This window comes from Mesorhizobium sp. M1050 (assembly GCF_040318715.1).
Lineage (GTDB): Bacteria > Pseudomonadota > Alphaproteobacteria > Rhizobiales > Rhizobiaceae > Mesorhizobium.
Genome location: NZ_JAMYMV010000004.1, coordinates 112,918 through 169,025 on the forward strand (window position 1 = coordinate 112,918; position 56,108 = coordinate 169,025).

Genomic DNA, 56,108 nt, shown 5'->3' on the forward strand with positions numbered 1-56,108 from the left:
CGACCGCATCATGATCTGCGGCTCGATGCACATGCTGAAGGATGTCAAGGAACTGGCCGAAAGCCTCGGCTTCGTCGAAGGCTCGCTGAGCCATCCGGCGACCTTCGTCGTCGAGCGCGCCTTCGTCGGCTAGCCCCGAGCCGGCGACATCTTAATTTTACATTTTGATCATGCGGTCAAAAATCAGCTGCTCCGGTAGCCTTTTTCAGCTATGACGGCCCAAAGGACTCGTGAAGTATAACTTCGCGGGCTATCTTCGTGCGTATCGTCCAAAAGAGTCGAGCGGTCTTGGAAAGCGATGCGCACCAAGGCATAAGCGCCCGCCGCTGAATGAAAGGGCAGGAGATGAGCAGCACAATCCGCGATGCCGATCTCGGCACCAAGGTGACACCGTTGCCCGCGCGTGCCGCCGCCAACACAGCCGTTCCGCCGGACCATCGGATCGCACGCAATCCCGGCATGAAGCTCGACCTCGGCTTCATGGAATCGGTGCGCAGCGTCAATCGCTCGGCGCTGGAGCGGCGCGTCGCCAGCCTGACCAAACGGCGCTCGATCAAGGCCGACAACCAGGCGGCTTGGCTGCTGCGCGCCGTTGCCTGCATGGATCTGACGACGCTGAATTCCAACGACACCGAGGAGCGCGTGCGCCGGCTCTGCGCCAAGGCGATCAACCCGTTCCGCCGCGACATCGCCGAGGGTCTCGGCATAGCCGACGAAAAGATCCACCCGGCCGCCGTCTGCGTCTACCATCCCTTCGTCGCCACCGCCGTCGAGGCCGTGCGCGGCACTGGCGTCCATGTCGCCGCGGTCTCGACCGCCTTTCCGCATGGCCTTGCGCCGCTGTCGACTCGCCTGCAGGAGATCGAGGCTTCGGTGCGCGACGGCGCCGACGAGATCGACGTCGTCATTCCGCGCGGCCTGGTGTTCAGTGCCAAGTGGCGGGAGCTCTACAATGAGATCGTGTCGATGCGCGCCGCCTGCGGTGACGCGCATCTGAAGGTCATCCTCGGCACGGGCGACCTCGCGACGCTGCGCAATGTCATGCTGGCCTCGATGGTGGCGATGATGGCCGGCGCCGACTTCATCAAGACGTCGACCGGCAAGGAAAGCGTCAACGCGACGCTGCCCGTCGGCCTCGCCATGGTGCGCGCCATCAGGGCCTATTTCGAGGAAACCGGCTATCTCATCGGCTTCAAGCCGGCCGGCGGCATTTCCACCGCCAAGGCTTCGCTCGACTGGCTGGTGCTGATGAAGGAAGAGCTCGGCCGGCCGTGGCTGGAACCGGACCTGTTCCGCTTCGGTGCGTCCAGCCTCTTGACAGATATCGAGCGTCAGCTCGAACATCATCTGACCGGTCACTATTCGGCCAATCATCGCCACGCAATGGCTTGAGCACCCCACCCCCGATCGGCCTTGCCCATCGACCCCTCCCTGCAGGGAGGGTGAAGGAGGCACCTGATGAACATTCTCGACCGCTATCACGCCATGGATTACGGCCCGGCGCCTGAAGCCCGCAACGAGGCCGATGCCTGGCTTGCCGCCCGCGACTTTTCCAAGGCGCTGTTCATCGATGGTACCTGGAAGGCCGCATCCGGCGGCAAGACTTTCGAGACCAGCGAGCCATCCTCCGGCAAGCTGCTGGCCAAAGTCTCCGACGCCAGGGCCACCGATATCGACGCGGCGGTTGCGGCGGCCGCCAAGGCGCTGCCCAAGTGGAGCGCCAGTTCAGGCTATGTCAGGGCGAATGTGCTTTATGCCATCGGCCGTGCCATGCAGCGCCATCAGCGCCTGTTCGCGGTGCTTGAGACAATCGACAATGGCAAGCCGATCCGCGAAAGCCGCGATATCGACGTGCCGCTGGCGATCCGTCATTTCATCCACCATGCCGGCTGGGCACAGGCGCTGGACAGGGATTTCCCCGGTCACAAGGGTGTCGGCGTCGTCGGCCAGATCATCCCGTGGAACTTTCCGCTGCTGATGCTGGCCTGGAAGATCGCGCCGGCGCTCGCCGCGGGTTGTACGGTGGTGCTGAAGCCGGCCGAGTTCACGCCGCTGACATCAATCCTGTTCGCCGAGATCTGCGAGCGCGCCGGCGTGCCGAAAGGCGTCGTCAACATCGTTCAGGGCGGCCCGGAAGCGGGCGCCGCCATCGTCAACCATCCCGGCGTCCAGAAGATCGCCTTCACCGGCTCATCCGAGGTCGGCAAGATCATCCGCAAGGCAACCGCCGGCTCGGGCAAGAAACTGTCGCTGGAACTCGGCGGCAAGTCGGCCTTCATCGTCTTCGAGGACGCCGATCTCGACAGCGCCGTCGAAGGCCTGGTCGACGGCATCTGGTTCAACCAGGGCCAGGTCTGCTGCGCCGGCTCGCGCCTGCTGGTCCAGGAAGGCATCGCCGACGCCCTGATCGCCAAGGTCAAGACGCGAATGAGCCGACTGCGCGTCGGCAGCCCGCTCGACAAGAACACCGATATCGGCCCGCTGGTCGATTTGACCCAGCTCGACCGGGTCAAGGGTCTGGTCGCCGAAGGCGCCAGACAAGGCGCCGTCTGCTGGCAGCCGGATGCGGCGCTGCCGTCCTCCGGCCATTATCACCTGCCGACACTCGCCACCGGTGTTTCGCCGGCTAATATTCTTGCTCAAGAGGAAGTGTTCGGCCCGGTGCTGGCCGCCATGACCTTCCGCAACACCGAGGAAGCAATCGAGCTCGCCAACAACACGCGCTACGGGCTCGCCGCCTCGGTATGGAGCGAGAACGTCAACCTCGCTTTGCATGTCGCGCCGCAACTGAAGGCCGGCGCCGTCTGGGTCAACGGCACCAATATGTTCGACGCCGCCTGTGGTTTTGGCGGCTACCGCGAGAGCGGTTTCGGCCGCGAGGGCGGGCGGGAAGGCATGTTCGAATATCTCACGGCGAAACTGCCGCTTGGCCCGGTGATCAAGCCGGCGGCGATCTCGGCGCAGCCTGTCGAGCAGGCGGACGGTTCGACCATCGACCGCACGGCGAAGCTGTTCATCGGCGGCAAGCAAATTCGGCCGGATGGCAATTACTCGCTTGCCATCGCCACCGCCAAGGGCAAGCTTGCCGGCGAGGTCGGCCTCGGCAGCCGCAAGGACATCCGCGATGCCGTTTCTGCGGCGCGGGCCTGCAAGGGCTGGCCGGATGCGACCGCCTATAACAGGTCCCAGGTGCTTTATTATCTGGCTGAAAATCTTTCCGGCCGTGCCGACGAGTTCTCGGCGCGCCTCGTTCAGCTCACGGGCGTCACCGCCAAGGCCGCGCGCGAGGAGGTCGACCGGTCGATCGAGCGGCTGTTCCTCTATGCCGGCCTTGCCGACAAGTTCGAGGGCCGCGTGCACCAGCCGCCGGCGCGTGCCGTGACACTGGCCCTGCACGAGCCGGTCGGCGTTGTCGGCATCGTCGCGCCTGACACCTCACCGCTGCTCGGCCTGATCTCGCTGGTCGCACCGGCGCTGGCCATGGGCAACACCGTGGTCGCGGTGCCTTCGGAAAAATATCCGCTGCTGGCCACGGACCTCTATCAGGTCATCGAATATTCCGACGTTCCGGCCGGCGCCATCAACATCGTCACCGGCCGCGCGGCGGAACTTGCCGGCGTGCTGGCCAAGCACGACGACGTCGACGGGCTGTGGGTGTTCGCCGACGCCGAGACCTGCGCCAAGGCGGAGGCCGAATCCATCGGCAACCTCAAGCGCGTCTGGAGCAGCAATGGCCGCAGCCTCGACTGGGCGTCCGACGAGGCCGCCGGCGACGCTTTCCTGCGCCGCGCCGTCGAGGTGAAGAATGTCTGGGTGCCTTACGGGGATTGAGCCACGTGGCTATCCGCGATGGTGATCGTGTTCGGGCTTGACGCCCGGATGTATGTTCTTTAACGAGAAAAAACATTTTTATCTGTGGGTTGATGACGCGCAGGCCGCATGATGATGCCTGACTGGCACATGACGCCCCGGCCGGCTGCCGATAGACCCTAACGATGCCAAGCGGACGAGGAGAACAGCATGGCGGATCTGGCAGGCAAGGTCGTTGTCATCACGGCAGCGGCGCAAGGCATCGGCAAGGCGAGCGCGCTGGCCTTCGCCAAGGCAGGCGCCGTGGTCCATGCCACAGACATCAACGAAGCGCTGCTGGCTGAGCTCGCCAAGACCTCCGGCATCAAGACCCGCAAGCTGGACGTGCTCAATGACGAGGCCGTCAACGCGGCCTTTGCCGAGATCGGCATCGTCGACGTTCTGTTCAATTGCGCCGGCTTCGTTCATTCTGGCTCGATCCTGGAGATGAAGGACGCCGATCTCGATTTCGCCTTCAACCTCAATGTCCGCGCCATGATCCGCACCGTGCGGGCCGTGCTGCCCGGCATGCTGGAGCGCGGCGACGGGTCGATCATCAACATGTCCTCGGTCGCCGGCGCCGGCAAAGGCGTGCCCAACCGCTTCGCCTATGGCGTCACCAAGGCCGCCGTCATCGGCCTGACCAAGGCGATCGCCGCTGACTATGTCGGCAAGGGCATACGCTGCAACGCCATTTGCCCCGGCACGGTCGAGAGCCCGTCGCTGCAGGACCGCATGCACGCGCAGGGCGATTACGATGCCGCCCGCGCCGCCTTTATCGCCCGCCAGCCGATGGGCCGGCTCGGCACGCCGGAGGAAATCGCCGATCTCGCCGTTTATCTGGCGGGCGCCACCTATACGTCCGGACAGGCCTACAATATCGACGGCGGCTGGTCGATCTAGTGTGCTCTCCCTAGCGGAAAGGCAGGTTGCTTCCGCGCTTGCCGGGCCACCATCCACTGGCTAGGTTCCGCCGGCCCTGGAACCACGTCGTCGCAGCGACGGAGCGAATTGTAATCGGCCGATGGCCGCAATCAGGAGAAGTATCTAGATGAAACTGCTGCGCTATGGCGAGGTGGGAAGCGAGCGCCCAGGTCTGCTCGATACGGATGGCACCATCCGCGATCTCTCCGCTCATGTGACCGACATCAGTGGCAAGGCGCTGGACCCGGCATTGCTGGCTGATCTGGCCAAGCTCGATCCGAAGTCGCTGCCGGCGGTTTCCGGCAGCCCGCGCCTCGGCGCCTGCGTCGCCGGCACGGGGAAGTTCATTTGCATCGGCCTCAACTATTCCGACCACGCCGCCGAAACCGGCGCCACCGTGCCGCCGGAACCGATCATCTTCATGAAGGCAAGCTCGGCCATTGTCGGGCCGGATGACGACGTGCTGATCCCGCGCGGCTCAGACAAGACCGATTGGGAAGTCGAACTGGCCGTGGTCATCGGCAGAAAAGCCAAATATGTCAGCGAAGCCGACGCCCTGGATTATGTTGCCGGCTATAGCGTTGCTCACGATGTGTCGGAACGCGCCTTCCAGGCCGAGCGGCAGGGCCAGTGGACCAAGGGAAAGTCCTGCGACACCTTCGGCCCGACCGGCCCATGGCTGGTAACCAAGGACGAGATCGCCGATCCGCAGAACCTGAAGATGTGGCTGACGGTCAACGGCAAGACGATGCAAAACGGCTCGACCAGGACCATGGTCTACGGCGTCAAGTATCTGGTGTCCTATCTCAGCCAGTTCATGTCGCTGCACCCCGGCGACATCATCTCGACCGGCACGCCGCCCGGCGTTGGCCTCGGCATGAAGCCGCCGGTATTCCTCAAGGCTGGTGATGTGGTGGAGCTCGGCATCGAAGGGCTCGGCCAGCAGAAGCAGACGTTCAAGGCGGACGTGTAGAGGTTGCGCTGCCCCCTCATCCGGCCGCTTCGCGGCCACCTTCTCCCCGCTGGGGAGAAGAGGTGAGCGTCGGCGCTGACAATCTCCTCTCCCCTCGGGGAGAGGTCAGCCGAGCGAAGCGGAGGCTGGGTGAGGGGGCTGCGCCCGCCTACTTCAGCACCTTCCCATCCGCGCCAAACCGATAGGTCTTGGCCGGATCCGGCGTCGCGTAGAGCGTCGCGCCTGGCTCTGCATCATAGACGCCGAAAATGCGCACGGTGATCAGCCCGGCCTTCTCGCAGTCGAGATAGAGATTGGTGTCGGCGCCGAGATGCTCGGCATGGACGACCGTTCCCTTCCATGCACCCACCTTCGGATCGACGGTCAGGTGTTCCGGGCGCACGCCAATGGTCTTGGCGGTTTCTCCGAGCCTCGCGCCGTCGACGAAGTTCATCTTCGGCGAGCCTATGAAGCCGGCGACGAACTCATTCGCCGGCGAATTGTAGAGCTCCATCGGGCCGCCGATCTGCTCGATCCTGCCGGCATTGAGCACGACGATCTTGTCGGCCAGCGTCATCGCCTCGACCTGGTCGTGGGTGACGTAAATCATGGTCGCCTTCAGCCGGCGGTGCAGCTGCGCGATCTCCAGGCGCGTGTTGACGCGCAGCGCGGCATCGAGGTTGGAAAGAGGCTCGTCGAACAGGAACAGCTTCGGCTCGCGCACCACGGCGCGACCGATGGCGACGCGCTGGCGCTGACCGCCGGAGAGTTCCGCCGGCCGCCTCTCGAGATAGGGCTCCAGCGACAGCATCGACGAGGCGATGCCGATACGGCGATCGATCTCGGCCGCCGGCGTGCCGGCCTGCTTGAGGCCGAGGCCCATATTGTTCTTCACCGTCAGATGCGGGTAAAGCGCGTAGGTCTGGAACACCATGGCAATGCCGCGCTTGGCCGGCGGAGTGACGGAGACATCCGCGCCGTCGATGACCACGCGGCCGGAGGTCGAATCCTCCAGTCCGGCGATGACCCTGAGCAAGGTCGACTTGCCGCAGCCGGACGGACCGACGAAGACGACGAACTCGCCATCGTTCACTTCGAGGTTGATGCCTTTCAGCACCTCGACCGGCCCGAAGGCCTTCTTCACGTTCTCGATGTTCAGCGAGCCCACGGCGATCCTCCGGATTGGAATGTGGGCGCGAATGCAACCCCTGACGGCAATTCTGCGGTCACAATCGCACCGCCTTTCCGCTGCGCACGCTCTCGTCGGCGGCAAGGCAGACGGCGAGCGACTTGACCGCGTCGTCCATATGTTTGGTCAGATCCAGGTCCTCGCGGATCGCCTTCAGCACGAAGGCCTGTTCAATGTCGCAGAGGTCCTGATGGCCGGGTTCGCCTGCCATCGACAACATTTCGTCCGGCCTGGCGAATTTGCCGTCCGGTCCGGTCGCGGCGCTGTGCAGGCGGATGGTCGATGTTTTGGTGTGGGTGTCGATATCATCCGACTTCACACCTTCCTTCATCACGATCGACACGCAGCCATTGGGAGAGATGACGTCCTTTACGAAGAAGGCCGTTTCCGAAATCATCGGACCCCAACCGGCCTCGTACCAGCCGACCGAGCCATCATCGAACAGCACCTGCAAATGGCCGTAATTGTACATGGAGGGCGCGACCTCCTCGGTCAGCCGCACGCCCATGCCGCGCACCTCGACCGGCCTGGCGTCGGTGATCTGCAGCATGACGTCGAGATAGTGGACGCCGCAGTCGACGATCGGAGAGGTCGTCTGCATCAACTGCTTGTGCGTCTCCCAGGTGGACCCCGAGGATTGCTGGTTGAGGTTCATGCGGAACACGTAGGGGCCGCCCAGTTTCCGCGCTTCGGCGATCAGCCTGATCCAGGACGGATGATGGCGCAGGATGTAGCCGATCACCAGTTTCTTGCCATTGGCCTTGGCCGCCGCGACGACGCGCTCGGCATCGGCCACGGTCGTCGCCAGCGGCTTTTCGACGAAGACATGGCAACCGGCCTCCAACGCCCTCACCGCATAGTCGGCATGGCTGTCGGAATAGGTGGCGATGCAGGCGACATCGGGCTTTTCGTCACGCAGGGCATCATCGAAGGAACGCCTGATGCCGTAGCCGGACAGCCCTCCCGGCAACGGCACGTCGGAACGGTTGATGAGTGCTGCGATCTGAAAGCCCGGATTGGTGTGATAGGCCAGCGCATGGCTGCGGCCCATATTGCCGAGGCCGGCGACAACAACGCGCAGGGGTTCAGCCATTGCAATCTGCCTTTTCTTGCATGCGGGCTTTGAGAGCCACCATCACATGTGGCTCGCATTCATCTGCGACCTGCAGAGAAGTCAGTTCGTTTTCGCAACGCGCCAATAGCCCAAAGCCGTAAGTCTCTATGCCGCCCTTGATAAGCGGCAGCCTATGATCGTCGGGCAGTGGGTACTCAAGATTGAGCGCCTGGGTGAACGCCTTCGACTGGTTGTCTTCCATCTGGGAATCAACGCGCCAACGGACGTGACAGTTGTATTCCTTCGGCCGGCGTTCCGGCCCGAGTCGCTTAAACCAGACAGCGGAATTGACATAGAATTGCGGCCCCCAGGACGACTTCTGAAGGTTCAGCAAGCAGATCGTCTCCGGCCACTCCCTGTAGAAATTCGTGGCGCGGACGCCCCGAAAGCCATAGCGGCTCGCTGTCTCGGCAAGGCTCTGGACGATAATGTCTCGACCCTCGCTCACTTGACGGCTCCAGACGTGATGCCGCGGATCAGCTGCCGCGAGAAGATGACGTAGAGGATCAGCACCGGCATGATCGCCAGCGACAGTGCGGCCAGGATGGCGTTCCAGTTGGTGACGAACTGGCCAAGGAACAATTGCGCGCCGAGCGTCACCGTCTTGGTCTCTTCGGACGGCGCCAGGATCAGCGGGAACCACAGGTCGTTCCAGATCGGGATCATGGTGAAGACGGCGACGGTTGCCATCGATGGCCTGACCAGCGGCAGCACCAGGCGGAAGAAGATGGTGTATTCGGACAGGCCGTCGATGCGGCCGGCATTCTTCAAATCGTCGGAGACCTGCTTCATAAATTCCGACAGGATGAAGATGGCGAGCGGCAGGCCTTGAGCGGTGTAGACCAGGATCAGCGCCGTCAGCGTGTTGACCAGCCCGCTTGCCACCATCAATTGCAGGATGGCGACGGTGCCGAGGCGGATCGGGATCATGATGCCGAGAGCCAGATAGAGCCCCATCAGCGAATTGCCGCGAAAGCGGTATTCCGACAGCGCAAACGCCGCCATGGCGCCGAACAGCAGCACGAAGAACAACGACGCGACGGTGACGACGAGGCTGTTCTGGAAATAGTGAATGAAGTCGCCTTGGCCGATCACGGTCGTGTAGCCGATCAGGTCGAACGTCCCGGGCGTAGGCGGAGTCAGCGGCGCGCCGAAGATGCCCGCGCGGGACTTGAACGAGTTCATGATGACCAGGATCACCGGAAACAGCGCGATCACCGTGTAGGTCAGCAGGATCGCGTGGGCGCCGATGGTGCGGGGCGCGGAACGGGTGGCGGTGCTCATTGGAGCGTCTCCTGACGAGCTGCAATTTCTAAGAGCGGCGCCCAGGCACCCCCCTCTGCCCTGCCGGGCATCTCCCCCGCAAGGGGGGAGATTGGCGGCGTTGGCCTTACCGCACATCTTGCAACGCTGACGATTGGCGAAGGCCGAAGTGACATCTGATCTCCCCCCTTGCGGGGGAGATGGCCGGCAGGCCAGAGGGGGGTGTTCAAGCTCGACATCTCGCCCCCTCAGAACTGGTAGCGACGCAGGCGCGTCTGCACGAGGAAGAGGTAGACGCAGACGCCGCCGAGGATGATCAGGAACATCATCGTGGCGATCGCAGCGCCCATGTTGGGGTCGCCGACCTGCAGCTGGAAGCCGAAGAAGGCGCGATAGAGGAAGGTGCCGAGAATGTCGGTCGAATAGTTCGGCCCGGCGAGCGCCCCTTGCGCGGTGTAGATCAGGTCGAAGGCGTTGAAATTGCCGACGAAGGTGAGGATCGAAATGATGCCGATCGACGGCAGGATCAGCGGCAGCTTGATCTTCCAGAATTGCGACAGGCCGGTGATGCCGTCGCATTCGGCGGCTTCGATCACCTCTTCGGGGATCGACAGCAGGGCGGCGTAGATCAGCATCATCGGGATGCCGACGAACTGCCAGACCGAGATCAGGCTGAGCGCGGTCAGCGCATATTGCTCCTTGCCCAGCCAAGGCGTGAACAGGCTTTTCAGGCCGAAAAGGTCCATCAGATGTGGCGCCACGCCCCATAGCGGAGACAGGATCAGCTTCCAGGCGAAGCCGACGATAACGAAGGACAGAATGGTCGGCACGAAGATCGCCGTGCGGTAGAAGGCCGCGAATCTCAGTCTCGGGCTGGACAGCATGGCGGCCAGCATGACGCCGATCGGGTTCTGCACGAGCATGTGGATGATGAAGAACCAGGTATTGTTCCTGAGCGCGTTCCAGAAACCTACCGACCAGTTGGGATCGCCAAACAGGGCGCGGAAGTTCTGCAGCCCGACGAAAACCTGGTGCTGCTCGATGTTGCGGAACAGCGACAGCTGCAGCGTGCCGGCGAGCGGCAGGATCATGATCGCCGTGTAAACGAGCACCGCCGGCGCCAGGAAGATGCCGATGTGCCAGCGGAACGGTCGTTTCGGTCTGATGTCTGCGGCCATGAGTTCGGTCCCCGCCGATCAGGTTGGCAAATGCCGCCAAAGGCGCGGCGCCTCTCTCCCCTCGAGGGGAGGGTGCCTCGCGAAGCGAGGCGGGTGGGGTCGGTCAAGGCAGTGCGCCATCGACATTTGACCGTGCTTTCAAGCAACGATCAAGTCGCGGCTGCCTCCACCGACCCCCTCTGTCGCCTTCGGCGACATCTCCCCCTTGAGGGGGGAGATAAGCAGCGCTCAGCCTGAGCTCTTACTTGGCCGGCTTGTACCAGCTGTCGAGACCGGCCTGCAGCTTCTTGGCCGCGGCTTCCGGCGTATCGGTGCCGTTGATGACGTTGGCCGATTCAACCCAGGTCTCGTTTTCGAGATTCGGCGTGCCGCGCGACAGGATTTGATAGGTCGAGCGGATCGTCGACTTGCACTTGCCGCGCCAGGAGACGAATTCCTGCGCCAGCGGGTCTGCCATCTTCACCGGAGCGGAGTTCAGGCTGAAGAAGCCTGGCAGCGCGTTGGCGTAGATGGTGGCGAAGTCCGGCGAAGCGACCCAGGACAGGAATGTCTTGGCCGCATCGGCGTTCTTCGAAGCTGCGTTCAGGCCCATGCCGATGTCGGTATGGTCAGAGATGTAGCAGGTGTCGCCGGCCTTCTCGACCGGAGGCGGGAAGGCGCCCATCTTGAACTGGGCCTGCGTGTTGAACAGGCCGATTTCCCACGAGCCGGCCGGGTAGATGGCGGCGCGGCCGAGCGTGAAAAGGTTCTGGCTGTCCGGGTAGGTCTGCGCTTCAAACCCATCGCCGAGATAAGGCTTCCACTTGGCCAATTCCTCAAACGGCGCGACCCAGTCCTTGTCGGTCAACTTCTGATCGCCCTTGATCAGCGCTGCGCGGCCGTCCTCGCCCTTCCAGTAGTTGGGGCCGATGTTCTGGTAGCCCATGGTCGCGGCTTCCCAGAGATCCTTGGTGCCCATCGCCATCGGGATGTAGGTGCCGTCGGCCTTGATCTTGTCGAGCGCGGCGAAGAACTCGGCGCGGGTCTCCGGCACCTTGATGCCGAGCTTGTCGAAAGCATCCTTGTTGTAGATGAAGCCGTGGATGACCGAGGCCATCGGCACGCAGAAGCTCACCTTGCCGTCGTCTGTCTGCCAGGCGGATTTGGCCACAGGAGAGAAGTTTTCCATGCCCGGCAGCGCCGAGAGATCGGCAAGGTTGCCCTTCTTGAACAGTTCAAGCGACTTGTCGAACGGGCGGCAGGTGATCAGGTCGCCCGCCGAGCCGGCGGCGAGCTTGGCGCCGAGTGCGGCGTCATATTCGGTCGGCGCCGACGGTGCGAACACCACTTTGATGCCCGGGTTCTTGGCTTCGAAAGCCGGGATCAGCTTGTCCTTCCAGATGGCAAGGTCGTCGCCGCGCCAGCTTTCGATGTTGAGCGTTACGTCGCCGGCATAAGCGACCCCGGCCGAGCCGAGAATGCTGGTGCCCAGAAGCAGTGCCGTCAGTAGTTTCCTTGTCATGCTCAGTCTCCCTGTTGACCTTTTTCAGGTTCGGTTTTGATGAGAACAGAGGCTTTTGACCCCTTGCTCCCCTCTATAGCAGAAAGGGCCGGCCGCAGCTTCTGGCCAGCCTTTTCCAGTATCTTCAACGCCGCGTCGGCGCTGTCGGCGCCGGCGGCAAGCAGAATGGCGGTCTTGACCGCGCCGCCGCTCTTCTCGAGCAGACGGGCCGCTTCGTCCGTGCCGCGTCCGCTGACGGCGGCGACGATGCGTGCCGCGCGGTCGCGCAGCTTGATGTTGTCGGCCTTCAAATTGACCATGTAACCATCATGGACATGGCCGAGATGGACCGCTGTCAGCGTCGACAGCATGTTGAGCGCGATCTTCTGGGCCGTGCCGGCGCCCATGCGCGTCGAGCCGGCGATCAGCTCCGGCGGGGTTTCGAGCAGGATAGCGATTTCGGCCTGTCGCAGCAGGGCCGAGTCCCGGTTGTTGGCTATAGCGATTGTGGCCGCGCCCCGCAGCCGGGCGTCCTCGATGGCCCGCACTGCATAAGGTGTGGTGCCGCTGGCGGAGATGGCGATCAGGCAGTCGCCCTCGCCGATGCCGGCCTTGGCGACCGCTGCCGCAGCCTCCTCGGTGTCGTCTTCCGGTCCGCCGGCCAGCGTCCGAAAGGCCTCGTCACCGCCGGCGATCAGGATAGCGATGCGGTCGCGATGGATGCCGAAGGTGCCTGGCAACTCCAGCGCATCGGCCAGCGCCATCAGGCCCGAACTGCCGGCCGCCGCATAGGCAAGCTTGCCGCCGCCGTTCAGCCTGCCGGCAACGATTTCGGCCGCCCTGGCAATCGAAGGAATGGCATGGCGCACCACTTTCGCGGCTTCAATCTGCGCATCGGCCAAATAGGAAAGGATGGCGTTCGGAGTCTGGATATCCAGCCCCTCGGCATTTTTGTGAAGCGCTTCGGTGCGCGTTTCGGCCATCCCGGTTCCTCCAATACCAGAACAATACCAAAAAAATACCACTTGTCCACACGCATTAACGAACTCATGGGTCGGAAATCGGTGAAGTGACGGAATACCGTGGTTTTTCAATAAAATACGGCTTAATTTTTTTGACTCGGAAATTAACACTTGGCTATTGGTATTTTATTGGTATTATCCGCCGGGAGGAGAAATCGTGTGAATTTCGTGCTCGGAATCGATGGCGGCGGCACCAGCTGCCGGGCAGCCCTGGCGACAGCGGACGGTGCCATCATTGGCCGCGCCAAAAGCGGCGCTGCCAACATCCGCACCGATCTGACCGGCGCCCGGTCGAACATCGTCGAAGCGGCGCGGCAGGCGTTCATCGACGCCGGGCAGGACCCGGACCTGATCCCGCAGACACCGGCAATTCTTGGCCTCGCCGGCGCCAATGTCGGCACCTACCGGCAGCAGCTCGAAGCGATCCTGCCGTTCAGCATCAGCCGCGTCGAGACCGACGCCGAGATCGCGCTCGAAGGCGCTGTCGGCTCCGGTGACGGCGCCATGGCGATCCTCGGCACCGGCACCGCCTATATGGCGCGCAAGAACGGCAAGTCGCGCGCCATCGGCGGCTGGGGTTTCCAGGTCGGCGACCAAGGCAGCGGCGCCCGCATCGGCCGGGACCTGCTCGAGCAGACGCTGCTTGCTTATGATGGCGTTCGCGAGGATTCGCCATTGACGCAGAGCATGCTGGCCGTTTTCCGCAACAATCCGGAGGACGTGGTCGAATTCACCACCAATGCCAAGCCCGGCGATTTCGGCGGCTTCGCACCCAAGGTGTTCGAGCATGCCGCGAAGGGCGACAGCATCGCCAACTGGATCCTCGACAGGGCAGTCGCCGATGTCGAGGCCTCGCTCGGCGCGCTTGACCTTTCGGACGACGCGCCGCTGTGCCTGCTTGGCGGGCTGGCTCCGCTCTACGCGCCGCGCCTGTCGGCCCGCTACCGCGCGCTGCTGAAGCCGCCGCTCGACGACGCGCTGGGCGGCGCGGTGCAGATGGCAGTTCGTCTGTTCGCCAGGCCAGCGGAGGCGGCCCGATGAGCGAGGCCGCCGACCAGATATTCGCCATGCTGAAGCATCAGGCGCAGAGCGGCGCGCCGCTCTATCTGCAGCTTCGCAAGAGCATCGAGGATGCGGTCAATCGCGGCCTGATCGGGCCGGGCGACGCGCTGCCGTCCGAGCGCGACATCGCCACCAAGGCCGACATCTCGCGCGTCACCGTGCGCAAGGCGGTGCAGGACCTGGTCAAGGGCGGCATCCTGGTCCAGCGCCATGGTTCCGGCACGTTCGTTGCACCGCGCATGGAGCGCGTCGAGCAGTCGCTGTCGCGGCTGACCTCGTTTACAGAGGACATGGCGCGGCGCGGCATGGCGGTGCGTTCGGCCTGGCTCGACCGGGGTCTTTACGCGCCCTCGCCCGACGAGATGATGGTGCTCGGCCTGTCGTCGAACGAACTGGTGGCGCGGGTGGCGCGCCTGCGCATTGCCAACGACACGCCGCTGGCGATCGAACGCGCCTCGCTGTCGGCCAGCGTGCTGCCCGATCCGGCCGATATTGGCTCCTCGCTCTATGCGGCGCTGGAGTTGACCGGCAACCGGCCGGTGCGGGCGGTGCAGCGCATCTCCGCCGCCAATCTGGGCGACAGCGACGCACGCCTGCTCGAAGTGCCGCCAGGCATCGCCGGCCTGCACATCGAGCGCATTTCCTATCTGGCGAGCGGCAAGGTGATCGAATTCACCCGCTCTATCTATAGGGGCGACGCCTATGATTTCGTCGCCGAACTGCGGCTGACGGGGCCGAGTGAAGAGGGCCGACCATGAGTACAAAGCCAACCAAATCGACGAAGCCGACCTATATGCGGCGCGAGATCGAGGAGATCCCGCAAGCCGTAGCCCGCCTGCTCGAGGGCTCCGGCGCGGCACTGACCGAGGCCGGGCGCGGCATCCGCGAACGCGACCCGCAGTTTGTCGTCACGGTGGCGCGCGGCTCGTCCGACCATGCCGCCACCTTCATGAAGTATGCCGTCGAGCTGACCGCGGGCCTCGCAGTGGCATCGGTCGGACCGTCCATCGCCTCGATCTATGGGCGCAAGCTCAGGCTTGCCGGCTCGGCCTGCCTGGCGATCTCGCAGTCGGGCAAGAGCCCCGACATCGTGGCCATGGCCGAAACCGCGCGGGCCGGCGGCGCACTGACCATCGCCATCACCAACACCGCCGATTCGCCGCTGGCGCGTGCTTCGGATTACGCCATCGATATCCTGGCCGGCCCCGAGCGCAGCGTGGCGGCCACCAAGACCTTCATCAATTCCGCTGTGGCCGGTCTCGCGTTGATGGCGCATGCCACCGGTGACGATGCGCTGCTGGCAGCGCTTGCCCGCTTGCCGGAGCATTTCCGCAAAGCCATCGCCTGCAACTGGATGAGCGTGCTCGCCGAAACCATCGAGAAGCAGAAATCGCTGTTCATCCTCGGCCGCGGACCATCGGCGGCGATGGCCAACGAGGCGGCACTGAAATTCAAGGAGACCTGCGGCATGCATGCCGAGGCCTATAGCGCCGCCGAAGTCATGCATGGCCCGCTGGCGCTGATCGGCCCCGATTTTCCGGTGCTGGCGCTGGCCGCGCGCGATGCGTCCGAACCGTCCGTCGCCGAGGCCGCCGACGGCTTGGCAGCCAAGGGTGCGCCGGTGTTCGTCACCTCTGCACTTGCCCAGCATGCCGTGCGCCTGCCGCATGTCGCCACCGGCAATCCCCTGACCGACCCGCTGACGCTGATCGTTTCCTTCTACATGTTCGTCGAGTCCCTTGCCCGCCATCGCGGCCTCGACCCGGACACGCCGCGCAATCTTCGCAAGGTGACGGAGACAGTATGAGCGATCGCTTTGCCCTGACCGGTGCCCGGATTTTCGACGGCGACGATTGGCATGACGGCCACGCGCTGCTCGTACGCGACGGGTTGGTCGAGGCCATCCTGCCCACGGGCGCCATTGCCGCGGATGTCCGCGTCGTCGCGACCGGCGGTGGCGTGCTGGCGCCGGGTTTCGTCGATGTGCAGGTCAATGGCGGCGGCGGCGTCATGCTCAACGACCATCCCGATGTCGCGTCGCTCGAAACCATCTGCAAGGCACATGCGCCGTTCGGCACGACGGCGCTGCTGCCGACGTTGATCACTGATACGCCCGACATCACCGCCGCCGCGATTGCCGCCGGCGCGGCAGCGACGCTGCAGAAGGTTCCGGGTTTTCTCGGCCTGCATCTCGAAGGGCCGCATCTGTCGATCGCCCGCAAGGGTGCGCATGACCCGGCGCTGATCCGGCCGATGACGGACGACGACCAGGCAAGGCTGATCGCGGCGCGGCAAAAGCTGCCGGTGCTGCTCACCACCATAGCACCCGAATCCGTCGAGCCGGCGCGCGTCGCGGCACTCGCCAAGGCCGGAATCATCGTCAGCCTTGGCCATTCCGACACCGGCTATGCGGTGGCCAGCACCTTTGCCAAGGCCGGCGCCTCGATGGTCACCCATCTGTTCAACGCGATGAGCCAGATCGGCAACCGCGAGCCCGGGCTGGCAGGCGCGGCCATAGACATCGGCACATTGTCGGCCGGTCTCATCGCCGACGGCATCCATGTCGATCCCGCCACCATCAAGATCGCGCTGCGTGCGAAGCAAGGTCCCGGCAGGATCGTGCTGGTCAGCGACGCCATGGCGACAATCGGCACCGACATGACCTCATTCACGCTCAACGGCCGCACCATCTACCGCAGGGATGGCAGCCTGCGGCTTGCCGACGGAACGCTGGCGGGTGCCGATCTCGACATGATCTCGGCCGTTCGCTACGTCCACCGGGTTGTCGGGCTGGACCTGTCGGAAGCCTTGCGCATGGCCTCGCTCTATCCGGCGCAGGCGATCGGCCAGTCGCACCGGCTCGGCCGCTTCGCCAACGGCACGGCGGCGGATATCGTTTCGCTGTCGGACGAACTCGACATGAAGGGTGTCTGGATCGGTGGCGACAGGGTTTTTGGGGTTGGCGCCCCGGGCTGACCGACCGGCCGCGCAGCTCCAATTTCAGGCTGTGTAGAGATCCTTATATGTCTCGCGCAAAAGATTCTTCTGCACCTTGCCCATGGTGTTGCGCGGCAGTTCGTCGACGAAGATGATCCGCTTGGGGTGTTTGTATTTCGCCACGCGTTCGCCGATGGCGCCGAGAATTTCGGCTCCGGTGATCTGTGATGCCGGCGCCCGCACGACGACAGCGGTGACGCCTTCGCCGAAATCCGGATGGGCAACGCCGATGACGGCGCTTTCGCTGACCCCGTCAAGCGCGTCGATCTCGCTTTCGAGTTCCTTCGGATAGATGTTGTAGCCGCCGGAAATAATCAGGTCCTTGCCGCGGCCGACGATATGGACATAGCCGTCGCTATCGATGAGGCCGAGATCGCCGGTGATGAAGAAGCCGTCGGCGCGGAATTCCGCTTTGGTCTTCTCCGGCATGCGCCAATAGCCGCCGAAGACATTCGGGCCCTTCACCTCGATCATGCCCACCTCGCCTTGCGCAAGTGCTGCGCCGCTGTCGGGATCGGTGATGCGAAGCGTAACGCCGGGCAAGGGGAAACCGACCGTGCCGGCGCGCCGTTCGCCCTGATAGGGGTTCGAGGTGTTCATGTTGGTCTCGGTCATGCCGTAGCGCTCGAGAATCGCGTGGCCGGTGCGCTCGCGCCAGGCCCTGTGCGTCTCCGCCAGCAGCGGCGCCGAACCGGAAATGAACACACGGATGTTTTTCGCCGCCTCGCGGTCCAGTCCATCCTGCTGCAGCAGGCGCACATAGAAGGTCGGCACGCCCATCAGGACCGTGGCGCGGGGCAGCAGCGAGACGATGCGGGCCGGATCGAACTTCTGCTCGAACAGCATCGAAGCGCCGGCCATCAGGATGACATTGGTGGCGACGAACAGGCCATGCGTATGGAAGATCGGCAACGCGTGGATCAGCACGTCCTCTCCGGTGAAGCGCCAGTGCTCGACCAGCACGCGCGCGTTGGAGGCGAGGTTCTCGTGGCTGAGCATGGCGCCTTTCGAGCGGCCGGTCGTTCCCGACGTGTAGAGGATCGCCGCGAGATCGTCCGGCCCGCGAGCCACGTCATGAAAATCCATCGGCAGCCGCGAGGCCTGATCGGTGAGCGTTCCCTGGCCATCGCGGCCGAGCGTGACTGTGGCAGCGCCTGTTTTTTCCGCCAACGCTGCGATGTCGGCTGCCCTCGCGGGATCGCAGACGACCAGCCGTGGCTCGGCATCGCTGAAGAAATACTCCAGCTCAGTCAACGTGTAGGCGGTGTTGAGTGGCAGGAAGACGGCGCCGGCACGCAGACAGGCGAGATAGAGCAGAACCGCTTCGGAGCTCTTCTCGACCTGAACGGCTACCCGGTCGCCCGGTTCGACATCCAACTGCAAGAGCGCATGCGCGAGCTGGGCCGAGCGCTCCAGCATATAGCCATAGCTGAGTGAGCGGCCGTCATCGGTTTCCATCAGCAGGCGCCCAGGCACCGGCATCCGGGACCGGAACGCATCGAACAGATGATTGCTCATGAAGATTTCCCTGGGGTGGCGGAACGGCGGGCCTTGCACACCGCTCGGAACGGCATGACGTGGCGCAAAGAGTTCGCGGGTCTTGGCTGCGCCGTCAAGACCGCGGACAGGGGTTCGCGCCGGCCGCGCCATGCCGCTGGATGGCAGCGGTGAGCGTAAGGACCCGCGGGGAAAACGACCGCTATCGCCGAGCGTGTCCGGCCTTGCCGGCGATCGCCTTTGCGGCTTCGTCCTGCTCGAAGCGTTTCATGCACAAGGCGGCGGTCAGTTGGTAGTGGTTGATCAGCGCCTCGACCGCGCCGTCGGCATTGCCATCCAGCGCATGTTCGGCGATCAGGCGATGCTCGCCGAAAAGGTCGCGCTGGACACCTTCGCCGTCATGAACCATTTGCCGATAGCGATAGGCGTGATCGGAAAGTTGATCGCAGAACCCCACCAGCCATTGCGACCGGCAGGCCGAGATCAGCACCCTATGGAAAATGCGGTGCAGCCGCTCCCAATCCGGATCGAGCGAGACGGGATTCTGCGGCGAAAAACGTGACGCGCGGCCCAGGCGATGCAGCGCCAGGACGAGCTGTTCTTCCCATTCGGCGGTTCTGTGAGCGATGGATTCGCGAAGCGCCCGCTCCTCGAGCCAGCAGCGGGTGCGCGTCAGCTCTTCGAGCTCCGACGCGCTGACCGGCATGATGAAGAAGCCGCGCTGGTCGTGGCGGCCGAGAAGCCCTTCCGAAGCAAGGCGATTGAGGGCTTCGCGGACAGGAGAGGCGCCGGCCCCATATTTGGAGACCACCCACTCGACCCGCAGCTTGCTCTCGGCTTCAAGAACACCTCCGAGAAGGTCGTCGCGCAATTGCTGGTAGACCGCGCTGGCAAGGGTGCTTTTGGGTCCTGCAGCGTCGTCGTTCAGATTGGCAGCTCCGTATGTCAAAGCGACTCCTTGTTCCCAATTTTGTTTTGGGCAATTCGAGTCCGAAAGCATTCCCCTTTCGTACATGTACCATACAGTACCTGCTGTTGTGCGCTCAAGCAGAAGGCCACGCTATTGTACTTAAGCACAAAGGAATATACGGCTTTCCAGAGCTCGATGCTGTAATTTCGCGCATCCCTACAACCTGCGGAAACTTGACATGTTTTCTATGCACGCAGGAGAATCTGTTCGTCCTGTTCTTTTGTATGTGCGTGGGACCAACTGTTCTGTTTGGCGGCGAACACCGAATCAGACCGCCTCCGCTTCCAGATCCGATGCCGCGGCACCATCGCTCACAAGCCGGCGCCCGGCACCGGGCCCTTGGCCGGCATATCGGATTGATCGGAGACGGATACGTCGCGAATTAGCCGGCTGCGTTGTCGGCTGCCGTCCTGATCGCCTGGATGTTCTGCCGGTAGGCTTCGACACTGCCGCCCTTGAAGATGGCGGCGCCCGCCACCAGAATGTCGGCGCCGGCGGCCGTGACCAGCGGCGCGGTTTCGGCCGAGACGCCGCCGTCGATCTCGATGCGGATCGGCCGGCTGCCGATCAGCGCCTTGATCCGCTTCACCTTGTCTACGATTGCCGGAATGAAGGCCTGGCCGCCGAAGCCCGGATTGACGGTCATGACCAGGATCAGATCGAGCCGGTCGAGCACGTATTCGACCGTGCTTTCCGGCGTCGCCGGATTGAGCGACACACCAGCCTTCTTGCCAAGGTTCCTGATGGTCTGCAGCGAGCGGTCGAGATGTGGTCCGGCCTCGGCATGCACCGTCAAGCCGTCGCAGCCTGCCTCGGCAAAAGCAGCCAGGTAGGGGTCGGCCGGGGCAATCATCAGATGGCAGTCGAAGAAGGCCTTGGTGCGGTCGCGGATCGCCTTGATCACCGGCGGGCCAAAGGTGATGTTGGGGACGAAATGCCCGTCCATCACATCGAGATGAATCCAGTCGGCGCCGGCCGCCACCACCGCTTCAACCTCATCACCGAGTTTGGAAAAATCCGATGCCAGCACCGAAGGTGCGATCAGGGTCTTTTTGCTCACAGGTGCCGCCTTTCCGAGCGCCCTTTTCGTCCGGCCACCCTATCGACTGCCTAATGCGCCACGGGTGACTTGTCGAGTGCGCAGGCGCGGTCGCTGCACGGGCTGGCGTGGCGTTGCGGCGTCTCCGATCGCGTTGCAGCCAATTTACGCTTGCCCCGAGCATTGACGAAAAACCCGCCGGATTGCTCCGGCGGGTTCTGGTCTGGCGTCGAGCAGCCGGTTATTGCTGCTGGAGTTTCAGCATTCTGTTTGGAGCCGGATCCTGCTGCTGTTCGGCCTGTGGCATGCGCCTTGGCAGTAGCTGCAGCAGCAGGCCCGGGTTGAGCTCCAGCGACGGTTGCCCGCGGACTGGGCGGCAGTTCGGATACCGCCCGATCGTGCCGTCCGGGCAGTGCCGCCTGATGATCGGCTGGCACTGGCCATCGATCATCTGCGAGCCCGGTGCGCATTCCACCTCCTGGTTAGGCTTGCGGCACGCACCGTTGATCACTTCGGTTCCACGCGGACAGACACACTCGCCGCGCTTGTTGTGGACCTGGCCGCGTATGTCGCACTGCTGCAGATCAGGCTGCTTGCGCCGGCAGGCATTGCCTTGCACTTCGGTACCCCTCGGGCAGACGCAATCGCCGTTGGCGTCGTGGACCTGGCCACGGATCGTGCACTGCTCAGGCTTTGGCCGGATCGGACGGCAGGCGTTGTCCCTGACTTCCGTACCCTTGGGGCAGACGCAATCGCCATCGGCATTGTAGACCTGGCCACGGATCGTGCACTGCTCGGGCTTGGGCCGGATCGGACGGCAGGCGTTGTCCCTGACTTCCGTACCCTTGGGGCAGACGCAATCGCCATCGGCATTGTGGACCTGGCCACGGATCACGCACTGCTCGGGCTTGTCGGTCCTGACGCATTTGCCGTTCTCAAGCCCGGTTCCGCGTGGACAGACGCAGCGTCCGTCCTCGGTGCGGATCTGGCCTTCGAGCAGCACGCAGCGCTTCGGCTCCGGCTTCGGCACGATACCGCCACCCGGCGAACACTGGCCGTTGCGGAACGTCGTACCGGGCGGGCAGACGCACCGGCCGGCGCCGTTCAGGACGAAGCCTGCCGAGCATTCCTTCTTCGTCTCGTGGCTGATGGAGAAGGGATGGCAGGCATAGGCTTTGCCGCGATCGCCCTGGATGTTGGTCTGATCGCCGGAAAGCACGTCGCCACCGCCCTGCACCCGTGTGTCGGGAGACAGGACGCCAACGCAGTTCTGGCCGCTGACGTTGCCCTGCAGATTGGCCAGGCGGCCGTCGTCGGGAATGACCACGGTGACATGGTGCATTTGGCTTTCGCCTGCGCCGAGCGTCAGGTTGGCAATGCAGGACAGCGGCAAGCTTGTCGGTTCCGGCGAGCAGCCGAAGGGCGGATCGATCGAAGTGATCTCAACCCCTTCCAGCCTGCCGAGACCCTCCACGCCGATCGCATCACCGATGCGGACCGGCCCGGAGAAGGGGCTTGTGCCGTCGTTCGTGATGGTGATCTCGAACGAGCAGGGTTGGCCGAGCTTGCATTCGCGGTCGCCGGTCTTTTCGACGCGGATGGTCGAAGAGCCGCCGCCCTTGGCGCAGGCCTGGCCGATCGGATAGACGATGTCGTCGCCCGGCGCCGGACCATACGAGCCGCGCGCGCAGTTCTCGAACGCGCCGTTCGCCGAAACCGTCACGTCGAAGTGGCGGCTGGTTCCAGGTGTCATCACGGCACCGGGGATCTGGCACGACAGCGCATTGGCCGGAACCGGTCCGCACGCCCATTCCGCGCCGTCAGGAGTGACGGACTGGATCTGGACGGGCGCGGTGCCAGCCACCAGTGTGGCGGCATCGTTGACCCGCACCGGGCCGGTGGGGGCAGCGGTGCCAACGCTGATGACAGTGATGCGGCAAGAGACGACCGCGGCACCGGCGAGCGAGCCGTTGCACACCTTGGTGATGCGCAGGGCCGGCTTGCCGCCATTGGGATGACCGAAGCGTTCCTTGGCGCAAGCCTTGTTGTTGGTGAGGTCGACCTCACCGGGGATGGCCTTCACCACCGCGCAGTTCTCGACCGTGTCCGACTGGTAGCCGGCGGGCATGACCGCCTTGACGACAATCGGTGTCGAGGCGCCCGGAGGCAGCGAGATCCCCGCATTGTCACAGCGGAACTGGCCGGGGCCATTTGGTCCGCATGTCCAGGGTGGGCTCGGGCCGAAGGTCGAGGAGGACGGTGCACCGGCCGGATAGCTGTCGATCACCGTCAGCGGCCCGTTATAGGTCGATGTGCCGTTGTTGATGATGTCGATCACGAAGTAGCAGATGCCGTCGGCCGTGCAGACCGGGATGCGGGCGCGCTTCTTCAGGATCAGGTCGACCTTCTTTTCGACCGGCGGCCGGCAGTCGCGGTCACGATCGCCACGCCGGCAGATCGGGATCGAGGCACAGCCGCGATCGTTCGACTGGCTGCCGAAAAGCGGCTTGCCGCTGGCCCCATAATTATAGGTGGCGCAGTTGCGCAAGGCGCCGCCTTGCCAGCCCCCGGCCGGCTTGAAGCCGAGCTTGAGGTCGACCGAGGCTCCCGGATTGAGCGTGGTCACCGGATAGGTGCACGTCATCGGGGTGGTGCCGGGCACGCAGACCCAGGGCGGATTGGGGCCTGAATCGAGCGTCGAGCCGGCCGGCAGCGTCACTTCGTCGAGCACGATCTTGCCGTGGTAGGCACCGGTGCCGACATTGGTGACCCTGATGGTGAAGTCGCAGCCGCCGCCCATCGTGCAACGCGACACGTCGGCGCGTTTCTCGACCTTGAGATCCGGTTCCTTGTCCTTGGGCGGGCATCTCTGGTCACGCGGGATGACGATGTCGATCGTCTGCGTGCAGCACAGGCCCCAGCCTTCCTTCGGACCGGCATAGGTTTCGATGCCGGTGACGACGAGGTGGATGACGTCACCGGGCGATGCGCCGACGATCTTCCAGTTGAGCACACCGCCGCCCGCCGGCACCGGCTGCGTGTCGGGGATGATGGTGATGCCGGGCGTGGTCGTCGACACCTGCACCCATTTGCCGCCCATCTCCGGGCCGACCGGCATGTGGTAGATGAAGGCGCCGCCGCCGGGCACGCAGTCGACCGTGCCGCGCTCCACCTTGAAGCACTCCTTGCCGGGAGGCGGTGGTGGCGGATTGCACTTGCTGACATCGATCTTGATCGAGGTCTTTTCGCCGGTCTTGAAGTCGCCGTCGTCGGGCTTGCCCGGATCCTGCGACGGGATAATGGTCCCGGTGCCTGGTCCGGCGGTCAACTTGATCATGCCCTGGTTGTCGACGATCGTCGGCGCGGGAAATGCCGCATGATTGATCTTGGCCGTGATCTTGAAGTTGATGATGCGCTCATTGGGAGCCCCGATGCCGTCGAGATCGGAAGTGGAGATACGGAAATCGGAAACAACAGCCGTATCGTTCGGATTTGCCGACGTGCTGATCGTCGCCCCCGGCAGCGGTCCGCCGGACGAATCCGTGCCGTCGCCGGACACATCGACGTTGACGATCTCAAGGCCGTGCGGAAGCTGGTCCTTGAAATCGACCCGGACCTTCTTCAGCCTGGCTTCCAGGCTCGGGTCGGCAAGGCCCTGCGGATCACCGCGCAGGCCGAAGCTCAGCGAATAGACGACATAGTCGCAGCCTCGTTGAGTGCCTTTCTTGGTGAAGAAGGGTACGACCCGGTCGGGCCTCGGATTGATGACGCGCGAACTGTCGAGATCGAGCTTCAGCTCCGGGGTGATCGGGGCGGCGTCTTCCGCAAAGCCTTGCACCGGGGTCAGCATGGCGACCGCGATACCGGCCGCCATCAGCCAGTGCGCGCCGCGCCTGGCGTATGACAGGGGTTTCATGATCGTCTCCATGACGGTTGTTTGAGTGCCGGTTAATTGGCTGCTCTGGGCGAACGGGGAGAGTGCGAGATTTTTCATCTTCCCCTCCTTAACGTTCGCAGCTGACGGCTGGGGTTCTGAGCGGCAAAGTCATCTTGCAGCAAGGGTAGTAGCCACCCTTGTCCTTATCGGACTTCCTGTAGAAGCAGAGCCCGACATCGACTGTGTCGCCCGGATAGTGGCCGGTGATGTCGATCGTGTAGGGCTTGCCGGGCGCATGCGACTGCCGGGTGGTTACCCCGACCCCTGGCGTCCTGGACTGGGCCTTGATCGAATCGCCGCCGAAGCCGGCATGATCATGGAGATAGAGATCGGCCTCGAGACCGGAGGGCGTGCAGTAGTACTGGACGTCGTCGACATCGAGACATGGAGGCAGATTGCCGGGCGGTGGGAAGTCCGGCGGATAGAAGGGCGGCAGATAACCGCCCGGGATTTCCTCATAATAGCCGGCACGGCCTTCGCAGGGATGCCAAACGGCGACGTCGCCGACATGGCCCTCGACCTCCGGGTCATCGAAATAGCTGTCGAAGTCGACGAACCAGGAGCCGAAGGGCGGCACGTTGGCCGGCTTGACCAGCTCCTTGGGCGTGATCTGCACGCCATGCACGGCGAACGGCCCGCCGGCGGCGAGCTGCTCGGCGAGAGTCGGATTGTCGCGCAATTTGTCGCCGGTGTTGACCAGCGTCTGCGTGCAGACCGAAGTGTCGAGATTGCCGTCGGCGTCATAGCCATATTGCAGGTCGAGACCGCCGGCCGACTGCCTGAAACCCTGCGGGAAACCGACCGCGTATTCCTGCGGCGTTTCGACCCAGACCGATTCCGTTTCCGGATCATCCGGGTTCTCTCTGAAGTAGCGGATGACCTCACCCTTGCCGGAATCGGCGAACTGGCTGTAGTCGTAGCGGTTCTCGACCGGGCCGCGCTGGGCCAGGTACATGAAGCCGCTGTTGTCGAAGGCGATGTCGGTGACGGCGTAGTCCTTGTCGGCCTTGACCGTCAGTTCCCAGCGCGGATCGCCGGCAAAAGTGCCGTCGCGGGCAATGCCCACCGACCAGATTTCCGACTTTTCGCCGACCGAATAGTAGAGCCGGCCGCCATGATAGGAAACGGCCCAGATGCGGCGCTCGTCCTGCGTGTAGCCCCAGCTGTCGGGATCTTCGCTGTCGAAGGCCGCGCCCTGTATGTCCATCACCGAGCCATCGTCGGCGACCGGAGCCAGCCCATGCGCCGGACGCCCGGCGACGCCATGGTCAAAGCTGTCGATCAGCGTGCCGGCGGCATCGATGCGATGGATCAGTCCAGTATCGAGATCGGAAGCGAAGAACTGGCGGTGGCTGGGATCGAAGGTAAGATTGCCGATGCCGGGACCGCTGTTGGTGTCGATGTCGGCAAACTTGGAGACCTGGCCGGTGATGCCGTCGATCTTCCAGATGGTGCCCGGTCCGCCGCCGTTTTCGGTGCCGAACTGGCCATCCATGAAGGTGGCGCCGGCCGCGCCGCGGCGCTGCCGCTCCGGCCTGCCATCATCGTCGGTGTCGGGCGTGACGATGCGGATGCCGTGCAGCGAGGTGGCGGCGGCATAGAGGTTTGGAATGCCTGATGGAACGCCGTCGCGCACGCCGTCGTCATAGGTGACGCCGAACACCTGGCCGATCTGCCCTGCCGTCACCTCGAAAGGCGGCGGCGTGTTGACGAGCTGGCCGGCGGCTGGCCCGCCCAGATGCGAGACGTCGAACACGCGCAAGGTGGCGCGCGTGGCGTCGATGAAGGTTTCGTCGACCGGATCGACGCCGGGAGGCAGGCCCTCGTCGAGATTGGGAATGATGGTGCCGGAAAATCCGGTCACTGCCATGTAACCGGGATAGATGATCTGGGTTTCCTGCGCCTGGGCGGCGCCCAGCCACAGACCGGCGCTGAGCGCCAGCGTCAGCAATCCGCCGCTTGCGTGCGCGATACTGCGCAAATGTCCATCGAGAGACGACACGAGCGAGCCGCGGATGCGAGACATGACATTCCCCCCGTAGTCGACGGGAGAAATGTCCGGTTGGGCCGCGCAAATCAGGGCAAGGCGCGGCGGTCCGGCTCGTTTTTCCCTGATCGAATTGTCTGCTTTCCTCATTGTCACGATACGCCTGCTCTTACGCAGGGTCAACGGAACCAGCGGAGAACCCAGCGCATCGACCCCATCCCGAAGGCGGTGGTCGCGCCGAGTTCCTGTTGTTCCCGGAGACCGTGGTGCCTCTGGGTTATTGGTCATGGGGCTTCCTTTCCGGGCCGCACCATGCGGCACCTGGAGATCAGTCGCAGGCGGAAGTGGAAAGGTTCATGGAAGCGTTGCGCAGAATGCTTGCGCGCGCTGCAGCCTGTTCTTATATACGCGCCAAGCCGTTCGGTGCCGGAATGCCGGTTGCCGGAACGGAATTTCTTGTGAACAGGGGCTTTCGTCGGAATGCCTGTACGGGTCCTGAGAGCCTGCTTAGCGGAGAGACTAGAAAAATGGCAAAAGTAATCGGTATCGATCTTGGCACCACCAATTCCTGTATCGCCATCATGGATGGCAAAGAGCCTAAGGTAATCGAGAATGCGGAAGGGGCGCGCACGACGCCTTCCATCGTCGCCATCAGCGGCGACGACGAACGTCTCGTCGGCCAGCCGGCCAAGCGCCAGGCGGTCACCAATCCTGAAAACACCATCTTCGCGGTCAAGCGCCTGATCGGTCGCCGCTATGACGATCCGGTGACGGAAAAGGACAAGAAGCTTGTCCCTTACAAGATCATCAAGGGCGACAATGGCGATGCCTGGGTCGAGGCCGGCGGCAAGAAGCAGTCGCCCTCGCAGATTTCGGCCATGATCCTGCAGAAGATGAAGGAAACGGCGGAAGCCTATCTCGGCGAGAAGGTCGAGAAGGCGGTCATCACCGTTCCAGCCTATTTCAACGACGCCCAGCGCCAGGCAACCAAGGACGCCGGCAAGATCGCCGGCCTCGAAGTGCTGCGCATCATCAATGAGCCGACGGCTGCGGCACTTGCCTATGGCCTCGACAAGAAGGAAGGCAAGACCATTGCCGTCTATGACCTTGGCGGCGGCACGTTCGACATTTCGGTGCTCGAAATCGGTGACGGCGTGTTCGAGGTCAAGTCGACCAATGGCGACACCTTCCTGGGCGGCGAGGATTTCGACATGCGCCTGGTCGAGTACCTGGCGACTGAGTTCAAGAAGGAACAGGGCATCGACCTGAAAAACGACAAGCTCGCCCTGCAGCGCCTCAAGGAGGCGGCTGAAAAGGCCAAGATCGAGCTGTCGTCGACAACGCAGACCGAAATCAACCTGCCCTTCATCACCGCCGACGCGACCGGGCCGAAGCACCTGACGCTGAAGCTGACGCGCGCCAAGTTCGAGCAGCTGGTCGATGACCTGGTCCAGCGCACGATTGCCCCGTGCAAGGCAGCGCTCAAGGATGCCGGTCTGAAGGCCGGCGAGATCGACGAGGTCGTTCTGGTCGGCGGCATGACCCGCATGCCCAAGATCCAGGAGATCGTGAAGCAGTTCTTCGGCAAGGAGCCGCACAAGGGCGTCAACCCGGATGAGGTCGTCGCTCTGGGCGCCGCCATCCAGGCAGGCGTGCTGCAGGGCGACGTCAAGGACGTGCTTTTGCTTGACGTGACGCCGCTGTCGCTCGGCATCGAGACGCTGGGTGGCGTGTTCACCCGTCTGATCGAGCGCAACACGACGATCCCGACCAAGAAGAGCCAGGTGTTCTCGACGGCCGAGGACAGTCAATCGGCCGTGACCATCCGCGTCTTCCAGGGTGAGCGCGAAATGGCCGCCGACAACAAGGCGCTCGGCCAGTTCGACCTGGTCGGCATCCCGCCGGCGCCGCGCGGCGTGCCGCAGATCGAGGTCACTTTCGACATCGACGCCAACGGCATCGTCAACGTCTCGGCCAAGGACAAGGGCACCGGCAAGGAGCACCAGATCCGCATCCAGGCATCGGGTGGTCTTTCGGACGCAGACATCGAGAAGATGGTCAAGGACGCCGAGGCCAACGCCGAGACCGACAAGAAGCGGCGTGCTCTGGTCGAAGCCCGCAACCAGGCCGAAGCGCTGCTGCATTCGTCCGAGAAGTCGCTGAAGGAATATGGCGACAAGGTCTCGGAAGCCGACCGCACGGCGATCTCCGACGCCATCGCGGCGCTGAAGACCGCCACGGAGGGCGACGACGCGGCCGATATCGAAGCCAAGTCGCAGGCGCTTGCCGAGGCTTCGATGAAGCTTGGCCAGGCCATGTACGAGGCGTCGCAGAAGGAAGCGGCGGAAGCCGACGCCAAGGCGGACGCCGCCAAGGACAGTGACGTGGTCGATGCCGATTTCGAGGAAATCGACGAGGACGACGACAAGAAGAAGTCCGCCTGAGCCGTTTGACGGCAAAATAGAGCGAAAAGCCCGGCGCAAAGCCGGGCTTTTTTGCAACCTTTGCACAAAAACAGCGGGTCCCGCCGAAAAAAAGCGGCCAAACCCGCGTCGACACTGGCATCGCGGTTCCATCGCACCTAAATCGAAGCGTCAGTGCCGGCAAGAGACGCAACAATGCTTGAAGACGTTGAGCATCCGGACAGCGGGAAAAAATGAAAGCTGATTTCTACGAAACGCTGGGCGTCCAGAAAGGCGCCGACGAGAAGGAGCTCAAGAGCGCTTTCCGCAAGCTCGCCATGCAGTTCCATCCCGACCGCAACCCCGGCGATCATTCCTGCGAGCACAAGTTCAAGGAAATCAACGAAGCCTACGAGACGCTGAAGGACCCGCAGAAGCGGGCGGCCTATGACCGCTTCGGCCATGCGGCCTTCGAGCAGGGCGGCATGAATGGCGGCGCGCAAGGCTTCGGCGCCGGCGGCTTCGCCGACATTTTCGAGGATATTTTCGGCGACATGATGGGCGGGCGCCAGCGTCGCTCGTCGGGCGGGCGCGAGCGCGGCGCCGACCTGCGCTACAACATGGAAATCTCGCTGGAAGAGGCTTTCGCCGGCAAGACCGCCCAGATCCGCGTGCCGGCTTCGATCTCCTGCTCGGAATGCTCTGGCAGCGGCGCCAAGCCCGGCACCCAGCCCGTCACCTGCTCGATGTGCAACGGCCACGGCAAGGTGCGCGCCACGCAAGGCTTCTTTTCGATCGAGCGCACCTGCCCGCAATGCCAGGGGCGCGGCCAGACGATCAAGGACCCATGCCCGAAATGCGCCGGGCAGGGCCGGGTCACCGAGGAGCGTTCGCTATCGGTCAACATCCCGGCCGGCATCGAGGACGGCACCCGCATCCGGCTTGCCAATGAAGGCGAGGCAGGCCTGCGCGGCGGGCCGTCGGGCGACCTCTATATCTTCCTGGCGGTCAAGCCGCACGAGTTCTTCCAGCGCGACGGCGCCGATCTTTATTGCAAGGTGCCGATCTCGATGACGACGGCCGCCCTTGGCGGTTCGTTCGAGGTGACGACGCTGGATGGCACGCAGACCAAGGTGAAGGTGCCGGAAGGCACCCAGAACGGACGCCAGTTCCGCCTCAAGGGCAAGGGCATGCCGGTGCTGCGCCAGCCCAATGTCGGCGACCTCTACATCCAGACCGCGGTCGAGACGCCGCAGAACCTGACCCGCCGCCAGCGCGAGCTGCTGGAGGAGTTCGAGCAGCTCTCCTCGCAGGACAATTCGCCCCAATCGAGCGGCTTTTTCGCCCGTATGAAGGATTTCTTCGAATCCTTTGGCGAGCATTGATGCAAATCGCCCAGCGGCGGAAGCCGGTTTGGGCCGCGAAAATCCGTGACCCGCGCGTTGTTTTGAGACGCGACGAAAATTATCTTATCCACGACATGCGCCTGACCGCGCCTTGCCTTGCGCCGCTCAAGTGTTAAGTACCTTGAAGGGGAGCGCTGAGGAGAGCTTGCATGACACGTCCCGGACTGCGCAAGGCGCTTGCCGAAAAGTTCGACGACGAGCTCAAATTCTTCAAGGGCTGGATCGATAAGCCGAAGACGGTCGGCTCAATCGTGCCGACCAGTTCGATCACCGCCCGCAAGATGGCATCGATCGTCAATCCGAAATCCGGCCTGCCGGTGCTGGAAGTCGGTCCCGGCACCGGCGTCATCACCCGGGCTATCCTGGCCCAGGGCGTGCGGCCCGAAAATCTCTACGCGGTCGAATATTCCACCGATTTCGTGCGCCATTTGCGGCGGCTCTATCCCGGCGTTAACGTCATCGAGGGCGATGCCTTCAACCTCAACGCGACGCTTGGCGAGAAAAGCGGAATGATCTTTGATTCCGTCGTTTCCGGCGTGCCGCTGCTCAACTTTCCGGTCGCCCAGCGCATCGCCTATATCGAGAGCCTGCTCGACCGCATCCCGGCCGGACGGCCGATCGTGCAGCTGACCTATGGCCCGATGTCGCCGATCCCGCCCGGCCGCGGCGACTACAGCGTCGAACATTTCCATTTCGTCATCCGCAACATCCCGCCGACGCAGCTGTGGATCTACCGGCGCGGAGCGCATTAGGTTCCTCGACGCACAATCGTTCGCGGTTCCTGGCACTGGCTGCCCACCTTGGCGATTGGCGGTAACATCTCTCACTTCGTCATCCACGGGCGGAGCAAGGACCACAGCGACGCCGCTCAGACCCGAGGATGGCGAAGTTCGGAGGCTTCTGCTAATCCCGACCGTTTTGTGGCTCCGATGCGTTGATTTGAGCCGTCCTTGGCTGTACCTGTCCGGGAACAAGGGTGGCCAATGGCAGTGATCCCGAAAATCCTCGTCTTCGCCGGCTCGGTGCGCAGCGGCGCCTATAGCGGCAGGACAGCCGACGTGGCGCAGAAGGAACTCGCCATGCAGGGCGCCGAGGTGACCCGCATCTCGCTTGCCGATTATCCCCTGCCGATCCTCGACGAGGATCTGGAAAAGGAAAAGGGCGTTCCCGAAAACGCTGGGAAACTCGGCCGTCTCATCCTTGCCCATGACGGTCTGCTGATCGCCGCGCCCGAATATAACGGCTCCATCCCGCCGTTGCTCAAGAACACGATCGACTGGGTGAGCAGGGTGCGCAGGGACGGTGGCCGGCCGGTGAGGCCGCTGGCCGGCAAGGTCGCCGGCCTCTGCTCGTCCTCCAAAGGACACTTTGCCGGCATCCGCTGCATCAACCATCTGCGCGCCGTGCTGGTGCGTTGCCAGATGCAGGTGGTGACGCCGGAATGCTCGGTGCCCGAGGGCGGCAGCGCCTTCGACGAGGATGGCCATTTCCGTGACGAAAGACTGCATAAATCGATGGAGCTTCTATGCCGCACGCTGATCGAAACCTCGCGCATGCTGTCCACCCGGATCGAGGCATGATCGCCACGACGATGCAGGACCGGCTGATCGTCGGCCTCGATGTTCCGACCGTGAAGGAAGCCGAGCAGGCGGTGCGCGAGCTCGACGGTGTCGTCTCTTTCTACAAGATCGGCTATCAGCTAGCCTTCGCCGGCGGGTTCGACTTCGCCAGGGAGCTGGCCAGCGGCGGAACCAGGGTCTTCCTCGACATGAAGCTGCTCGACATCGACCACACTGTGGCCAAGGGCGTCGAGAACATCGTCAAGATGGGCATGACCATGCTGACCATCCATGCCTATCCCAAGGCGATGGCGGCGGCGGTGGAAGCAGCGCGCGACAGCGACCTTTGCCTGCTTGCCGTCAGCGTGCTGACCTCGATGGACGAGCAGGACATGATCGACGCGGGCTACGAATATGACCCGCACACACTGGTGCTGCGGCGCTCGGAACAGGCGCTGCATGCCGGCATGGGCGGCATCGTCTGCTCGGCGGCGGAAGCCGAAGCGGTGCGCCGCATCGTCGGGCCCGACATGGCGGTGGTGACGCCCGGCATCCGGCCGGCGGGCAGCGACCATGGCGACCAGAAGCGCGTGGTGACACCGGGACAGGCAATCCGCAACGGCGCCAGCCACCTCGTCGTCGGCCGGCCTATCGTCGCGGCAAGCGACCGGCGCGCAGCGGCCGAAGCTATCCTTGACGAAATGCGCTCGGCATAATCCAAAAGAACGACTTCGGAGACAACAAATGCCCAAGGGATATTGGATCGCCCGCGTCGATGTGCGCGACGCCGAAGGTTACAAGGACTATGTCGCCGCCGCCAAGCCTGCCTTCGAGCGCTTCGGCGCGAAATTCCTGGCGCGCGGCGGCCAGCACGAAAAGGCCGAAGGGCCGGGCCGCGCGCGCAATGTCATCATCGAGTTCGAATCGCTCGCCGCCGCACATGATTGCTACCACTCGCCGGAATACCAGCGCGCCGTCGCCATCCGCCAAAAGGTCGCCGACGGCGAAATCGTGCTGGTCGAGGGCGCCTAAATCCGCCTGGAGCAGTTTTGACGAATCGCGGGCGTGACGGACTGCATACCATGGCGAATGGCGCAAACGCCCAGCGCCTTCGTCATCCACGGGCGAAGCAAGGAGCGTAGCGACGCAGCGCAGACCCAAGCATCCATGCCGCGACTTCAAAGCGTTGCAGCGATGTAGAGTTGGGAGGCTTCGGCCAATCTCGAATGCTTATGATGGTCCACCAACGAACGATGAAATCTCGGCCGTCGATAGGCATCCTGTCAAATCCCGGCTGCAGCGCTAATAGCAGGCCTTCAGACGAAATCCTGCGGGTTCACGTCCGCAGTTTGGCGCCGCTAAGCAGGGCTCCGACATCAGGTACATGGCCGGTGCGGTCCATCGCGCAATCAACGTCTGAGTCCGAATAGCCGCATCCAATCTTGCGAGGCCGGATAATTGCCGGTTGACATGCAGGTATTTACCTGCATATTGTCCCTCACAACAGAGTGAGGACGATGGACGCCGACAAGGTTTTCAAAGCGCTGGGCGACCCGACACGCAGGAGGCTGCTTGACCTTCTGTGTGAGCAGAACGGGCAGACGCTCGGTCAGCTTTGCGAACACCTGGACATGGCCAGGCAATCCGCCACCCAGCACCTCGACCTGCTGGAGGCGGCCAATCTGGTGAGCACGGTAAAGCGTGGCCGCGAGAAGCTGCATTTCATCAACCCCGTGCCGCTGCACGAAGTCTACGAGCGCTGGGTGCGGAAATTCGAACGGCAGCGGCTCAGCCTGCTGCACGACCTGAAGCAAGAACTCGAAGGAGACGACCAATGACCACCAAAGAGACGACCAGCTTTGTCTATGTGACCTACATCCGTTCGACACCGCAGAAGGTGTTCGAGGCCATAATCAAGCCCGAGATCGCAAGGCGCTACTGGGGCCACGAGAACGTCTCCGACTGGAAGGCGGGTTCGAAATGGGAACATATCCGCGCCAATGACGAACGGACCCTCGAACTTGTCGGCAAGGTCGTCGAAATCTCGCCGCCGACCCGTCTCGTCATCACCTGGGCGAACGCTTCGCAGGCCGACGATCCGTCGAAGTACAGCCGGGTAACGTTCGGCATCGAGGAATACGACACCATGGTGCGGCTGACCGTCACCCATGACGAACTCGAAGCCGGCAGCGGCATGGCGAAAGGCATCAGCCAGGGGTGGCCGGCCGTGCTGTCCAGCCTGAAATCCTTCCTCGAAACCGGCAGCGGCATCGACATTTCCGCCAAGCCGAAATCGGCCTGATGCCGTTCGATATTGCGCAGAACCAAAGCCAGTGGAGAAAGACAATGGCCAAGCGCTATACCGGCGGCTGTGCATGCGGCGCGATCCGCTATGAAACCAGCGGCGAGCCGATCTTCCAGAATCACTGCCAGTGCATCGATTGCCAGAAGCGCAGCGGCACCGGCCACGGCTCCTATCTGACCTTCGGCCGGCGCGCCGATATGGCAATCACCGGCGAAGCGAGCACCTGGCGGGTAGCGACCGCCAGCGGCAATGAAAAGATCCACGCCTTCTGCCCAACCTGCGGGACGCCGGTCTACCTGACATTCGTCGCCATGCCGGAGTTGATAGCGATCAACGCCACCAGCCTCGACGACCCCAGTGTTTTCGAACCGCAGGTGGTCACCTACACGATCCGCGGCCATGACTGGGACAGGATGGATCCGTCTTTGCAGGCGTTCGAGCGAATGCCGTAGGAAGTTCAGGCCAAGTGTCCGAACGACCGAATTCCAAGATTCGACCCGAACTAGGCGATCAGCCGGTTTGCCGCGGTTTCGGCCATGGCGGCGACGAGCTCGAGGTCCCATTGCTGGCGGCAATAGGCGCGGAAATCGAAGCAAGGCAGGCCGGGGCAGACCTCGAACTCGATGAGGTGGACGGTGTCGTCGGCCTCGACCCTGAGATCGATGGAAAACACGTCGCGCAGGCCGAGCCCGCTCATCAGCCGATCGGCGATCGCGCGAATCCTGGCGTCGGCGACCGGCTGGGTGTCGGCAACCGCAACGAGTTCCGGTTCGGCATAATGTCCCGCCGCTTTCGCCGCCTCTCCGGTGTCGCCGTAAAGCGCCAGGCTGTCGGCCATCGTCTGGAAATCGGCGCCCGAATCGACAAAGGCGACGCCAAGGGCTTCGACCCCGGCGCCCGGCACCAGGCCGAGGAAACTGGCGCGCACATTGCGGCCGGCGACATAGGGCTGGACCACGACATCATCGCGGTAGGCGGCGAACACACGCCGGCTAAGCTTCAGCGCATGGCCGAGGTCCGCCACACGCGAATCCGGCCAGATACCGATCTTGGCGCCAAGTCGGTTGGGCTTGACGAACCAGCCGGCGGCAGACACCGGTGGATTGACCAGCCATTTGCCGTTCCGTGCAAGCCCGGCCTGCGGCACCGGCAGGCCGACCGCGCCAAGCACGGCGCCGGAGCGGAACTTGTCCTGGCAAAGTGCGAACAGCGCATCGTCGGCGCCGATCGTCTTGAACCCGCCCAGTCTCGCCAAAGCGGGTGCGGCGCCGCCCCGGAAATAGGCGATGCCGTCGGTCAGCGTCCAGACCAGCGTCGTGCCGGGATCCTCGCCGGCGAGCACGCCTGCGGCCTCGTCAAGCGCCACCGGCGTGAACGACAGGCCGCGTGCCTGGCAGGCGCGGCCGAGTGCTTCGAATTCAGGGGCGAGATCGGTCGACTGCGCCAGATAGGACGCGATTTCGGTGGCACGCTCCGGTGCGTGACCGTCGGCGACCAGACGATCGAAGCAGGCCTTTTCCGGCTCATGGACGAGGATCAGTCTTGGCTTGCGGCTCGGCATGAGATCAACGCTTCCCGGCGGTGCGATCGCCTACCATCGCACGGTGAAGGCAATCGGCTCTCGCGAAACCGACACGGCGCGGGCGCCTGCACGACAGCACACGGGCCGACAGCAGAATGCCAGTTCAGGCGATCACCACGCGCGGCTCGAAGCGGCCGTTGACGGGGATGTCGAGCAGGAAGGTCATGCCTGCCTGCGGATCGAGCTGGCGCTGCTTATCGTCCTTACCCTTCCAGGCGGAAGTCACCGCCAGCCGGTCGGCGTTCTTGCCGACGAAGGCCGGGCAGGATGGCTGCGTCACCGGCATCGGGATTTCGCGCAGCAGCGCGCCTTCAGGCGAATAGGCCTTGACCACCTTGCCGCCCCAGACGGCGTTCCAAAGCACGCCGTCGCGGTCGACCACCGAGCCGTCGACAAAACCCTTGGACGAGCGGTGATCGACGAAGATTTTCGGTTCGCCGATGGGCAGGCCGGTGGTCGGGTCGCAGGCGACGCGCATCAGCAGGCCGGTCGAAGTGTCGGTGTAGTAGGCGAGCGCGCCATCTTCCGAAAAGCAGATCGAATTGGAGACGGTGATGTCGGAAAACAGCTTGCGCAGCTCACCCTTGAAAAACCAGTAGATCGAGCCAGCGCCCTTGCTCTCGTCCTTGGCCATCGTGCCGACCCAGAAGGCGCCGCAGGGATGGACGCGCGAATCGTTGGAGCGCGTGAGTGGATTGTTGGCCTCGACAGCTGTGTGCAGCGTCAGCGCGCCTGTCCCCACGTCGCGAACAAAAAGGCCGGTCTCGGTGGCGATCAGCTGGCGCTTGTCATCAATGACGGCGATGGCGCTCGCCATCTGGCCAAGCTCGTGGATCTTGAGCGCGCCGGAGGCGACGCCTTGCTCCAGCAAAATGCCGTTGACGATGTCGAACCAGAACAGCGCATCGGTGGCGGGATCGTAGCTCGGCCCTTCGCCGAGCTGGCAGATATGATCGGAGAAAACCGAAACCTCGCCCATCACACGTCTCCGCCGAATGCTGCATCCCAGGCCGTCACCGCCGCCTGAGCCCGCGCGGCCACGTCGTCGACGCTCATGCCCGGCTTGAACAGGCTGGAACCCAACCCGAAGGCCGTCACGCCCGACGCCTTGTAGCCGGCAAAATCTTTTTCAGAGACGCCACCGACGGCGCCGACTACCGTTTGCGCCGGCAACACCGCGCGCATCGCGGAAATACCGGCAGCACCCAGCACGCTCGCCGGGAAGAACTTCAGCGCCGAGGCACCGAGCCGGATCGCCTGGAAGGCTTCGGTCGGCGTGAACACGCCGGGCATGGTGACCATGCCGTAGTGCATGGCGCGCGCCATCACCTCGGCATCGATGTTGGGGCTGACTAGCAGCCTCCCACCAGCCTTGTGCAAGCTGTCGACATCGGCTGGCGTCAGCACCGTGCCGGCGCCGACCAGGGCCGTTTTCGGAAGCGCTTCGACGATCCCGGCGATCGAGGAAAACGGCTCCGGTGAATTGAGCGGTACTTCGATCGCCTCGATGCCGGCGTCGAACAATGCCTGGCCGATGGCGATCGCCTCAGTCGGTTTCAGCCCACGCAGGATGGCGACCAAGCCGCGCTTGAGCTTGGGAAAAGGTGCGGTCTGGCTCATGAGGCTGCTCCAATTCTGGCGATCATGCCGTTTTCGCGCGCCGCCTCGACGAGACCGGTACGCACCGCTTCGTCGGCATCGACGACCCGGACTGCAAGCCCGGCGAGGCCGAGCGCCTCACTGTAAAGCGCGGCAAGCGCGCCGGATGCCACCAGCACGACGGACTCCGCGCCGGCGCCGTGACGACGGCTGGCCGAGGCGATTTCGCCACCGATCAACAGCCCGGACAGGCAGGCTGCGGCATCGTCGGCTTTCAGGTCCTGAAGCAGGCCGGCGGCGCGAATGGAAAACAGCCGCGAGGTGACATCGCCGCCTTCGGCCAATGCGGTTTCGCACCAGCGGCGGAAGAACGGATTGTCTGCCGTGACGGGCTTGGGATGTTCGCCGAGTGAATGGCGCAGGATCGAGTGCGCGGCAAGCACGGAAAACAGTTCGCCGGTCGGCCAGGTGCCGAAACCGGTGACAGCGCCGTCCTCGACCAGCACCCATTTTGAATGGGTGCCGGGCATGCAGACCAGCTGGCGCCCCTTGGCCGGCAGGCCGGCACCGGCAAGCTGCGTTTCCTCGCCGCGCATGACGTCTGGCGCATCGGCCAGACGCTGGGCAAGACCCGGAACGATGCGGATGTCGCGGCTATGGCCGGGCACCTTGGCAGCGCCGCCGAGAATGGCACTGAGCGGCGCCGGCACGGTGACATAGGGCGCTTCGATCCAACCTTGGCGGGAGCCGGCCATGCCGCAGATGATCACGGGCAGCGCCGCCGGCGCCGCCAAAGCCGCCAGATGCCCTTCAAGGATGGTCGAAAAGCCCTTTTGCTGGGCGGTGATCAGGCCATCGTCGCCGCGGCGTTCGGCAAGTACCTTGCCTTGCCCGTCGATCAGCCAGGCCCGCATGCGGGTCGTGCCCCAGTCGACGGCGGCTACCGCCGGTGCGTTGCTGGCTGGGCTCACAGGAAACCTCCATCGACGATCAGCATCTGCGCGGTCAGCATGCGCGACGCGTCCGAGGCTAGGAACAGCACCGTGCCGACGATGTCGTCCGGCTGCATCACTTGCTTGATACACTGCTTGGCGACATGGGCGGCAAGCGCCTGTTCGGTCACCCAGAGCTCCTTCTGCCGCTCTGTGATCACCCAGCCGGGCGCAATGGCGTTGACGCGGATGCCGTCGACGCCGAGCTTGCCGGCCAGCCCCTTGGTCAGACCCAGGATGCCGGCCTTCGCGGCCGTGTAGGACGGCATGTCGGGGTGGTTGATCAGATAGGATGTCGAGGTGAAGTTGATGATCGAGCCGCCGCCGGCACGCTTCATGCCCGGCGCCACCGCTTGCGCGGTGAAGAAATGCGGCCGTAGATTGATGGCCTGATTGTTGTCCCAGAATTCGACCGTCACGTCCTCGACGGCGTGGCGTTCGTCCCATGCGGCATTGTTGACGAGCACGGTGACATCGCCATGCGCCTCTGCCGCCCTGGCTGCCGACGCCCGCAGGGCCTCGACGTCGCGCAAATCTGTCTTGAGATACAGCGGCCGCCGGCCGGACTCTTTCTCGATACGGTCGGCAAGGAGCGTGCTTGGACCGTCGGCGATGTCGATGAAGGCGACATTGGCGCCCTGGCGCACAAAAGCCTCGGTCAGTGCCGCGCCAATCCCAGAGCCGCCGCCGGTGATCAGCACCGAGGCGCCTTCCAGGTCGGCAAAATTCGCCGATGGCATCATATCTTTTCTCTCCGAGCGTGACCGGCGCGCATCCTAGCCACGCAAGGCGCGCCGGCAAGGGCGAACGGTCGGATTTTTGGGCTAATGTCAGACAAAACGACAATGCGCCGCACCGGATTGCTCTTGGAGATTGCCGGTCAGATCGCCTTGGCGCGCAGGGCGCCGCGGAAGGAATCGCGGAGATAGCCGAGCGTGGCGTCGGCATCGACCGGCTTGCCGAACAGATAGCCCTGGCCGCCGGCGCAGCCGAACTGGACCAGGCGATCGGCTTGCGCTTCCTGCTCGATGCCTTCGGCGACGACGTCCATGCCGAGCCCCTCGCACATGGCAAGAATAGCGCGGATGATGTGTTCGGACGGGCGATCGTCGAGAATGGACGAGACGAAGGCGCGGTCGATCTTGAGCTTGTCGAAATGGAATTCGCGCAAGCGGCCGAGCGACGACTGGCCGGTGCCGAAATCGTCGAGCGAAACGCGGATGCCGACGCGGCGCAGGTCTTCGACGATCTGCGCGGCCGAGGCCGGGTCGTTCATCAGGCCAGTCTCGGTGATCTCGATCTCCAGCCGGCGCGGATCGAAGCCGGTACGATCGAGGATCGCCAATATGTGCAGGCCGGTGTTCTGGTCAACGAGCTGCGAGGGTGACAGGTTGAACGACAGGAACAGGTCCTTCGGCCAGCTCCGGGCCGCCTCGGTCGCCTTGCGCAGCACCAGCTGCGACAGCGGGCCGATGATGCCGCGCTCCTCGGCGATGGGAATGAAGACGGTTGGCGGCACCGATCCGAGATCGCGATCGGTCCACCGCGCCAGCGTCTCGAAGCCGATGGTGCGGCGCGTGTTGAGGTCGACGATGGGCTGGAAATGCGGCTCCACCTCGCCGGCCGAGACAGCCCGGCGCAGCGCCTGTTCGATGCGGGTGACGCGCTTGGCCGCCTCTTCCATCTCGCGGGTGTAGACGACGACGCGGCCACGGCCGGAACGCTTGGCGTGGTAGAGTGCCGTCTCCGCCTTGTTGATGAGGATTTCGGTGGTTTCGTCGCCCGAAGAAAACAGCGAGCAGCCGACCGAGGCCGAAAGCCTGGCAGTGCGTTCGCCGACATCGTATGGCGCCGACAGGATCTCGATCAGCATGCGCGACTTTTCGGCCGCCGCTTCCTCGCTGAACACCATCGGATAGAGAAACGCAAATTCGTCGGCGCCGATGCGGCAGACCGTGGAGTAGCCGTCCATCGAGGCGCGCAGCCGCATCGCGACCTGGATCAGGATGTCGTCACCGGCCTTGTGGCCGAACAGGTCGTTGATCGGCTTGAAGCCGTCGAGATCGAGAATGCCGACGGTAAAGGGCGCGGGATCGTCGGCACGGTCGCTTATCAGGCGATCGACCTTGTCGAAGAAGCGGCGATGGTTGCCAAGCCCGGTCAACGGATCTGTGAACGCCAGATCCGTGCTCTCCCTGTTTGCCTGACCGGTGCCAAACGAAGTTTGCATCGGTGTCCCTGTTTTGTGTCGTCGGAATTTATTGCGAGACTGGCAGCAAACCCTTTAGGAAACGTATCGCCAAATGGATTTTTCACGGGTAAAGCGCATCACCTTCGGGAAGGCCGACGTGGGGCGTGTCAAGCCGTTGTTTTCACGCGCACATCTCCGTCGTTTGCCGCCACCGGATGACCCGGCGCCTCGCCTTGTCTGCACATGGCCGGCAAGATCAATGCCGGCCTGGCTTTGCGACTTGCTTATGCCAATCCTGGAATGTCGCGATTGGCAGACGGACAGTGAGCCTGTACAGGCAAGACAGTCGTCCCATCCGAGTCCACCGGAGACCGCCATGAAGCTGAAAATCGCAGTCCAGATGGACCACATCTCCACCGTGTCGATCGCCGGCGACACCTCGTTCGCGCTGTCGCTGGAAGCGCAGCGGCGCGGCCACCAGCTGTTCCACTACACGCCCGACCGGCTGTCGCTGCGCGACGGCAAGGTGTTTGCCCGCATCGAGGAAATGCAGGTGCGCGACGAGAAGGGCAGCCACTACTCGCTGGGCGAGAGGGTGCGCACCGATTTGTCGGAGATGGACGTGGTCCTGCTCAGGCAGGATCCGCCCTTCGACATGAACTACATCACCACCACGCATATCCTCGAGCGAATCCATCCGAAGACGTTGGTGGTCAACGACCCGGCCTGGGTGCGCAACAGCCCGGAAAAGATCTTCGTCACCGAGTTTCCCGACCTGATGCCGGACACGCTGATCACCAAGGACCCGCTGGAAGTGGCCGCCTTCCGCAAGGAGTTCGGCGACATCATCATCAAGCCGCTCTACGGCAATGGCGGCGCCGGCATCTTCCATCTGCACGAGGCCGACCGCAACCTTGCCTCGCTGCTCGAAATGTTCGGCCAGATGTTCCGCGAGCCCTATATCGTGCAGCGCTACCTGAAGGACGTGCGCAAGGGCGACAAGCGCATCATCCTGGTCGACGGCGAACCGGTCGGTGCCATCAACCGGGTGCCGGCCGAACACGATTCCCGCTCCAACATGCATGTCGGCGGCCGCGCCGAAAAGACCGAGCTGACGGCACGCGAGCGCGAGATCTGCGCCCGTATCGGGCCATCGCTGAAAGAGCGCGGCTTCATCCTCGTCGGCATCGATGTCATCGGCGACTACATGACCGAGATCAACGTGACCTCGCCGACCGGCGTGCGCGAAGTGCAGCGCTTCGGCGGCGCCGACATCGCCAGCCTGTTCTGGGACGCGATCGAGGACAAACGGAAGTAACCGTCTTCATTTCGTCTTAGCTTGGCATTGCAACCGAGCTCTGTCCGGCTGCAACCTACGCGCTCATGCGTTCCTGTAATGTTCTTGATTTGGCCGGGAAATTGTGATTGTCTCGCCAAAGGGGCTCCAACGCCCTAATGGCGCGGGCTCGGGCAAGCCCACATTCGGGGTGGGCAAATGGTGGCGCGGGTTCGCACGGTCGCTTTCCAGGGCATTGAGGCCGTGCCCGTCGACGTGCAGGTGATGATCGCGCCTGGCAAGGTCAACATGCATATCGTCGGCCTTGGCGACAAGGCGGTGGCCGAAAGTCGAGAGCGGGTGCAGGCGGCGCTTCATGCCTCGGGCCTGTCGATGCCGTCGAAGAAAGTCACGGTCAATCTGGCGCCCGCCGACCTGCCGAAGGAAGGCAGCCATTACGATTTGCCGATCGCGCTTGGCCTGATGGCGGCATTGGGCGCCATTCCGGGCGACATGCTGGCCGGCTACGTCGTCCTTGGCGAATTGTCGCTTGATGGCACGATTGCCGCGGTCGCCGGTGCCTTGCCGGCGGCCATCGCCGCCAATGCAGAGGGCAAGGGACTCATCTGCCCGTTTGCCTGCGGGCCGGAAGCGGCCTGGGCGGGCAAGGAAATCGACATTCTGGCGCCGCGCAGCCTGATCGCCATCGCCAATCATTTTCGCGGCACGCAGGTGCTGTCGCGGCCGGAAGCCGGCATCCACGCCGCGGCACGCGACCTGCCCGACCTTGCTGACATCAAGGGCCAGGAGACCGCCAAGCGGGCGCTGGAAGTGGCGGCGGCCGGTGGTCATAACCTTTTGATGATCGGTCCGCCCGGCTCGGGCAAATCGATGCTGGCACAGCGGCTGCCGTCGATCCTGCCGCCGCTGGCGCCGAAGGAATTGCTTGAGGTCTCGATGATCGCCTCGGTGGCGGGCGAACTCGGCGAAGGCAAGTTGACCGACCGGCGGCCATTCCGCGCCCCGCACCATTCGGCTTCGATGGCGGCGATGGTCGGCGGTGGCGTACGTGCACGGCCGGGAGAAGTGTCGCTTGCCCATCACGGTGTGCTGTTTCTCGACGAGTTTCCCGAATTCACGCCGCAGACGCTCGATGCCTTGCGCCAGCCGCTCGAGACCGGCGACTGCATGATCGCGCGCGCCAATCATCGCGTCACCTATCCGGCGCGCATCCAACTGGTCGCGGCGATGAACCCTTGCCGGTGCGGCATGGCTGGCGAGCCGGGCTATCGCTGCCTGCGTGGCGAGCGTTGCCGCACCGACTACCAGGCGCGCATCTCGGGCCCGCTGCTCGACCGCATCGATCTGCGGATCGAAGTGCCGGCGGTGTCGGCAAGCGATCTGATCCGGCCCGACCGGGCGGAGAAAAGCGCCGAAGTGGCGCTGCGCGTGGCGCGCGCCCGCACCATCCAGCGCGAGCGCTTCGAACGGCTCGGCGCCACCCGCGCCACCACCAACGCGCATTGTGCGCCCTCGGTCATCGAGGAGATCGCCATGCCTGACGCCGCCGGCCTGTCACTGCTCAAGGACGCCAGCGAGAAGCTCGCCTTTTCCGCCCGCGCCTATCACCGGGTGCTGAAGGTGGCGCGCACGCTGGCCGATCTCGACGCCAGCGAAGCCGTCGGCCGCATTCACCTGGCGGAGGCAATTTCCTACCGCATGAGTTCGGAGCGCATGGCGCAGGCGGCTTGACGGGCAGGTGAGGCACCGCTTTCCCGGAGAAGGTGGCAAATCCTATAGGGACTATCTTGCGCGCTGTGAGCGCGCCGGAACCCAGCCATGAGCACTCGCATCGAAGACATGAGAAACCTTGGACCAGCTACAGCGCGGATGCTGGCGGAAATCGATGTTCTCTGTGAGGAGGATTTGCGCGGTTTAGGCGCGGTTGAGGCTTATCACCGTCTGAAATTCCGGTTCGGACAGCATATAACCATCAACGCGCTCTATGCGATGGAGGCGGCGATCCGCGGTTGTGACTGGCGGGCGCTCGACAGCGGAACCAAGGAGCATCTGCGTCGGCAGGCCCGCTATGCGACCGCGCGGCAAGCCGACCCTGCCGAATGAGCATTCACATCAACGGTGACGTTGGGTCTGCCGGCGTCGCATGGGCGTCGGACACTTCCGGTGCTCGCCTGAATATCAAGTGAACCAGCAGGCCGACGTATCCCACCTGAAGTATGACCATTGCTAGAATGGCCCAACCGAACGCCACCCAGACCGATCCGGCTTCAATGTAGGCCCAGATCGCCACCGTGATCGTGGTGGCGGACATGCCCACCAGGAACTGCGGAAAATACATCGTTTTGCCACCCGCTCGACCAGCCGCTAGTTAAGTTTTCACTAATTTAGCCAAATTGCAAGCTTACAGGACCAAGCTGCGCGCCTCGTCACGATGGCCGATGCCTCGCCGGCTTCCGCGATCACGCCATAACGGGCCCCTTACAAATCGGCCATGTCTGCAGTGCGGCGGACCTGATTGTCCGCTTGGCCGGCGTCCGCATCACCCAACGGCCCCCACCGGACGGGCGTCGGCCATTTTTCTCACCCCTTCACCGGAAGGATGGCCGTTATCGGCGCCCGACTAAGGTCTTGGCTGTTGCATTGGATGTTCCTTAGCTTAGACAATACGAATATGATTGGGTTTGGGGGTGTCGGCAATGTTCATCGACTACTACGAAATCCTGGAAGTTAGCCCGAACGCCAATTCAGAAACGCTGGAGCGAATATTTCGCTATTTTGCGATGCGCTATCATCCAGACAATCAACAGACCGGCGATGAAACCCGCTTCAGCGAAATCGTAGAAGCGCACAATACGCTCAAGGATCCGGTAAAGCGCGCTCAATACGACATCGCGTACAGGGATAATGCCAGCCTTCGCCGTGAATTGACCGAGGAAGCAAGCAGCACCAAAGGCATCGAGCGGGATGTCGTGATCCAGGCCAAACTCCTCTCGCTGCTTTACGCGAAGCGCCGGCACGACGTCACCAATCCCGGGATCGGAGATGTAGAACTCGAACGCCTGTCAGGCTGCCCGCGAGAACACCTGGAATTTCATCTCTGGTACCTGAAAGCAAAAGGCTGGATAGCAAGAGTGGAAAATGGAACGATCGCGATTACGGTAGAAGGCGTCGATCGCGCCAACTCCGAACACCGTCGCGATCCCGTCGTTCGGCTCCTGGACCACAGAGCCTCCTGAGGCCTTGTCGCTGGCTGGAAACCCAGGTCGAATATCCGCCGCCCCATTCACGGCAGCGGCAGGCCGCTTGTGGCTGTTCAGCCCTGCTTCGCCTTCAGCTCCAGCCGGCGCGCGTGCAGAACCGGTTCGGTGTAGCCATTGGGCTGGACGCGGCCTTTGAAGACCAGATCGCAGGCGGCCTGGAAGGCGATCGAGGTGTCGAAGTCGGCGGCCATCGGATGGTAGAGCGGGTCGCCTTCGTTCTGGCGATCGACGATCGCAGCCATGCGCTTCATCGTCGCTATCACCTGGTCCTGTGTGCACACACGGTGATGCAGCCAGTTGGCGATGTGCTGTGACGAAATACGCAGCGTGGCACGGTCTTCCATCAGGCCGACATCGTTGATGTCAGGCACTTTCGAACAGCCGACGCCCTGGTCGATCCAGCGCACGACGTAGCCGAGAATGCCTTGCGCGTTGTTGTCGAGCTCCTTCTGGATGTCTTCGGAAGACCAGTTCGGCCGCACCGCGACCGGCACCGACAGGATATCGTCGAGCTTGGCCTTGGGCCGGGTCTTGAGTGCTGCCTGCACGGCATGGACATCGACCTTGTGGTAGTGCGTGGCATGCAGCGTCGCCGCCGTCGGCGACGGCACCCAGGCGGTGTTGGCGCCGGCCTTGGGGTGGGCGATCTTCTCGGCCAGCATAGCAGCCATCAAATCAGGCATCGCCCACATGCCCTTGCCGATCTGTGCATGGCCGGCCAACCCGCATTCGAGGCCGGTGTCGACATTCCAGGCCTCGTAGGCGGAAATCCACGCGGCCTGCTTCATGTCGCCCTTGCGGATCATCGGACCGGCTTCCATCGAGGTGTGGATCTCGTCGCCGGTGCGGTCGAGGAAGCCGGTGTTGATGAATACCACACGCTCTTTCGCGGCACGGATCGCTTCCTTGAGGTTGACGGTCGTGCGCCGCTCCTCGTCCATGATGCCCATCTTGATGGTGTTCTTGGTCATGCCGAGCAGGGCTTCGACACGGTCGAATATCTCGACGGCGAAGGCGATTTCCTCCGGCCCGTGCATCTTGGGCTTCACCACATACATAGAGCCGGCGCGGGAATTGGCGCGGCGGCCATTGGGTCCGACGTCATGCAGCGCGATCAGCGCCGTCAGCGCCGCATCCATGATGCCTTCCGGCACCTCGTTGCCGTCGCGGTCCGTTATCGCCCGATTGGTCATCAGGTGGCCGACATTCCTGACCAGCATCAGCGAGCGGCCTGGCACGGTCAGCGTGCCGCCTGTGGGCGCGGTGTAGGAGCGGTCGGGATTGAGCCTGCGGACAAAACTCTTGCCGCCCTTGGTGATCTCTTCCGCCAGATCGCCCTTCATCAGTCCGAGCCAGTTGCGGTAGACGACGACCTTGTCCTGCGCATCCACCGCCGCGACCGAATCCTCGCAATCCTGGATGGTGGTCAACGCCGATTCCAGGATGACATCGGCGATGCCTGCCGGGTCGGTGCGGCCGATCTGGTTGTTGCGGTCGATCACGATCTCGATGTGCAGGCCGTTTCTGACCAGCAGCACGGCACCGGGATTGGCGGCATCGCCGCGATAGCCGACGAATTGTTTGGGATCGGCAAGCGTCGTCGAGCCGGCACCGGCGCCAAGCTTCAGCGCGCCATTGGCCACCGACAGGCCATTCACGCCTGCCCACTTGCCCGAGGTGAGCGGGGCAGCCTCGTCGAGAAAGCTCTTTGTCCAGGCGACGACCTTGGCGCCGCGCGCCGGGTTGAATTTCCCGCCCTTCTCGGCGCCGTCCGTCTCTGGGATCGCGTCGGTGCCATAGAGCGCGTCGTAGAGCGAACCCCAGCGCGCATTGGCGGCGTTCAGCGCATAACGCGCATTCATCACCGGCACCACCAGCTGCGGGCCGGCAACGACGGCGATTTCCGGGTCGACATTGCCAGTCGACACGCTGAAGGCTGGACCTTCGGGGAGGAGATAGCCGACCTCCCTGAGGAAGGTTTTGTAGGCCTCCATGTCGACGGGCGCGCCGTTGTCGCGATACCAGCCGTCGAGCTTTTCCTGCATGGCGTCACGTTTTTCGAGCAGCGCCCGGTTCTTCGGCGCCAGATCGTGGACGATGGCTGAAAACCCGTTCCAGAACGCGTCCGCTTCGATGCCGGTGCCGGGTAGCGCTTCCCTGGCTACGAACTCATGCAGCTCGCGGGCGATCCGCAATCCGGCGATCTCGATGCGATCGGTCATCAGGCTACTCCAGATGAAAGGGTTTGCGGGCCTTTGGCATGTCAGGTTTGCCGGGTCAATTCAGCTTAGGGTGAAGGTGGCGTTTTTGCAGCCTTCGTCATACCAAAGCGAAACGATATCTCATGGCACAGGTGGCCATGCTAATCGCATACATATCGTCAATTTTCTCATTCCAGTAAATCCGGCCTTATACATTGTATGTCAAATGAGGCAGGCATTTTGGGAGTATGCCGATGTTGAGATTTGCCTGGGTTACTGTTGTTTCACTCGTTGTTGCATTCGCGAGCGCCGCTCCCGTCGCTGCTGCAGATGTCGAGTTCGTCGGCACATGGCGGCAGGTTTACTCAACGGGCGGCAAATGTGCCGATTGCACGGTGGTTATCCGCAGCGGTCCAGGCCTTCAGGTCGATGCGAGCAATGGGTGGACCGCCGATCTGAAAGCGAAAATGATAAGTGGGGAACAGGCCTTGATCGGAAACGGCAGTTGGCCCGGGTCGGCATCGGCGGGCGCCAAGGCCAGAACCTTGTCGGCAGCCTTCAAGATTCGTCAAGATAAGCTGCTTTTGATCATGCAGATCATCGACCCGAACGGCAGTCGAATACGGGTGCACGCAGTGTTCGAGCGACTTACCGTGCCGAAATCTTCCATCTGACGGGTGCTATGCGCATTTGTTCAAATGCGCCAACGCGCTCACACCGCAATCCTTGGCCGGCCCGCGGCAACCGCCACCACATGGGCCTCGATGAACATGCGCTGGGCTTCGACTGTGGAAACGCGGAATTCGGTCGTGACATCAATCTCGGCGCTGTCGGTGCCGGCTTCCTTCGCGCGCGCCGCGACGATGGCGCGGACATCGGCCTCGGCCGCCGCGATCGCTGCCGCCTCGTCGAGGAAATCGCGCACGGTTTCACCCGAGGCAAGGCGAAACAGCCCTTCCCTGGGCTGGCTGACCCGCGCCTCGGCCGACACCCTGACCTGGCCGACGACGGCGCCGAGCGCGTTGGCGACATCGGTATCCTCAGGCACCACGCAGTCATTGCCGATCAAGGGCGGCAGCCCGGCATAGTGCAGCGGCGCCGAGGCGCCGAGGCCGATGACCGGGCGGTCGAGCGCCACGCTCAGCCGGGCAATGCCGGGATGCGCGTCGACCGCGCGCTGCACCAGCGCGTGCGCCACCGTCGAGGCACCATCGAGCCCGTCCTCGGCAAAGGCGGTTTCGAGGATATATTCGGCCGACCAGCGGGTCAGCGTCACCAGCACCCGCTCCGAGATCACTTCGGGCGAAGCGGCGATGAACTGGCCACGGCCGTCGCGCTTGCGCGCGAACAGTTCGGCGCCGAGACGCGCGGCAACCGGATCCCAGTTCGCCTGCTTGCGCAGCACATGGGCGGCATCCGACGGGGTGAAGCCGGCGATATGCACCAGCCCGCGCGACACAAGCCGGTTGAGCGTTGCGTTCTGCGCGTTCGAGGTCAAAAGCCTGTCGATGGCGAGCGGCGTGGCACCGATCATCTCGTAAAGCCTGGCTTCGGCGCCGGTGAGACCGGCGGCGAGCCGGTCCGGCACGCCGGTGCGCACCGCGAAGCGGCCGTCCATCCGGCCGGGATTGGGCGCTCGCAGCTGGCGCTCCAGCTCCGATGTGACTGCGCTGCCATGCGCCATGCCGGCCAGCGCCAGTGGTACCAGGCGGCGCGGCCCGAGCAGGATCCTTGGGTTGAGCGCGCCATCTTCCAGCGTCACTTCGGAATCGCCACCGAGGCCGAAGGTGCGCATGGCGACAGCCTCGACCATGGTGCGGAAGCCGCCGACGGTGGCGCCTTCCGGATCGAGCCGCGGCCGGCCGCCATCGAGCACGGCGACGTCGGTGGTGGTGCCGCCGATATCGGACACCATCGCATTGTCGAGCCCGGTCATGTGGCGGGCGCCCACCAGGCTGGCGGCCGGGCCGGACAGGATGGTCTCGATCGGCCGCTGGCGGGCGAACGCCGCCGAAACCAGCGCGCCGTCGCCACGCACCACCATCAGGGGTGCCGCGATGTTGCGCTGCTCGAGGAAGCCTTCGGTCGCCGCCACCAGCCGGTCGATCATCGAGATCAGCCTGGCATTGAGCAGCGTCGTCAGCGCCCGGCGCGGGCCGCCGAGCTTGGCAGACAGTTCGTGGCTCGATGTGACCGGCAGGCCGGTCGTTTCGCGGATCAGCTCGCGGGCGGCGATCTCATGCGCCGGATTGCGGGTCGCAAAATAGGCACAAACGGCAAAGCCGGACACCGAGGCGCCGAGTTCCGGCAGCGCCGCCTCCAGTCCGGACAGATCGAGTTTGGCGGCATTGCCGTGCACGTCGTGGCCGCCCGGACAAAACACCACCGGGTCGGTGCCGAGTGCGGCTTTCAGTCCGTCGCGGGCGAGGTCTCCCTCCGAAAAGCCGATCATCACCAGCGCGACGCGGCCGCCCTGGCCCTCGACCAGCGCGTTGGTGGCAAGCGTCGTCGACATCGAAACCAGTTTGATGGCGGCGGGATCGGTGCCGGCCTTCTGCAACACCGCATCGACGGCGCCGGAAATGCCGACGGCGAGATCATGCCTGGTGGTCAGCGCCTTGGCCTTGGCCAGCACCTTGCCCTTGTTGGGCTCCTCTTGCTTGCCTTCCGTCTCGGACCATAGCACGGCATCGGTATAGGTTCCGCCGGTGTCGATCCCTAGGAACAGCGGCTTTGGCTTGGTCTTGGCGGTCATCGTTTGGCGGCGGTCCGGCTGGCGAATTTATCTGCCCCTGCCCTTAGCCGATACAGGCCGGGCGATAAAGCCGCGACCGCTGGGCCAACACGCGATGGCCGTGATGAGGATTTGATCTCCCCCTCCGGGAGAGATCGCCAGCTTTGGCCGCAACGCTGCAACCATCTCCCGCCGGCGTCGAAAAGTCTGCGCGCCGTGCCGAAAGAAAGTCTAGCGAGATGCCGCTATTTCGCCGCGACAGTGCCCTTCATCGAGCTATGGATCGCACAATGGAACGGGTGTGCGCCGGCAGCTGATATCTTGACCTTGGCGCTCTTGCCGGTGGCGAGATGGCCGGTGTCGAAGGAGCCGTCAAGTGCGGTGGCGGTGTGCGTCATCGGATCGGCATTGGTGAAAGTGATGGTATCGCCGACGGCGACCGAGATTTTCGACGGGTTGAATTTCATGCCCTTGATCTGGACCGCATGATTGGCTGCGTAAGCGGGCATGGCAAAGGCAAGCAGAGCGAGTACGAGCATGGTGCGCATGATGGATTCCTCCTGAGCGCGGACCCTCATCCTACACTAACGCTGGCGAACTGTCTTTCATGCCACGAAGCCGATCTTTTTATGCGTACCGTCGCAAAACGGCTTGTTGGCGGAATGGCCACAGCGGCAGAGGAAGGTACGTTGCGTACGATCGACTGTGTGGCCGGTGCCGGTGACGATCTCGACATTGCCTTCGAGCTTGAGCGGGCCGTTGGTGGTCGGCGTCACCGTCAGCGGGCCGTTCCTTGCCTCCAGCGCCGGCGTGTCCTTCAGCGGCGGCTCGCCGGTGGCGGCAAAACCTGATTTGTTGTGGCTGCCGTCGCAGAACGGCTTGTTTTCGGACGCGCCGCAGCGGCACAGCGTGGCGCGGTAAAACGTTTCGCCGTCGAGCACGATCTCGGCATGGACCGCCAGCGGGCCGTTTTCCCGCAGCCGTACGGTGTTGACCACTGGCGGCTGCTCCTGCGGCCCGCCATCCTTCCTGACGTAGGTGATGGCGCCCGAGGGGCAGCTTTCGGCGATGGCGACGATCTTCTCGACGCTTGCCGCCTCGGGATGAATCCACTGGCCCGGTGCGTTGGGCACGAAGACATGCGGATCGCCGAGCACGCAGTTTCGCGAATGGATGCAGCGCCTGCCGGAGAACCCGACGTCGATCTTGTCGCCTTCGACCATACCGGCCATTGCCGTGCTCCTTCTGCCTGGCGCGCGTCGCGTCAACCAACGCGGCGCGCTCTGGGTATTCGCGCAGGCTAGGGGTTCGGCAGGATAACCGTCAAGCTGGCAACCCGGTCAGGGGACCAAGTCGATCTCCTCGGTTTCGCCGCCGTTGCAGGTATAGCAGCAATCCTCGCATTTTTCCTTGTTGCCGGGGCCGACACCCCAATAGGTCCCTTCGTCGCCATCGACCCAGGCGCCATAGCAGATCGATTCGCCGGCGTTGCAGGATATCGGCAGCTGCTTGGTCTCGCCGTCATCGAGGTAGAAATCCTTGTCGTTACCCGGCCAGACATAGTCACGGTCCTGGCTGTACAGTTCGACGCGCATGGCATTGGGATGGCCGTTCTTGATGGAAAAGGTGACGTCGTCGGCATGTGCCGCCGGCGCGAACGCCATGACGAGAGAAAGCGCGACCAACGTGCGGCGCGCGTAGGTGTAAAGCATGGTAACCCCCTGAAGTAGCGGCCCATCCGGCCGCGCGGCGACCATCGCATGCTGTGGTGAATCGCTAAAGGGATGATTGCAACAATTCCCGAACTGATTTTGGGGATATCGGCGTGCGTCTCCCCTATGGCACCAGATCGATCGTCTCGGTCGAGTGCTCCACGCAGAAGAAGCAGCAGGTGTCGCAGGGCTGGTCATTGTCCGGTCCGACGCCGGCGGAAATGCTGTCGTTGCCTTCGACCCAGGCGCCATAACAGATGTGTTCGCCCTGATTGCACGAGAGCGGCACGGATTTCTGCGAGCCGGGGTCGATCAGGAACACCTTGTCGTTGCCCGGCCAAACCGTTTCGCGGTCGCGGCTGAACAGTTCGACCGCAACCGCTTCCTTGCGCAGGTTCTTGATGAAGAAAGCCATGTCGGCGGCCTGAGCCGGGGCGGTGAAGACCAAGACCGCAAGCACAGCCATGCGAAACAGCGTCACGGTCTCGATCTCCCGAATCATCGCGGCAGAATCGCATGCAAGCAGGGAACTGGGAAGCCGCGACGCCGACGATCTCCTGTCCAAGACTGCGACGATCTCATCGGCATCCTTCGCCTCAATTCCGCCCATTAACAAAGTCGTAAGGAGTTGCTTAACCGTTCACGGCTATGTCACGGCCGGGGGGTCTGACAAAGTGAGCATGATGAGCAACAGCCCCGACAAGCGCAATGAATGGCGCGCGATTTTTTATGTGCAAGCCCGCGTTGCAATCCTGTTTGTCCCGGTCGTTGCCAGCCTGCTGATCATCGCGGCACTTGCCGGCAACGAACGCAAATCCGTTCCCGATATTGACCGGACCGTCACGGGCTCCGTGCGATAAAACGGCCTGATAGCAGGCGGTGATCGCGAGCTATCAGCGCATTGTCGTTTGGCGCTAAGGTCGTCCAATGGCTGCGGCATTGAACCAGTGGGCGCGAACGATCAAGCGCGACGTGCATGCGCTCTACCTTGCCGCGCGTGATCCCCGAACGCCGTGGTATGCCAAGGCACTTGCCGTGTGCGTCGCAGGCTACGCCTTATCCCCGATCGACCTGATCCCTGATTTCATCCCTGTGCTTGGCTACCTCGACGATGTGATCCTGGTCCCCTTGGGTATCCTTGCGGTTGTCAAGATGATACCGCCCGAGGTCATGGCGGAACACCGGGAGGCCGCCGCCCTTGCCGCTGACAGGCCGGTGAGCCGCATCGCGGCGGTTATCATCGCTTGTATCTGGGTCGCTTCGGTCGCGCTGGCGGCATGGCTGGGATATCGATACTTCGCTGGCTGATTCCCGACAGTCCCCGGGAGCCCAATGATGACGGGATCCCTTGAATCGGAAAGGCCGCCGCTTGCCCTGGTCGTCTTCGATGCGGCCGTCATGGTGTTGATCTGGCACGAGTGGAAATTCGTGCGACAACGCAAGCCGGCGTGACGATTGAACTATCGGCCCATCCCAGTGCGGCCTCAATAAAAGCGCGGAATCGGGCCGTTCTGCGGGGTCACGTCGTCGCCGAGGTCGATAAACACCTCGTCGACATAGCACCATGCCCAGCCTTCCGGCGGATCGTAGCCCTCGATGATCGGATGCCTGGTGGCGTGAAAATGCTTGGTGGCGTGGCGGTTGGGTGAGTCGTCGCAGCAGCCGACATGGCCACAGGTGCGGCAGAGCCGCAGATGCACCCATTGCGAACCGCTCTTCAGGCATTCCTCGCAGCCGAGCGCGCTCGGCGTCACCTTCCTGATGTCGCGCGTATGCCTGCATTCATCCATCATGGTCTCCCGGGCGTTAGAGGTGCGTTGGCGTTGCCGAGCGCGAGATATGCATGCAAGGCCGCGACCACCTGGGCACCTTCGCCGACAGCCGCAGCGACCCGTTTGACCGAGCCTGAGCGGACGTCGCCGATGGCGAATACGCCGCTGCGGCTCGTCTCCATCTGCGCCGATCCCAGGTCCGATCCGGTGCGCACGAAACCCTTGGCGTCCAGCGCCACGTCGCAGTTCGCCAGCCAGTCGGTGTTCGGGTCGGCTCCGATGAACAGGAAGAGATGGCGGATCGGGCGCGTCGTTTCCTCGCCGCTTACGCGATTGCGCCAGCGCACGGCGGCAAGATTGCCCCCGTCGCCTTCCAGGGCTTCGACCTCGGTTCCGGTCAGCACCTCGATGTTCGGCTGCGCCTTGATGCGCTCGACGAGATAGCGCGACATGCTGGCTTCGAGGCTGCCGCCGCGTGCCAGCAACGCCACCTTGCGCGCGTGGCTGGCCAGGTAGACCGCCGCCTGTCCGGCAGAGTTGCCGGCGCCGACAAGTGCTACTTCCTGCCCGGCGCAAAGCCGGCCTTCGATGGGCGACGCCCAATAATGCACGCACGTTCCCTCGAACTGCGCCAGGTTCGGGACATCGAGGCGGCGATAGCGCGCGCCACTGGCGATCACCACGCTGCGGGTGCGAACGGTCTCGCCGTCGCCGACATCGAGCGTGTAGCGGGCATTTCCGGTGGCGGAACTCAATAGCTTCACCTCGTCCGGAATCACCATTTCGACGCCGAATTTCTGCGCCTGGTTGTAGGCGCGCGCCATCAGCGCCATGCCAGAAATGCCCGTGGGGAACCCGAGATAGTTCTCGATGCGCGAGGAGGCACCGGCCTGTCCACCGAAGGCACGGCAATCGAGCACGATGGTCGATAGCCCTTCTGAAGCCGCATAGACCGCAGCCGCCAGCCCCGCCGGTCCGGCGCCGACGATGGCGACGTCGTATAATTTGTCGGCATCGATCGGCCGCAGCAGGCCGATGCAGCGGGCGAGATCCTTCTCACCGGGATTGAGCAGCAGCCTGCCGTTCGGACACAGCACGATCGGCAGATGGTGAGGGTCGACATCGAAGCGTTCGACCAGTGTTTTGGCGCAAGGATCGCTCTCGGAATCAAGCACGCGGTGCGGCTGGCCGCTGCGAGCAAGGAAACCTTGCAGCCGCAACACGTCGCTGTTGTCCTGGGGTCCGATGATGATCGGCCCGCTGGTGGAACTTTCCAAAAGCCCGACGCGGCGCAGGATCAGTGCCCGCATGATGCGCTCGCCAAGATTGGCCTCCTGCACCATCAGGTCGCGCAGCCGCTGCGAGGGGATGACGAACGCCTCCACAGGATCGGCGGCCTGCGCATTCACCAGCGAGGGACGCGCCGAAAGCTGCGCCAGTTCGCCGACGAAACTGCCCGGTCCATGGGTGACGATCGTCTCGCGCCGGCCGAGCCCGCCACCCTGGATGATGTCCACTTTGCCCGACAGCACGACGATCAAGCCGGGCGCCACATCGCCTGCGGTGATGATGTTCTCGCCGGCGGCATAGAAGCTGGCCTCGCCGAACCGGCGCATGCGATCGATGTCCGCCTCGGCCAGCGTCGGGAAGGCTTGGTCGCGACGGGCGCCGAAGATCGGGTTAGTGGATTGAGACATGGCTTTGAGCGTAGCGAAGGGGTCGCGCGGTTTGAAGTGGTTTGTTCGGCGCCTGGCCGGAAGGGGAGGTTGGCGGCAAAGAAAAAGCCCGGACAAACCGGGCTTTTTCTCTAAGTTTCTGAACCGTCGAATGGTTCGAAACGGGAATTTGGTGCCCAGAAGAGGACTCGAACCTCCACTCCTTGCGGAACACGGACCTGAACCGTGCGCGTCTACCAATTCCGCCATCTGGGCTGGTGCGGGCTGATGTAAGCGGGCGAGCGATGTGTGTCAACGCGCTTTTTTCAAAGCATGATCCCGAAAAGTGGGAACTGGTTTTCTCGGACAAACAGTTTCCGTTTGTCCAGAGATCATGCTCGATCAAGAACGGCCGGCCGCTTGCCGGCTGAAGGACTGTCAGCCCTCCAGCACTTCCTTCGAAGCCACGGTCGAATCGGCGTTGAGCTGGTAGATGACCGGCACGCCGGTGCCAAGCTCCAGCTTGACGATCTCCTCGCCCGACTTGCCGTCCAGCGCCATGATCAGCGCGCGCAGCGAGTTGCCATGCGCGGCGACCAGCACCGTGCCGCCGCGCAGTACATGCGGCTGCAGATCGTGCAGATAATAGGGCCAGACCCGGGCGCCGGTGTCCTTCAGGCTTTCGCCGGCGGGCGGCGCCACGTCATAGGAACGGCGCCAGACATGCACCTGCTCCTCGCCCCATTTCTTGCGGGCGTCGTCCTTGTTGAGGCCGGAGAGATCGCCATAGTCGCGCTCGTTCAGTGCCTGGTCGCGGATGGTTTTCAGATCGCTCTGGCCGACCGCGTCGAGAACGTGCTGGCAGGTCTTCTGTGCCCTGATCAGCGCCGAGGTGAAAGCGATGTCGAATTTCAGCCCGCGCGCCTTGAGTTTCTGGCCGGCGGCCCTGGCCTCGGCGTGGCCCTGCTCGGTCAGGTCGAC

General features: G+C 63.6%; 53 protein-coding genes and 1 tRNA gene (2 of these 54 only partly in view). 25 read left to right on the top strand and 29 right to left on the bottom strand.

Features of this window, described 5'->3' with window-relative positions; translation table 11 throughout:
* From NKH57_RS03880 to NKH57_RS03900, 5 genes are all read left to right on the top strand, one after another.
* A protein-coding gene (locus NKH57_RS03880) for a ferredoxin--NADP reductase (protein ID WP_352941863.1) crosses the window boundary here: on the top strand, positions 1–133 show its 3' end. It extends 695 nt beyond the left edge of the window; only the last 133 of its 828 coding nucleotides appear in the window; its start codon lies off the left edge, out of view; its stop codon occupies positions 131–133.
* Between the two features lie 212 nt (positions 134–345).
* Positions 346–1,392, top strand: a complete 1,047-nt coding sequence (gene deoC / locus NKH57_RS03885) for a deoxyribose-phosphate aldolase (RefSeq protein ID WP_352941866.1) — start codon at positions 346–348, stop codon at positions 1,390–1,392.
* A gap of 66 nt (positions 1,393–1,458) precedes the next feature.
* Positions 1,459–3,831, top strand: a complete 2,373-nt coding sequence (locus NKH57_RS03890; RefSeq protein WP_352941869.1) for an aldehyde dehydrogenase family protein — start codon at positions 1,459–1,461, stop codon at positions 3,829–3,831.
* A 189-nt stretch (positions 3,832–4,020) separates the two neighbouring features.
* Complete coding sequence (locus tag NKH57_RS03895) at positions 4,021–4,752, top strand: SDR family oxidoreductase (protein ID WP_352728230.1); 732 nt, start codon at positions 4,021–4,023, stop codon at positions 4,750–4,752.
* A 148-nt stretch (positions 4,753–4,900) separates the two neighbouring features.
* Positions 4,901–5,746, top strand: a complete 846-nt coding sequence (locus NKH57_RS03900; RefSeq protein WP_352941872.1) for a fumarylacetoacetate hydrolase family protein — start codon at positions 4,901–4,903, stop codon at positions 5,744–5,746.
* Positions 5,747–5,894: 148 nt separating this feature from the next.
* On the opposite strand, the gene NKH57_RS03905 is transcribed toward NKH57_RS03900, so the two are convergent.
* The 7 genes from NKH57_RS03905 to NKH57_RS03935 all read right to left on the bottom strand — a co-directional run bounded on the left by NKH57_RS03905 (position 5,895) and on the right by NKH57_RS03935 (position 12,932).
* Positions 5,895–6,893 (bottom strand): ABC transporter ATP-binding protein, encoded by a 999-nt coding sequence (locus NKH57_RS03905; RefSeq protein WP_352941875.1) that lies wholly within the window; start codon positions 6,891–6,893, stop codon positions 5,895–5,897.
* A gap of 58 nt (positions 6,894–6,951) precedes the next feature.
* Positions 6,952–8,007 carry a Gfo/Idh/MocA family protein gene (locus NKH57_RS03910; RefSeq protein WP_352941878.1) on the bottom strand — a complete coding sequence of 352 codons (1,056 nt, stop codon included), beginning with the start codon at positions 8,005–8,007 and terminating at the stop codon, positions 6,952–6,954.
* Positions 8,000–8,476, bottom strand: a complete 477-nt coding sequence (locus NKH57_RS03915) for a DUF4304 domain-containing protein (protein ID WP_352836254.1) — start codon at positions 8,474–8,476, stop codon at positions 8,000–8,002. The genes NKH57_RS03910 and NKH57_RS03915 overlap by 8 nt, the downstream gene beginning before the upstream one ends.
* Positions 8,473–9,312, bottom strand: a complete 840-nt coding sequence (locus NKH57_RS03920) for a carbohydrate ABC transporter permease (RefSeq protein WP_352608901.1) — start codon at positions 9,310–9,312, stop codon at positions 8,473–8,475. Before NKH57_RS03920 ends, NKH57_RS03915 begins: the two co-directional genes overlap by 4 nt.
* 227 nt (positions 9,313–9,539) lie before the next feature.
* On the bottom strand, positions 9,540–10,469 hold the full coding sequence (locus NKH57_RS03925) for a carbohydrate ABC transporter permease (protein WP_023762458.1): 930 nt from the start codon (positions 10,467–10,469) through the stop codon (positions 9,540–9,542).
* A gap of 241 nt (positions 10,470–10,710) precedes the next feature.
* Positions 10,711–11,970 carry an ABC transporter substrate-binding protein gene (locus NKH57_RS03930; protein ID WP_023762459.1) on the bottom strand — a complete coding sequence of 420 codons (1,260 nt, stop codon included), beginning with the start codon at positions 11,968–11,970 and terminating at the stop codon, positions 10,711–10,713.
* Positions 11,971–11,972: 2 nt separating this feature from the next.
* Entirely contained in the window at positions 11,973–12,932 is a 960-nt protein-coding gene (locus NKH57_RS03935; RefSeq protein ID WP_352608899.1) for an N-acetylmuramic acid 6-phosphate etherase, read from the bottom strand.
* Between the two features lie 198 nt (positions 12,933–13,130).
* On the opposite strand from NKH57_RS03935, the gene NKH57_RS03940 reads away from it, so the two are divergent.
* From NKH57_RS03940 to nagA, 4 genes are read left to right on the top strand one after another with little or no spacing between them, the layout of a single operon-like run.
* A complete protein-coding gene (locus NKH57_RS03940) occupies positions 13,131–14,012 on the top strand; it encodes a glucosamine kinase nucleotide-binding domain-containing protein (RefSeq protein WP_352941882.1) in 882 nt (293 codons plus the stop codon).
* Positions 14,009–14,791 carry a GntR family transcriptional regulator gene (locus NKH57_RS03945; RefSeq protein ID WP_352941885.1) on the top strand — a complete coding sequence of 261 codons (783 nt, stop codon included), beginning with the start codon at positions 14,009–14,011 and terminating at the stop codon, positions 14,789–14,791. Before NKH57_RS03940 ends, NKH57_RS03945 begins: the two co-directional genes overlap by 4 nt.
* Positions 14,788–15,840: an SIS domain-containing protein gene (locus tag NKH57_RS03950; protein ID WP_352941888.1), complete on the top strand. Its 1,053-nt coding sequence runs from the start codon at positions 14,788–14,790 to the stop codon at positions 15,838–15,840. The genes NKH57_RS03945 and NKH57_RS03950 overlap by 4 nt, the downstream gene beginning before the upstream one ends.
* On the top strand, positions 15,837–17,009 hold the full coding sequence (gene nagA, locus NKH57_RS03955; RefSeq protein ID WP_352608895.1) for an N-acetylglucosamine-6-phosphate deacetylase: 1,173 nt from the start codon (positions 15,837–15,839) through the stop codon (positions 17,007–17,009). Before NKH57_RS03950 ends, nagA begins: the two co-directional genes overlap by 4 nt.
* Before the next feature lie 24 nt (positions 17,010–17,033).
* On the opposite strand, the gene NKH57_RS03960 is transcribed toward nagA, so the two are convergent.
* The 5 genes from NKH57_RS03960 to NKH57_RS03980 form a co-directional block, all read right to left on the bottom strand.
* On the bottom strand, positions 17,034–18,548 hold the full coding sequence (locus tag NKH57_RS03960; RefSeq protein WP_352608894.1) for a malonate--CoA ligase: 1,515 nt from the start codon (positions 18,546–18,548) through the stop codon (positions 17,034–17,036).
* A gap of 181 nt (positions 18,549–18,729) precedes the next feature.
* Positions 18,730–19,476: a GntR family transcriptional regulator gene (locus tag NKH57_RS03965; RefSeq protein ID WP_352608893.1), complete on the bottom strand. Its 747-nt coding sequence runs from the start codon at positions 19,474–19,476 to the stop codon at positions 18,730–18,732.
* A gap of 403 nt (positions 19,477–19,879) precedes the next feature.
* Complete coding sequence (gene rpe / locus NKH57_RS03970; protein WP_352608892.1) at positions 19,880–20,557, bottom strand: ribulose-phosphate 3-epimerase; 678 nt, start codon at positions 20,555–20,557, stop codon at positions 19,880–19,882.
* Between the two features lie 220 nt (positions 20,558–20,777).
* Positions 20,778–24,530 carry a DUF7929 domain-containing protein gene (locus tag NKH57_RS03975; protein ID WP_352941892.1) on the bottom strand — a complete coding sequence of 1,251 codons (3,753 nt, stop codon included), beginning with the start codon at positions 24,528–24,530 and terminating at the stop codon, positions 20,778–20,780.
* Between the two features lie 10 nt (positions 24,531–24,540).
* Entirely contained in the window at positions 24,541–26,499 is a 1,959-nt protein-coding gene (locus NKH57_RS03980; RefSeq protein WP_352941895.1) for an NHL repeat-containing protein, read from the bottom strand.
* A 488-nt stretch (positions 26,500–26,987) separates the two neighbouring features.
* Here NKH57_RS03980 and dnaK point away from each other — a divergent pair, with 488 nt between their 5' ends.
* The 9 genes from dnaK (at position 26,988) to NKH57_RS04025 (ending at position 34,584) form a co-directional block, all read left to right on the top strand.
* A complete protein-coding gene (dnaK, locus tag NKH57_RS03985) occupies positions 26,988–28,904 on the top strand; it encodes a molecular chaperone DnaK (protein WP_352836227.1) in 1,917 nt (638 codons plus the stop codon).
* 212 nt (positions 28,905–29,116) lie between these two features.
* The gene (gene dnaJ / locus NKH57_RS03990) at positions 29,117–30,247 is read left to right on the top strand and encodes a molecular chaperone DnaJ (RefSeq protein WP_352486114.1); all 1,131 of its coding nucleotides are present in this window, start codon (positions 29,117–29,119) and stop codon (positions 30,245–30,247) included.
* 170 nt (positions 30,248–30,417) lie between these two features.
* A complete protein-coding gene (pmtA, locus tag NKH57_RS03995; protein ID WP_352608667.1) occupies positions 30,418–31,020 on the top strand; it encodes a phospholipid N-methyltransferase PmtA in 603 nt (200 codons plus the stop codon).
* Between the two features lie 231 nt (positions 31,021–31,251).
* Entirely contained in the window at positions 31,252–31,848 is a 597-nt protein-coding gene (locus NKH57_RS04000; RefSeq protein ID WP_352941901.1) for an NADPH-dependent FMN reductase, read from the top strand.
* Complete coding sequence (gene pyrF, locus NKH57_RS04005; RefSeq protein ID WP_352941904.1) at positions 31,845–32,543, top strand: orotidine-5'-phosphate decarboxylase; 699 nt, start codon at positions 31,845–31,847, stop codon at positions 32,541–32,543. Before NKH57_RS04000 ends, pyrF begins: the two co-directional genes overlap by 4 nt.
* Before the next feature lie 28 nt (positions 32,544–32,571).
* Positions 32,572–32,859, top strand: a complete 288-nt coding sequence (locus tag NKH57_RS04010) for a DUF1330 domain-containing protein (RefSeq protein WP_352608664.1) — start codon at positions 32,572–32,574, stop codon at positions 32,857–32,859.
* 485 nt (positions 32,860–33,344) lie between these two features.
* Complete coding sequence (locus NKH57_RS04015) at positions 33,345–33,665, top strand: ArsR/SmtB family transcription factor (protein ID WP_352608663.1); 321 nt, start codon at positions 33,345–33,347, stop codon at positions 33,663–33,665.
* Positions 33,662–34,129 carry an SRPBCC family protein gene (locus NKH57_RS04020; protein WP_352941907.1) on the top strand — a complete coding sequence of 156 codons (468 nt, stop codon included), beginning with the start codon at positions 33,662–33,664 and terminating at the stop codon, positions 34,127–34,129. The genes NKH57_RS04015 and NKH57_RS04020 overlap by 4 nt, the downstream gene beginning before the upstream one ends.
* 44 nt (positions 34,130–34,173) lie before the next feature.
* The gene (locus NKH57_RS04025) at positions 34,174–34,584 is read left to right on the top strand and encodes a GFA family protein (protein WP_352941910.1); all 411 of its coding nucleotides are present in this window, start codon (positions 34,174–34,176) and stop codon (positions 34,582–34,584) included.
* A gap of 50 nt (positions 34,585–34,634) precedes the next feature.
* Here the strand turns inward: NKH57_RS04025 and NKH57_RS04030 are convergent, their stop codons facing one another.
* The 6 genes from NKH57_RS04030 to NKH57_RS04055 form a co-directional block, all read right to left on the bottom strand.
* Complete coding sequence (locus NKH57_RS04030; protein WP_352941913.1) at positions 34,635–35,693, bottom strand: D-alanine--D-alanine ligase family protein; 1,059 nt, start codon at positions 35,691–35,693, stop codon at positions 34,635–34,637.
* Between the two features lie 124 nt (positions 35,694–35,817).
* The gene (locus NKH57_RS04035) at positions 35,818–36,693 is read right to left on the bottom strand and encodes an SMP-30/gluconolactonase/LRE family protein (RefSeq protein ID WP_352941915.1); all 876 of its coding nucleotides are present in this window, start codon (positions 36,691–36,693) and stop codon (positions 35,818–35,820) included.
* Positions 36,693–37,334: a 2-dehydro-3-deoxy-6-phosphogalactonate aldolase gene (locus tag NKH57_RS04040; RefSeq protein WP_352941918.1), complete on the bottom strand. Its 642-nt coding sequence runs from the start codon at positions 37,332–37,334 to the stop codon at positions 36,693–36,695. Before NKH57_RS04040 ends, NKH57_RS04035 begins: the two co-directional genes overlap by 1 nt.
* Positions 37,331–38,284 (bottom strand): 2-dehydro-3-deoxygalactonokinase, encoded by a 954-nt coding sequence (locus NKH57_RS04045; protein WP_352941921.1) that lies wholly within the window; start codon positions 38,282–38,284, stop codon positions 37,331–37,333. The genes NKH57_RS04040 and NKH57_RS04045 overlap by 4 nt, the downstream gene beginning before the upstream one ends.
* Entirely contained in the window at positions 38,281–39,048 is a 768-nt protein-coding gene (locus tag NKH57_RS04050; protein WP_352941923.1) for an SDR family NAD(P)-dependent oxidoreductase, read from the bottom strand. The genes NKH57_RS04045 and NKH57_RS04050 overlap by 4 nt, the downstream gene beginning before the upstream one ends.
* Before the next feature lie 137 nt (positions 39,049–39,185).
* On the bottom strand, positions 39,186–40,535 hold the full coding sequence (locus tag NKH57_RS04055; RefSeq protein ID WP_352941926.1) for a putative bifunctional diguanylate cyclase/phosphodiesterase: 1,350 nt from the start codon (positions 40,533–40,535) through the stop codon (positions 39,186–39,188).
* 337 nt (positions 40,536–40,872) lie between these two features.
* Here NKH57_RS04055 and gshB point away from each other — a divergent pair, with 337 nt between their 5' ends.
* From gshB to NKH57_RS04070, 3 genes are all read left to right on the top strand, one after another.
* On the top strand, positions 40,873–41,814 hold the full coding sequence (gshB, locus tag NKH57_RS04060) for a glutathione synthase (protein ID WP_352941929.1): 942 nt from the start codon (positions 40,873–40,875) through the stop codon (positions 41,812–41,814).
* 177 nt (positions 41,815–41,991) lie between these two features.
* A complete protein-coding gene (locus NKH57_RS04065; protein WP_352941931.1) occupies positions 41,992–43,524 on the top strand; it encodes a YifB family Mg chelatase-like AAA ATPase in 1,533 nt (510 codons plus the stop codon).
* Positions 43,525–43,611: 87 nt separating this feature from the next.
* Positions 43,612–43,896 (top strand): TfoX/Sxy family DNA transformation protein, encoded by a 285-nt coding sequence (locus tag NKH57_RS04070; RefSeq protein ID WP_352941934.1) that lies wholly within the window; start codon positions 43,612–43,614, stop codon positions 43,894–43,896.
* A 4-nt stretch (positions 43,897–43,900) separates the two neighbouring features.
* Here NKH57_RS04070 and NKH57_RS04075 read toward each other — a convergent pair whose 3' ends face one another.
* Positions 43,901–44,131, bottom strand: a complete 231-nt coding sequence (locus NKH57_RS04075; RefSeq protein ID WP_352608651.1) for an exopolysaccharide production repressor protein — start codon at positions 44,129–44,131, stop codon at positions 43,901–43,903.
* 358 nt (positions 44,132–44,489) lie between these two features.
* Between NKH57_RS04075 and NKH57_RS04080 the strand changes: the two genes are divergently transcribed.
* Positions 44,490–45,029, top strand: a complete 540-nt coding sequence (locus NKH57_RS04080; RefSeq protein ID WP_023762635.1) for a J domain-containing protein — start codon at positions 44,490–44,492, stop codon at positions 45,027–45,029.
* Positions 45,030–45,106: 77 nt separating this feature from the next.
* Here the strand turns inward: NKH57_RS04080 and NKH57_RS04085 are convergent, their stop codons facing one another.
* Positions 45,107–47,275 carry a malate synthase G gene (locus NKH57_RS04085; RefSeq protein WP_352941937.1) on the bottom strand — a complete coding sequence of 723 codons (2,169 nt, stop codon included), beginning with the start codon at positions 47,273–47,275 and terminating at the stop codon, positions 45,107–45,109.
* Positions 47,276–47,508: 233 nt separating this feature from the next.
* Between NKH57_RS04085 and NKH57_RS04090 the strand changes: the two genes are divergently transcribed.
* A complete protein-coding gene (locus tag NKH57_RS04090) occupies positions 47,509–47,928 on the top strand; it encodes a hypothetical protein (protein WP_352941940.1) in 420 nt (139 codons plus the stop codon).
* A gap of 38 nt (positions 47,929–47,966) precedes the next feature.
* Here NKH57_RS04090 and NKH57_RS04095 read toward each other — a convergent pair whose 3' ends face one another.
* The 5 genes from NKH57_RS04095 to NKH57_RS04115 all read right to left on the bottom strand — a co-directional run bounded on the left by NKH57_RS04095 (position 47,967) and on the right by NKH57_RS04115 (position 52,181).
* Complete coding sequence (locus NKH57_RS04095) at positions 47,967–50,009, bottom strand: hydantoinase/oxoprolinase N-terminal domain-containing protein (RefSeq protein ID WP_352941942.1); 2,043 nt, start codon at positions 50,007–50,009, stop codon at positions 47,967–47,969.
* A gap of 224 nt (positions 50,010–50,233) precedes the next feature.
* Positions 50,234–50,536 (bottom strand): cupredoxin domain-containing protein, encoded by a 303-nt coding sequence (locus NKH57_RS04100; protein ID WP_023762630.1) that lies wholly within the window; start codon positions 50,534–50,536, stop codon positions 50,234–50,236.
* 57 nt (positions 50,537–50,593) lie between these two features.
* The gene (locus NKH57_RS04105; RefSeq protein ID WP_352941945.1) at positions 50,594–51,220 is read right to left on the bottom strand and encodes a CDGSH iron-sulfur domain-containing protein; all 627 of its coding nucleotides are present in this window, start codon (positions 51,218–51,220) and stop codon (positions 50,594–50,596) included.
* 108 nt (positions 51,221–51,328) lie between these two features.
* Positions 51,329–51,700: a hypothetical protein gene (locus NKH57_RS04110; RefSeq protein WP_352486111.1), complete on the bottom strand. Its 372-nt coding sequence runs from the start codon at positions 51,698–51,700 to the stop codon at positions 51,329–51,331.
* A 124-nt stretch (positions 51,701–51,824) separates the two neighbouring features.
* Complete coding sequence (locus NKH57_RS04115) at positions 51,825–52,181, bottom strand: hypothetical protein (RefSeq protein ID WP_352941948.1); 357 nt, start codon at positions 52,179–52,181, stop codon at positions 51,825–51,827.
* Between NKH57_RS04115 and NKH57_RS04120 the strand changes: the two genes are divergently transcribed.
* Positions 52,165–52,560: a hypothetical protein gene (locus NKH57_RS04120; RefSeq protein ID WP_352941951.1), complete on the top strand. Its 396-nt coding sequence runs from the start codon at positions 52,165–52,167 to the stop codon at positions 52,558–52,560. The genes NKH57_RS04115 and NKH57_RS04120 overlap by 17 nt on opposite strands.
* A gap of 67 nt (positions 52,561–52,627) precedes the next feature.
* Positions 52,628–53,008 (top strand): YkvA family protein, encoded by a 381-nt coding sequence (locus tag NKH57_RS04125; protein ID WP_352941954.1) that lies wholly within the window; start codon positions 52,628–52,630, stop codon positions 53,006–53,008.
* Positions 53,009–53,184: 176 nt separating this feature from the next.
* Here the strand turns inward: NKH57_RS04125 and NKH57_RS04130 are convergent, their stop codons facing one another.
* From NKH57_RS04130 to NKH57_RS04145, 4 genes are all read right to left on the bottom strand, one after another.
* A complete protein-coding gene (locus NKH57_RS04130; protein WP_352941956.1) occupies positions 53,185–53,493 on the bottom strand; it encodes a UBP-type zinc finger domain-containing protein in 309 nt (102 codons plus the stop codon).
* On the bottom strand, positions 53,490–55,169 hold the full coding sequence (locus NKH57_RS04135; protein ID WP_352941959.1) for an FAD-dependent oxidoreductase: 1,680 nt from the start codon (positions 55,167–55,169) through the stop codon (positions 53,490–53,492). Before NKH57_RS04135 ends, NKH57_RS04130 begins: the two co-directional genes overlap by 4 nt.
* A gap of 149 nt (positions 55,170–55,318) precedes the next feature.
* Positions 55,319–55,403 (bottom strand) — tRNA-Leu (locus NKH57_RS04140).
* Between the two features lie 162 nt (positions 55,404–55,565).
* Positions 55,566–56,108, bottom strand: the 3' portion of a protein-coding gene (locus NKH57_RS04145) for a 2,3-bisphosphoglycerate-dependent phosphoglycerate mutase (protein WP_352837726.1). It continues 78 nt past the right edge of the window; 543 of the gene's 621 nt are visible here — the last part of the coding sequence; the start codon falls outside the window, past its right edge — the gene reads right to left on this strand; the stop codon is at positions 55,566–55,568.

Bases quoted from the DNA above. Each gene is read 5' to 3' on its own strand.
- NKH57_RS03950 (WP_352941888.1), top strand. From the start codon at position 14,788: ATGAGTACAAAGCCAACCAAATCGACGAAGCCGACCTATATGCGGCGC.
- NKH57_RS04025 (WP_352941910.1), top strand. From the start codon at position 34,174: ATGGCCAAGCGCTATACCGGCGGCTGTGCATGCGGCGCGATCCGCTAT.
- NKH57_RS04050 (WP_352941923.1), bottom strand. From the start codon at position 39,048: ATGATGCCATCGGCGAATTTTGCCGACCTGGAAGGCGCCTCGGTGCTG.
- NKH57_RS03890 (WP_352941869.1), top strand. From the start codon at position 1,459: ATGAACATTCTCGACCGCTATCACGCCATGGATTACGGCCCGGCGCCT.
- NKH57_RS04120 (WP_352941951.1), top strand. From the start codon at position 52,165: ATGCGAAACAGCGTCACGGTCTCGATCTCCCGAATCATCGCGGCAGAA.
- NKH57_RS04035 (WP_352941915.1), bottom strand. From the start codon at position 36,693: ATGGGCGAGGTTTCGGTTTTCTCCGATCATATCTGCCAGCTCGGCGAA.
- NKH57_RS04030 (WP_352941913.1), bottom strand. From the start codon at position 35,693: ATGCCGAGCCGCAAGCCAAGACTGATCCTCGTCCATGAGCCGGAAAAG.
- NKH57_RS03980 (WP_352941895.1), bottom strand. From the start codon at position 26,499: ATGTCTCGCATCCGCGGCTCGCTCGTGTCGTCTCTCGATGGACATTTG.
- NKH57_RS03895 (WP_352728230.1), top strand. From the start codon at position 4,021: ATGGCGGATCTGGCAGGCAAGGTCGTTGTCATCACGGCAGCGGCGCAA.
- dnaJ (WP_352486114.1), top strand. From the start codon at position 29,117: ATGAAAGCTGATTTCTACGAAACGCTGGGCGTCCAGAAAGGCGCCGAC.
- NKH57_RS04130 (WP_352941956.1), bottom strand. From the start codon at position 53,493: ATGATGGATGAATGCAGGCATACGCGCGACATCAGGAAGGTGACGCCG.
- pyrF (WP_352941904.1), top strand. From the start codon at position 31,845: ATGATCGCCACGACGATGCAGGACCGGCTGATCGTCGGCCTCGATGTT.
- NKH57_RS04080 (WP_023762635.1), top strand. From the start codon at position 44,490: ATGTTCATCGACTACTACGAAATCCTGGAAGTTAGCCCGAACGCCAAT.
- NKH57_RS04070 (WP_352941934.1), top strand. From the start codon at position 43,612: ATGAGCACTCGCATCGAAGACATGAGAAACCTTGGACCAGCTACAGCG.
- NKH57_RS04040 (WP_352941918.1), bottom strand. From the start codon at position 37,334: ATGAGCCAGACCGCACCTTTTCCCAAGCTCAAGCGCGGCTTGGTCGCC.
- NKH57_RS03910 (WP_352941878.1), bottom strand. From the start codon at position 8,007: ATGGCTGAACCCCTGCGCGTTGTTGTCGCCGGCCTCGGCAATATGGGC.
- NKH57_RS04135 (WP_352941959.1), bottom strand. From the start codon at position 55,169: ATGTCTCAATCCACTAACCCGATCTTCGGCGCCCGTCGCGACCAAGCC.
- NKH57_RS04110 (WP_352486111.1), bottom strand. From the start codon at position 51,700: ATGCTTTACACCTACGCGCGCCGCACGTTGGTCGCGCTTTCTCTCGTC.
- NKH57_RS04125 (WP_352941954.1), top strand. From the start codon at position 52,628: ATGGCTGCGGCATTGAACCAGTGGGCGCGAACGATCAAGCGCGACGTG.
- pmtA (WP_352608667.1), top strand. From the start codon at position 30,418: ATGACACGTCCCGGACTGCGCAAGGCGCTTGCCGAAAAGTTCGACGAC.
- NKH57_RS04105 (WP_352941945.1), bottom strand. From the start codon at position 51,220: ATGGCCGGTATGGTCGAAGGCGACAAGATCGACGTCGGGTTCTCCGGC.
- NKH57_RS03935 (WP_352608899.1), bottom strand. From the start codon at position 12,932: ATGGCCGAAACGCGCACCGAAGCGCTTCACAAAAATGCCGAGGGGCTG.
- NKH57_RS03900 (WP_352941872.1), top strand. From the start codon at position 4,901: ATGAAACTGCTGCGCTATGGCGAGGTGGGAAGCGAGCGCCCAGGTCTG.
- NKH57_RS04000 (WP_352941901.1), top strand. From the start codon at position 31,252: ATGGCAGTGATCCCGAAAATCCTCGTCTTCGCCGGCTCGGTGCGCAGC.
- gshB (WP_352941929.1), top strand. From the start codon at position 40,873: ATGAAGCTGAAAATCGCAGTCCAGATGGACCACATCTCCACCGTGTCG.
- NKH57_RS03920 (WP_352608901.1), bottom strand. From the start codon at position 9,312: ATGAGCACCGCCACCCGTTCCGCGCCCCGCACCATCGGCGCCCACGCG.
- nagA (WP_352608895.1), top strand. From the start codon at position 15,837: ATGAGCGATCGCTTTGCCCTGACCGGTGCCCGGATTTTCGACGGCGAC.
- NKH57_RS03930 (WP_023762459.1), bottom strand. From the start codon at position 11,970: ATGACAAGGAAACTACTGACGGCACTGCTTCTGGGCACCAGCATTCTC.
- NKH57_RS03945 (WP_352941885.1), top strand. From the start codon at position 14,009: ATGAGCGAGGCCGCCGACCAGATATTCGCCATGCTGAAGCATCAGGCG.
- deoC (WP_352941866.1), top strand. From the start codon at position 346: ATGAGCAGCACAATCCGCGATGCCGATCTCGGCACCAAGGTGACACCG.
- NKH57_RS04085 (WP_352941937.1), bottom strand. From the start codon at position 47,275: ATGACCGATCGCATCGAGATCGCCGGATTGCGGATCGCCCGCGAGCTG.
- NKH57_RS03975 (WP_352941892.1), bottom strand. From the start codon at position 24,530: ATGAAAAATCTCGCACTCTCCCCGTTCGCCCAGAGCAGCCAATTAACC.
- NKH57_RS04010 (WP_352608664.1), top strand. From the start codon at position 32,572: ATGCCCAAGGGATATTGGATCGCCCGCGTCGATGTGCGCGACGCCGAA.
- NKH57_RS03960 (WP_352608894.1), bottom strand. From the start codon at position 18,548: ATGAGCAATCATCTGTTCGATGCGTTCCGGTCCCGGATGCCGGTGCCT.
- dnaK (WP_352836227.1), top strand. From the start codon at position 26,988: ATGGCAAAAGTAATCGGTATCGATCTTGGCACCACCAATTCCTGTATC.
- NKH57_RS03925 (WP_023762458.1), bottom strand. From the start codon at position 10,469: ATGGCCGCAGACATCAGACCGAAACGACCGTTCCGCTGGCACATCGGC.
- NKH57_RS04095 (WP_352941942.1), bottom strand. From the start codon at position 50,009: ATGACCGCCAAGACCAAGCCAAAGCCGCTGTTCCTAGGGATCGACACC.
- NKH57_RS04065 (WP_352941931.1), top strand. From the start codon at position 41,992: ATGGTGGCGCGGGTTCGCACGGTCGCTTTCCAGGGCATTGAGGCCGTG.
- NKH57_RS04015 (WP_352608663.1), top strand. From the start codon at position 33,345: ATGGACGCCGACAAGGTTTTCAAAGCGCTGGGCGACCCGACACGCAGG.
- NKH57_RS04020 (WP_352941907.1), top strand. From the start codon at position 33,662: ATGACCACCAAAGAGACGACCAGCTTTGTCTATGTGACCTACATCCGT.
- NKH57_RS04100 (WP_023762630.1), bottom strand. From the start codon at position 50,536: ATGCGCACCATGCTCGTACTCGCTCTGCTTGCCTTTGCCATGCCCGCT.
- NKH57_RS04055 (WP_352941926.1), bottom strand. From the start codon at position 40,535: ATGCAAACTTCGTTTGGCACCGGTCAGGCAAACAGGGAGAGCACGGAT.
- NKH57_RS04090 (WP_352941940.1), top strand. From the start codon at position 47,509: ATGTTGAGATTTGCCTGGGTTACTGTTGTTTCACTCGTTGTTGCATTC.
- NKH57_RS04075 (WP_352608651.1), bottom strand. From the start codon at position 44,131: ATGTATTTTCCGCAGTTCCTGGTGGGCATGTCCGCCACCACGATCACG.